The 55,691-nt window shown below is 72.3% G+C and carries 48 protein-coding genes and 4 pseudogenes (1 of these 52 running past the window's edge); 19 read left to right on the plus strand and 33 right to left on the minus strand.

The annotated features are described in order from the left end of the window. From ACZ6ZQ_RS18700 to ACZ6ZQ_RS18755, 12 genes and pseudogenes are all read right to left on the minus strand, one after another. Positions 1-104: pseudogene (locus ACZ6ZQ_RS18700) on the minus strand (ABC transporter ATP-binding protein); the annotation flags it as partial. Between the two features lie 34 nt (positions 105-138). Next, entirely contained in the window at positions 139-1,251 is a 1,113-nt protein-coding gene (locus ACZ6ZQ_RS18705; protein WP_469769599.1) for an ABC transporter substrate-binding protein, read from the minus strand. Positions 1,252-1,473: 222 nt separating this feature from the next. Beyond that, entirely contained in the window at positions 1,474-2,829 is a 1,356-nt protein-coding gene (locus tag ACZ6ZQ_RS18710; protein WP_469769600.1) for a sulfate adenylyltransferase subunit 1, read from the minus strand. Between the two features lie 2 nt (positions 2,830-2,831). After that, on the minus strand, positions 2,832-3,770 hold the full coding sequence (cysD, locus tag ACZ6ZQ_RS18715) for a sulfate adenylyltransferase subunit CysD (protein ID WP_469769601.1): 939 nt from the start codon (positions 3,768-3,770) through the stop codon (positions 2,832-2,834). A gap of 145 nt (positions 3,771-3,915) precedes the next feature. Further along, the gene (gene cysC, locus ACZ6ZQ_RS18720; RefSeq protein WP_469769602.1) at positions 3,916-4,512 is read right to left on the minus strand and encodes an adenylyl-sulfate kinase; all 597 of its coding nucleotides are present in this window, start codon (positions 4,510-4,512) and stop codon (positions 3,916-3,918) included. Beyond that, on the minus strand, positions 4,512-5,222 hold the full coding sequence (locus ACZ6ZQ_RS18725; protein ID WP_469769603.1) for a phosphoadenylyl-sulfate reductase: 711 nt from the start codon (positions 5,220-5,222) through the stop codon (positions 4,512-4,514). Before ACZ6ZQ_RS18725 ends, cysC begins: the two co-directional genes overlap by 1 nt. After that, complete coding sequence (locus tag ACZ6ZQ_RS18730; RefSeq protein WP_467981777.1) at positions 5,219-5,398, minus strand: hypothetical protein; 180 nt, start codon at positions 5,396-5,398, stop codon at positions 5,219-5,221. Before ACZ6ZQ_RS18730 ends, ACZ6ZQ_RS18725 begins: the two co-directional genes overlap by 4 nt. Positions 5,399-5,459: 61 nt before the next feature. Beyond that, entirely contained in the window at positions 5,460-7,157 is a 1,698-nt protein-coding gene (locus ACZ6ZQ_RS18735; protein ID WP_469769604.1) for a nitrite/sulfite reductase, read from the minus strand. A 126-nt stretch (positions 7,158-7,283) separates the two neighbouring features. After that, positions 7,284-7,367: a putative leader peptide gene (locus tag ACZ6ZQ_RS18740; protein ID WP_361290638.1), complete on the minus strand. Its 84-nt coding sequence runs from the start codon at positions 7,365-7,367 to the stop codon at positions 7,284-7,286. A 167-nt stretch (positions 7,368-7,534) separates the two neighbouring features. Next, entirely contained in the window at positions 7,535-8,101 is a 567-nt protein-coding gene (locus tag ACZ6ZQ_RS18745) for a GNAT family N-acetyltransferase (protein WP_469769605.1), read from the minus strand. 110 nt (positions 8,102-8,211) lie between these two features. Beyond that, the gene (locus tag ACZ6ZQ_RS18750; protein WP_469769606.1) at positions 8,212-9,492 is read right to left on the minus strand and encodes a GAF domain-containing protein; all 1,281 of its coding nucleotides are present in this window, start codon (positions 9,490-9,492) and stop codon (positions 8,212-8,214) included. 335 nt (positions 9,493-9,827) lie between these two features. Next, positions 9,828-11,507: an acyl-CoA dehydrogenase family protein gene (locus ACZ6ZQ_RS18755; RefSeq protein ID WP_469769607.1), complete on the minus strand. Its 1,680-nt coding sequence runs from the start codon at positions 11,505-11,507 to the stop codon at positions 9,828-9,830. Positions 11,508-11,524: 17 nt separating this feature from the next. Between ACZ6ZQ_RS18755 and ACZ6ZQ_RS18760 the strand changes: the two genes are divergently transcribed. Continuing rightward, positions 11,525-12,670: a YihY/virulence factor BrkB family protein gene (locus tag ACZ6ZQ_RS18760; protein ID WP_469769608.1), complete on the plus strand. Its 1,146-nt coding sequence runs from the start codon at positions 11,525-11,527 to the stop codon at positions 12,668-12,670. A gap of 318 nt (positions 12,671-12,988) precedes the next feature. After that, on the plus strand, positions 12,989-13,735 hold the full coding sequence (locus ACZ6ZQ_RS18765) for a helix-turn-helix domain-containing protein (protein WP_469769609.1): 747 nt from the start codon (positions 12,989-12,991) through the stop codon (positions 13,733-13,735). On the opposite strand, the gene ACZ6ZQ_RS18770 is transcribed toward ACZ6ZQ_RS18765, so the two are convergent. After that, complete coding sequence (locus ACZ6ZQ_RS18770) at positions 13,657-14,067, minus strand: VOC family protein (protein ID WP_469769610.1); 411 nt, start codon at positions 14,065-14,067, stop codon at positions 13,657-13,659. The two genes, ACZ6ZQ_RS18765 and ACZ6ZQ_RS18770, sit on opposite strands and share 79 nt — an antisense overlap. Before the next feature lie 265 nt (positions 14,068-14,332). Between ACZ6ZQ_RS18770 and ACZ6ZQ_RS18775 the strand changes: the two genes are divergently transcribed. The 4 genes and pseudogenes from ACZ6ZQ_RS18775 to ACZ6ZQ_RS18790 all read left to right on the plus strand — a co-directional run bounded on the left by ACZ6ZQ_RS18775 (position 14,333) and on the right by ACZ6ZQ_RS18790 (position 16,654). Next, positions 14,333-15,064, plus strand: a complete 732-nt coding sequence (locus ACZ6ZQ_RS18775; RefSeq protein ID WP_469769611.1) for a response regulator transcription factor — start codon at positions 14,333-14,335, stop codon at positions 15,062-15,064. A 5-nt stretch (positions 15,065-15,069) separates the two neighbouring features. Continuing rightward, positions 15,070-16,179 (plus strand): sensor histidine kinase, encoded by a 1,110-nt coding sequence (locus ACZ6ZQ_RS18780; RefSeq protein ID WP_469769612.1) that lies wholly within the window; start codon positions 15,070-15,072, stop codon positions 16,177-16,179. Between the two features lie 4 nt (positions 16,180-16,183). Then, a pseudogene (locus tag ACZ6ZQ_RS18785) lies at positions 16,184-16,362 on the plus strand (VOC family protein); the annotation flags it as partial. Positions 16,363-16,489: 127 nt separating this feature from the next. Continuing rightward, positions 16,490-16,654 (plus strand): hypothetical protein, encoded by a 165-nt coding sequence (locus tag ACZ6ZQ_RS18790; RefSeq protein WP_469769613.1) that lies wholly within the window; start codon positions 16,490-16,492, stop codon positions 16,652-16,654. A gap of 93 nt (positions 16,655-16,747) precedes the next feature. On the opposite strand, the gene ACZ6ZQ_RS18795 is transcribed toward ACZ6ZQ_RS18790, so the two are convergent. After that, positions 16,748-17,935 carry a serine hydrolase domain-containing protein gene (locus ACZ6ZQ_RS18795; RefSeq protein ID WP_469769614.1) on the minus strand — a complete coding sequence of 396 codons (1,188 nt, stop codon included), beginning with the start codon at positions 17,933-17,935 and terminating at the stop codon, positions 16,748-16,750. A gap of 278 nt (positions 17,936-18,213) precedes the next feature. Here ACZ6ZQ_RS18795 and ACZ6ZQ_RS18800 point away from each other — a divergent pair, with 278 nt between their 5' ends. From ACZ6ZQ_RS18800 to ACZ6ZQ_RS18810, 3 genes are read left to right on the plus strand one after another with little or no spacing between them, the layout of a single operon-like run. After that, positions 18,214-18,849, plus strand: coding sequence for a metal ABC transporter ATP-binding protein (locus ACZ6ZQ_RS18800; RefSeq protein WP_469769615.1), 636 nt, complete (start codon positions 18,214-18,216; stop codon positions 18,847-18,849). Then, on the plus strand, positions 18,846-19,724 hold the full coding sequence (locus ACZ6ZQ_RS18805) for a metal ABC transporter permease (RefSeq protein ID WP_469769616.1): 879 nt from the start codon (positions 18,846-18,848) through the stop codon (positions 19,722-19,724). Before ACZ6ZQ_RS18800 ends, ACZ6ZQ_RS18805 begins: the two co-directional genes overlap by 4 nt. Further along, positions 19,679-20,488, plus strand: a complete 810-nt coding sequence (locus ACZ6ZQ_RS18810; protein WP_469769617.1) for a metal ABC transporter substrate-binding protein — start codon at positions 19,679-19,681, stop codon at positions 20,486-20,488. Before ACZ6ZQ_RS18805 ends, ACZ6ZQ_RS18810 begins: the two co-directional genes overlap by 46 nt. 43 nt (positions 20,489-20,531) lie before the next feature. Here the strand turns inward: ACZ6ZQ_RS18810 and ACZ6ZQ_RS18815 are convergent, their stop codons facing one another. Both ACZ6ZQ_RS18815 and ACZ6ZQ_RS18820 read right to left on the minus strand, forming a co-directional pair. Continuing rightward, positions 20,532-22,175: an AMP-binding protein gene (locus tag ACZ6ZQ_RS18815; protein WP_469769618.1), complete on the minus strand. Its 1,644-nt coding sequence runs from the start codon at positions 22,173-22,175 to the stop codon at positions 20,532-20,534. After that, positions 22,172-24,235 (minus strand): CoA transferase, encoded by a 2,064-nt coding sequence (locus tag ACZ6ZQ_RS18820; RefSeq protein ID WP_469769619.1) that lies wholly within the window; start codon positions 24,233-24,235, stop codon positions 22,172-22,174. The genes ACZ6ZQ_RS18815 and ACZ6ZQ_RS18820 overlap by 4 nt, the downstream gene beginning before the upstream one ends. Positions 24,236-24,344: 109 nt before the next feature. Here ACZ6ZQ_RS18820 and ACZ6ZQ_RS18825 point away from each other — a divergent pair, with 109 nt between their 5' ends. Continuing rightward, a complete protein-coding gene (locus tag ACZ6ZQ_RS18825) occupies positions 24,345-25,532 on the plus strand; it encodes an acyl-CoA dehydrogenase family protein (RefSeq protein ID WP_469769620.1) in 1,188 nt (395 codons plus the stop codon). Between the two features lie 25 nt (positions 25,533-25,557). Here ACZ6ZQ_RS18825 and ACZ6ZQ_RS18830 read toward each other — a convergent pair whose 3' ends face one another. Both ACZ6ZQ_RS18830 and ACZ6ZQ_RS18835 read right to left on the minus strand, forming a co-directional pair. Beyond that, entirely contained in the window at positions 25,558-26,934 is a 1,377-nt protein-coding gene (locus ACZ6ZQ_RS18830) for a sugar ABC transporter permease (RefSeq protein ID WP_469769621.1), read from the minus strand. Between the two features lie 26 nt (positions 26,935-26,960). Further along, a complete protein-coding gene (locus ACZ6ZQ_RS18835) occupies positions 26,961-28,100 on the minus strand; it encodes an MFS transporter (protein WP_469769758.1) in 1,140 nt (379 codons plus the stop codon). A 352-nt stretch (positions 28,101-28,452) separates the two neighbouring features. Here ACZ6ZQ_RS18835 and ACZ6ZQ_RS18840 point away from each other — a divergent pair, with 352 nt between their 5' ends. After that, entirely contained in the window at positions 28,453-29,385 is a 933-nt protein-coding gene (locus tag ACZ6ZQ_RS18840) for a hypothetical protein (RefSeq protein WP_469769622.1), read from the plus strand. 108 nt (positions 29,386-29,493) lie between these two features. Further along, complete coding sequence (locus tag ACZ6ZQ_RS18845; protein ID WP_469769623.1) at positions 29,494-30,165, plus strand: sigma-70 family RNA polymerase sigma factor; 672 nt, start codon at positions 29,494-29,496, stop codon at positions 30,163-30,165. Between the two features lie 71 nt (positions 30,166-30,236). Here ACZ6ZQ_RS18845 and ACZ6ZQ_RS18850 read toward each other — a convergent pair whose 3' ends face one another. Beyond that, positions 30,237-30,974 carry a DJ-1/PfpI family protein gene (locus tag ACZ6ZQ_RS18850; protein ID WP_469769624.1) on the minus strand — a complete coding sequence of 246 codons (738 nt, stop codon included), beginning with the start codon at positions 30,972-30,974 and terminating at the stop codon, positions 30,237-30,239. A gap of 150 nt (positions 30,975-31,124) precedes the next feature. Between ACZ6ZQ_RS18850 and ACZ6ZQ_RS18855 the strand changes: the two genes are divergently transcribed. After that, complete coding sequence (locus ACZ6ZQ_RS18855) at positions 31,125-31,379, plus strand: hypothetical protein (RefSeq protein ID WP_469769625.1); 255 nt, start codon at positions 31,125-31,127, stop codon at positions 31,377-31,379. On the opposite strand, the gene ACZ6ZQ_RS18860 is transcribed toward ACZ6ZQ_RS18855, so the two are convergent. The 3 genes from ACZ6ZQ_RS18860 to ACZ6ZQ_RS18870 are packed head-to-tail and all read right to left on the minus strand — an operon-like array spanning position 31,354 to position 34,292. Continuing rightward, a complete protein-coding gene (locus ACZ6ZQ_RS18860; protein WP_469769759.1) occupies positions 31,354-31,914 on the minus strand; it encodes a cupin domain-containing protein in 561 nt (186 codons plus the stop codon). The two genes, ACZ6ZQ_RS18855 and ACZ6ZQ_RS18860, sit on opposite strands and share 26 nt — an antisense overlap. Continuing rightward, positions 31,911-33,182, minus strand: coding sequence for a cytochrome P450 (locus ACZ6ZQ_RS18865; protein ID WP_469769626.1), 1,272 nt, complete (start codon positions 33,180-33,182; stop codon positions 31,911-31,913). The genes ACZ6ZQ_RS18860 and ACZ6ZQ_RS18865 overlap by 4 nt, the downstream gene beginning before the upstream one ends. A 21-nt stretch (positions 33,183-33,203) precedes the next feature. Continuing rightward, positions 33,204-34,292: a type III polyketide synthase gene (locus tag ACZ6ZQ_RS18870; protein ID WP_469769627.1), complete on the minus strand. Its 1,089-nt coding sequence runs from the start codon at positions 34,290-34,292 to the stop codon at positions 33,204-33,206. 352 nt (positions 34,293-34,644) lie between these two features. Between ACZ6ZQ_RS18870 and ACZ6ZQ_RS18875 the strand changes: the two genes are divergently transcribed. Beyond that, positions 34,645-35,862: a cytochrome P450 gene (locus ACZ6ZQ_RS18875; protein WP_469769628.1), complete on the plus strand. Its 1,218-nt coding sequence runs from the start codon at positions 34,645-34,647 to the stop codon at positions 35,860-35,862. Positions 35,863-35,869: 7 nt separating this feature from the next. After that, on the plus strand, positions 35,870-36,097 hold the full coding sequence (locus ACZ6ZQ_RS18880) for an acyl-CoA carboxylase subunit epsilon (protein ID WP_469769629.1): 228 nt from the start codon (positions 35,870-35,872) through the stop codon (positions 36,095-36,097). Positions 36,098-36,356: 259 nt separating this feature from the next. Here ACZ6ZQ_RS18880 and ACZ6ZQ_RS18885 read toward each other — a convergent pair whose 3' ends face one another. Both ACZ6ZQ_RS18885 and ACZ6ZQ_RS18890 read right to left on the minus strand, forming a co-directional pair. Next, a complete protein-coding gene (locus ACZ6ZQ_RS18885) occupies positions 36,357-37,304 on the minus strand; it encodes a ferredoxin reductase domain-containing protein (protein ID WP_469769630.1) in 948 nt (315 codons plus the stop codon). Further along, positions 37,301-38,290, minus strand: a complete 990-nt coding sequence (locus ACZ6ZQ_RS18890) for an SPFH domain-containing protein (protein WP_469769631.1) — start codon at positions 38,288-38,290, stop codon at positions 37,301-37,303. The genes ACZ6ZQ_RS18885 and ACZ6ZQ_RS18890 overlap by 4 nt, the downstream gene beginning before the upstream one ends. A 118-nt stretch (positions 38,291-38,408) precedes the next feature. On the opposite strand from ACZ6ZQ_RS18890, the gene ACZ6ZQ_RS18895 reads away from it, so the two are divergent. Then, positions 38,409-38,786, plus strand: coding sequence for a DUF488 domain-containing protein (locus ACZ6ZQ_RS18895; RefSeq protein ID WP_469769632.1), 378 nt, complete (start codon positions 38,409-38,411; stop codon positions 38,784-38,786). Here ACZ6ZQ_RS18895 and ACZ6ZQ_RS18900 read toward each other — a convergent pair. The 9 genes and pseudogenes from ACZ6ZQ_RS18900 to ACZ6ZQ_RS18940 all read right to left on the minus strand — a co-directional run. Continuing rightward, positions 38,765-39,139, minus strand: a pseudogene (locus ACZ6ZQ_RS18900) (amidohydrolase family protein); the annotation flags it as partial. The gene ACZ6ZQ_RS18895 and the pseudogene ACZ6ZQ_RS18900 overlap by 22 nt on opposite strands. Then, a pseudogene (locus ACZ6ZQ_RS18905) lies at positions 39,132-39,371 on the minus strand (aldo/keto reductase); the annotation flags it as partial. The pseudogenes ACZ6ZQ_RS18900 and ACZ6ZQ_RS18905, both read right to left, overlap by 8 nt. 130 nt (positions 39,372-39,501) lie before the next feature. Then, positions 39,502-40,473: an SDR family NAD(P)-dependent oxidoreductase gene (locus ACZ6ZQ_RS18910; protein WP_469769633.1), complete on the minus strand. Its 972-nt coding sequence runs from the start codon at positions 40,471-40,473 to the stop codon at positions 39,502-39,504. Positions 40,474-40,522: 49 nt separating this feature from the next. After that, the gene (locus tag ACZ6ZQ_RS18915) at positions 40,523-41,509 is read right to left on the minus strand and encodes an aldo/keto reductase (protein ID WP_469769634.1); all 987 of its coding nucleotides are present in this window, start codon (positions 41,507-41,509) and stop codon (positions 40,523-40,525) included. Positions 41,510-41,731: 222 nt separating this feature from the next. Beyond that, positions 41,732-44,449 carry an FG-GAP-like repeat-containing protein gene (locus tag ACZ6ZQ_RS18920; protein WP_469769635.1) on the minus strand — a complete coding sequence of 906 codons (2,718 nt, stop codon included), beginning with the start codon at positions 44,447-44,449 and terminating at the stop codon, positions 41,732-41,734. A gap of 338 nt (positions 44,450-44,787) precedes the next feature. Next, positions 44,788-45,561, minus strand: coding sequence for a VOC family protein (locus ACZ6ZQ_RS18925; RefSeq protein WP_469769636.1), 774 nt, complete (start codon positions 45,559-45,561; stop codon positions 44,788-44,790). Between the two features lie 162 nt (positions 45,562-45,723). Then, entirely contained in the window at positions 45,724-46,722 is a 999-nt protein-coding gene (locus tag ACZ6ZQ_RS18930) for an ABC transporter ATP-binding protein (RefSeq protein ID WP_469769760.1), read from the minus strand. Between the two features lie 29 nt (positions 46,723-46,751). Next, positions 46,752-49,472, minus strand: coding sequence for an FtsX-like permease family protein (locus ACZ6ZQ_RS18935; protein WP_469769637.1), 2,721 nt, complete (start codon positions 49,470-49,472; stop codon positions 46,752-46,754). Positions 49,473-49,536: 64 nt separating this feature from the next. Continuing rightward, positions 49,537-52,860, minus strand: a complete 3,324-nt coding sequence (locus ACZ6ZQ_RS18940; RefSeq protein ID WP_469769638.1) for an FtsX-like permease family protein — start codon at positions 52,858-52,860, stop codon at positions 49,537-49,539. 690 nt (positions 52,861-53,550) lie between these two features. On the opposite strand from ACZ6ZQ_RS18940, the gene ACZ6ZQ_RS18945 reads away from it, so the two are divergent. From ACZ6ZQ_RS18945 to ACZ6ZQ_RS18955, 3 genes are all read left to right on the plus strand, one after another. Then, positions 53,551-53,850 (plus strand): hypothetical protein, encoded by a 300-nt coding sequence (locus ACZ6ZQ_RS18945; protein ID WP_469769639.1) that lies wholly within the window; start codon positions 53,551-53,553, stop codon positions 53,848-53,850. A 285-nt stretch (positions 53,851-54,135) separates the two neighbouring features. Further along, complete coding sequence (gene rsgA, locus ACZ6ZQ_RS18950; RefSeq protein WP_469769640.1) at positions 54,136-55,275, plus strand: ribosome small subunit-dependent GTPase A; 1,140 nt, start codon at positions 54,136-54,138, stop codon at positions 55,273-55,275. A 271-nt stretch (positions 55,276-55,546) separates the two neighbouring features. Next, a protein-coding gene (locus ACZ6ZQ_RS18955; protein WP_469769761.1) for a bifunctional transcriptional activator/DNA repair enzyme AdaA crosses the window boundary here: on the plus strand, positions 55,547-55,691 show its 5' end (the start). Its footprint extends 1,190 nt past the window's final position; the window shows 145 of its 1,335 coding nt (coding positions 1-145); it begins with the start codon at positions 55,547-55,549; the stop codon falls past the right edge of the window.

Here is a 55,691-nt window from a genome sequence, read left to right on the forward strand (position 1 = left end):
TGCGATCCGGCCGGGCCGGAGAAGGACTTCGAGACGTGCTCGATCCGAGCGGCGTGCGACACCGTCGTGGTGTCCTCGGCAGCCTTGGCAAGCGCGGTGGCCATGGTCGTCACCTCCTGGGTGTACAAGGAATACGGGCTACTTGACGCCGAGACCGGCGTCGGAGACCTCGGGCTTGCCGGCGGCCTTCAGCACCTTGTTCAGGAGCGTCAGGTCGTAGATGCCGTTCAGGTCGGGCTCCTTGATCAGCCCGGCCTCGACCGCCCACTCGGACTGCGTCTTCAGCGTGGCGGCCAGCGGGTCGTCGGTGATCTGGATGCTCGGCCACGCCGGGTCGATGACCTTGGCGGCGAGCTCCTTGCCGGTCTCCGCCTTCAGGTGGGCGTTGGCCGACGCCTTGGCCTTGTCCGGGTTGGCGTTGATCCACGCGTTCGTCCTGACCGTGCCGCGCAGTACGGCCTCGACGACGTCCGGGTGGTCCTTGAGGAAGGTCTGCGACACGATGATGTTCGTGATCACGAACTTCTTGCCGGGCCACAGGGCGGCCTCGTCGAGGAGGACCTTCGCACCCTCGGAGACCAGCTTGGACGCGGTCGGCTCCGGCACCCAGGCGCCGTCGATCGAGCCGGACTTGTAGGCGTCCGGGGTCACCTTGTTGTCCGTACGGACGACGGAGACGTCACCCTTGCCGCTCTCGGCGTCGACCTTCCAGCCCTGCTCCGCGATCCAGTTGAGGAACGCGACGTCCTGCGTGTTCCCCTTCTGCGGAGTGGCGATCCTCCTGCCCTTGACGTCGTCCAGAGTCTTGATCTTGTCCGGGTCGACGACGAGCTTCACACCGCCGGAGGCCGATCCGGAGATGATCCGCAGGTTCTTGCCCTTGGACTTCACATAGGCGTTGATCGACGGCGAGGGGCCGATGAAGGAGATGTCGAGCGATCCGCCGCCCAGGGCCTCGATCGCGGACGGGCCCGCGTTGAAGGCCTGCGGCTTGATCGTGGTACCGCCGAGCTCCTTCTGGATCAGGCCCTCCTGAAGGCCGACCAGCGCGGTGGCATGCGTGAGGTTCGGGAAGTAGCCGATCCGGACGGTGTCCGCGGAGAGCTTCTCGCCCTTGGCCGCCACCCCGGTCTTGTCGTCCTTGGCCTCGGAGCCGTAGCCGCAGGCGGTGAGCAGGAGGGGAAGCGCCGCTATGACGGCGATGGCGCGCAGGGTGCTTCGGGTCGTACGGCTGGAAGGGGATGCAGGCACGGGAGGGTTTCCTTCGGAGGCCCGGCGGTCACGGCCTTTCAGGCCGTGGCCGGGAAGTCGGCAGGTTTTCGTCGCTTCCGGGACGTCGGGTGGGGGGACGGGGCGCGCAGGCGGTGCGCGTACGTCATCGCGCACATCGCGCCACTCCGCCCTGTCCGCTGCCGACGGCGCCGCTGCCGACGCGGCCGCCCTCCTTGGCGAAGGTCGCGTAGACGTCGGTCATCAGAAGTCCCACCCGTCGTCCTCGGCCTCGTCCTTGACCGGCTCCGGTGAGGCGAACGACTCGCCGACCATGCCCGCGGCGAGCGTGGTGCCGTCGGCCGGGTCGATCAGGATGAACGAGCCGGTGCGCCGGGAGTCGGCGTAGGAGTCGACCGGCAGCGGCTCGGCGGTGCGGATCTTCACGCGGCCGATGTCATTGGCGACGAGCTCTCCCGGGTGCGGGTGCAGGGACAGGTCGTCGAGCGTGAGACGGGACGGAATGTCCTTGACGATCGCCTTGACCGTGCGGGTGCCGTGCTTGAGCAGTACGCGGTGACCGACGGTCAGCGCCTGGTCGGCGACGTGGCAGACGGTTGCCTCGATGTCCTGTGTGATCGCCGGCGCGTCCTTGCTGGGCACGATCAGGTCGCCGCGCGAGATGTCGATGTCGTCCTCCAGCAGGAGGGTCACCGACTGGGTGGTCCAGGCGACGTCGACCGGTCGGCCGAGCAGGTCGATGCCGGAGATCCGCGACGTGCGGCCCGACGGCAGCACGGTGACCTGCTCGCCGACGCGGAACGAACCGGCCGCGATCTGCCCCGCGTACCCCCGGTAGTCCGGGTGCTCGGCGGTCTGCGGCCGGATCACGTACTGCACGGGGAGCCGGGCGTGGCAGTGGCTCAGGTCGTGGCTGACCGGAACCGTCTCGAGGTGCTCCAGCACCGTCGGACCCCCGTACCAGTCCATGTTCGAGGACGGGTCCACGACGTTGTCACCGGCGAGCGCCGAGATCGGGATCGCGGTGACCTCCGGGACGCCCAGCTCGGTCGCGTACGCCGTGAACTCCTCGGCGATCGCGGCGAAGACGGACTCCTGGTAGTCGACGAGGTCCATCTTGTTGACCGCGAGGACCACATGCGGGACGCGCAGCAGCGCGGCGATCGCGGCGTGGCGGCGGGTCTGCTCGACGACGCCGTTGCGGGCGTCCACGAGGACGACCGTCAGCTCGGCGGTGGAGGCACCCGTCACCATGTTGCGCGTGTACTGCACATGCCCGGGGGTGTCGGCGAGGATGAACCGGCGCCGGGGCGTGGCGAAGTAGCGGTACGCGACGTCGATGGTGATGCCCTGCTCACGCTCGGCGCGCAGGCCGTCGGTGAGGAGGGCCAGGTCGGGGGCGTCCTGGCCGCGGCTGCGGGAGGCGTGCTCCACGGCCTCGAGCTGGTCGACGAGGACCGACTTGGAGTCGTGCAGCAGCCGCCCGACGAGGGTGGACTTGCCGTCGTCGACCGACCCGGCGGTGGCGAACCGCAGCAGGGTCGTCGCCGACAGCTGCTCGACGGACAGTGTCTCGGTGGGTTCGGTGGTGCTGGTCATGGCTAGAAGTACCCCTCGCGCTTGCGGTCTTCCATCGCGGCCTCGGAGAGCTTGTCGTCGGCCCGCGTGGCGCCGCGCTCGGTGAGCCGGGAGGCGGCGATCTCGGCGATGACCTGCTCCAGGGTCACCGCGCCGGAGTCGACGGCGCCGGTGCAGGACATGTCGCCGACGGTGCGGTAGCGCACCAGCCGCTTCTGAGGCGTCTCGGTGTCCTTCGGGCCGCCCCACTCGCCCGCGGTCAGCCACATGCCGTTACGGGCGAAGACCTCACGCTCGTGCGCGAAGTAGATCTCGGGCAGCTCGATGCCCTCCCGGGCGATGTACTGCCACACGTCCAGCTCGGTCCAGTTGGACAGCGGGAACACGCGCACGTGCTCGCCGGGCGCGTGCCGTCCGTTGTACAGGTTCCACAGCTCGGGCCGCTGGCGGCGCGGGTCCCACTGGGAGAACTCGTCGCGCAGCGAGAAGACGCGCTCCTTGGCCCGGGCCTTCTCCTCGTCCCGCCGGCCGCCGCCGAACACGGCGTCGAACCGCTCCGACTGGATCTTCTCCGTCAGCGGCAGGGTCTGCAGCGGGTTGCGGGTGCCGTCCGCACGCTCCTTGAGGACACCGCGGTCGATGTAGTCCTGCACCGAGGCGACGTGCAGCCGCAGGTTGTGCTTCTCCACCGTGCGGTCCCGGTACTCGATGACCTCGGGGAAGTTGTGCCCGGTGTCCACGTGCAGCAGCGAGAACGGGATCGCGGCCGGGGCGAACGCCTTCAGCGCGAGATGCAGCATGACGATGGAGTCCTTGCCGCCGGAGAACAGGATCACCGGCCGCTCGAACTCGCCCGCCACCTCACGGAAGATGTGCACCGCCTCGGACTCCAGCGCGTCCAGGTGGCTCAGGGCGTACGGGCTGTCGGTGCTCTCGCTCACGACGTTGATGCTCGTCGTCATGCTGCGCCCCTTTCGTTCTCCCCGTGTGCCTTCGGCCCGGGGGTACCCCCATCTCCGCCCGCGCGGCGCAGAGGTGCGGCATTCGTTGTCGTCTGCAGCCCGGCGGCCGCCCCGCCGCGGTAGCGGCTGATGTCACGGCCGTCGCTCACAGGAGGCCCCTCTCGGTAAGAAGCGCGTACAGCGATGCCGCGGACTCCTGCACGGTCTGGGTGTGCGACTCGATCCGCAGATCCGGGGACTCCGGCTCCTCGTACGGGTCGTCGACCCCGGTCAGCCCGCTGATCTCGCCGGCCGCCTGCTTGGCGTACAGACCCTTCACATCGCGTACGGAGCACACCTCGACCGGAGTCGCGACATGCACCTCGACGTACGGCGTGCCCTCGGCGCCGTGGCGCCCCCGGACGGCCTCGCGGCTGTCGGCGTACGGAGCGATGACCGGGACCAGGACCTTCACCCCGTTCGAGGCCAGCAGCTCGGCGACGAAGCCGATCCGCTGCACGTTGGTGTGCCGGGCCTCGCGGCTGAAGCCGAGGCCCGCGGAGAGGAACTCGCGGATCTCGTCGCCGTCGAGCACCTCGACACGGTGGCCCTCGTCGCGCAGCCGGCCCGCGAGCTCGTACGCGATCGTGGTCTTGCCCGCGCTCGGCAGCCCGGTGAGCCAGATGGTGGCCCCAGTCACGTGCTTCTCCCGGTGGTTCTGGTCGTTCTTCGCCGTCGTGGTGTTCGTGGTGGTCGTCGTCATCAGCCGTGCAGCCCGCACTCGGTCTTGCCGCGGCCCGCCCAGCGGCCGGCCCGGGCGTCCTCACCCTCCAGCACCCTGCGGGTGCACGGCGCGCAGCCGACGGAGGCGTAACCGTCCATCAGCAGGGGGTTGGTGAGGACGCCGTGCTCGGCGACGTACGCGTCCACGTCGTCCTGCGTCCAGCGGGCGATCGGTGAGATCTTGACCTTCTGCCGCTTCTCGTCCCAGCCGACGACCGGGGTGTTCGCCCGGGTCGGGGAGTCGTCGCGGCGCAGTCCCGTCGCCCAGGCGTCGTACCCGGTCAGGCCCTCCTCCAGCGGCTTGACCTTGCGCAGCGCGCAGCACAGGTCCGGGTCGCGGTCGTGCAGCTTCGGGCCGTACTCGGCGTCCTGCTCGGCCACGGTCTGCCGCGGGGTGAGCGTGATGACGTTGACGTCCATCACGGCCGCCACCGCGTCCCGGGTCCCGATGGTCTCCGGGAAGTGGTAGCCGGTGTCCAGGAAGACGACGTCCACGCCCGGGAGGGCCCGCGAGGCGAGGTGGGCGACGACCGCGTCCTCCATGGAGGAGGTGACGCAGAAGCGCGGGCCGAAGGTCTCGGCCGCCCACTTCAGGATGTCCTGGGCGGAGGCCTCTTCGAGGTCCCGGCCCGCCTGCTCGGCGAGCGACTTCAGCTCGTCCTTGGTCCGTTCCGTCCGAACCGCTGTCATATCTCGTCCCCTCCACCGTCATTGCGCTGAACCCCACGGGCGAGCAGCCCGAGGAACTTCAGCTGGAAGGCCCGATTGCATGCCGCGCATTCCCAGGCACCGTGGCCCTGCTCGCTCGGACGCAGGTCCTCGTCGCCGCAGTACGGGCAGTAGAAGGGGGCAGCCCGTTCACTCATGCCGCATCCCTCGTTTCGCTCTCCCCCACAGCCCTCCGGGCGTGGGAGGTGGCCCCGGCGTTCACGAAAGTGCCTCCTCGGACGCACGTGCCGCCCACGTGGCGAAGCGCTCGCCGTCCTCGCGCTCCGCCTGGAAGCGCTTGAGGACGCGCTCGACGTAGTCGGGCAGCTCGGCGGAGGTGACCTTCAGGCCGCGGACCTTGCGGCCGAAGCCGGCCTCCAGACCGAGCGCGCCGCCCAGGTGCACCTGGAAGCCCTCGACCTGATTGCCGTCGTCGTCGAGGACCAGCTGACCTTTGAGACCGATGTCCGCCACCTGGATACGGGCGCAGGCGTTCGGGCAGCCGTTGATGTTGATCGTGATCGGCTGGTCGAACTCGGGGATGCGGCGCTCGAGTTCGTCGATCAGCGAGGCACCACGGGCCTTGGTGTCGACAATGGCCAGCTTGCAGAACTCGATACCGGTGCAGGCCATGGTGCCGCGCCGGAACGGGGACGGGCTGACCCGCAGGTCCAGCGCCTCCAGAGCGGCGACCAGCGACTCGACCTGCGGCTCCTCGACGTCGAGGACGAGCATCTTCTGCTCGGCGGTGGTACGCAGCCGGCCGGAGCCGTGCGCCTCCGCCACCTCGGCGATCTTGGTGAGCGTGGCACCGTCGACACGGCCCACGCGCGGCGCGAAGCCGACGTAGAACCGGCCGTCCTTCTGCCTGTGCACACCGACGTGGTCGCGCCACTGCTGCACGGGCTGCTCGGGCGCCGGGCCGTCGACGAGCTTCCGCTTCAGGTACTCGTCCTCCAGCACCCGGCGGAACTTCTCGGCGCCCCAGTCCGCGACGAGGAACTTCAGCCGGGCACGGGTGCGCAGCCGGCGGTAGCCGTAGTCACGGAAGATCGAGATGACGCCCTCGTAGATGTCCGGGACCTCGTCCAGCGGCACCCAGGCACCCAGCCGGACACCGATCTTGGGGTTGGTGGAGAGGCCGCCGCCGACCCAGAGGTCGAAGCCGGGGCCGTGCTCGGGGTGGTTCACCCCGACGAAGGCGACGTCGTTGATCTCGTGCGCCACGTCCAGCAGCGGGGAGCCGGAGATCGCCGACTTGAACTTGCGGGGGAGGTTGGAGAAGTCCTTGTTGCCCACGATGCGGCGGTGGATCTCGTCGATGGCGGGGGTGCCGTCGACGATCTCGTCCTCGGCGATGCCCGCGACGGGCGAGCCGAGGATGACACGTGGCGTGTCACCGCAGGCCTCGGTCGTCGACAGGCCGACGGCCTCCAGCCGGTTCCAGATCTCGGGAACGTCCTCGATACGGATCCAGTGGTACTGGACGTTCTGCCGGTCGGTGATGTCGGCCGTGCCGCGCGCGAACTCCTGGGAGATCTCGCCGATGACCCGCAGCTGCTCGGTGGTCAGCCGCCCGCCGTCGATCCGGACGCGCAGCATGAAGTACTTGTCGTCCAGCTCCTCCGGCTCCAGGATGGCGGTCTTGCCGCCGTCGATCCCGGGCTTGCGCTGGGTGTACAGACCCCACCAGCGCATCCGGCCGCGCAGGTCCGCGCCGTCGATCGAGTCGAAGCCGCGATGGGCGTAGATCGTCTCAATGCGTGTCCGCACATTGAGACCGTCGTCGTCCCTCTTGGTCTGCTCGTTGGCGTTCAGCGGTGTCATGTGGCCAACGGCCCACTGGCCCTCGCCGCGGTGGCGTCCGGCCTTGCGGCGGGGCGTGGCGGAGGCAGGCGTTTCGGGGGTAGCGGCCATGGCGGTATGTCCTTCGGAACTGCAGGAGGGCGGCTCTGACCTGCACACGCGCGCTCCTGTCAGGGGAGTGGCGCGGCGCTGCGCAGAAGACGGGGATATCTCGGGGATCGCGGTGGTGGTGTGCTCTCAGCGCACCGGACACATGGCGCTGGACATGCGGCCGAGGTCGACGTGCCGCCGACTCACCAAGGCAATTCCAGCTCGAGACATGACGGAAGCGTGTCACGGGACTTTGGACCCAGTCCACCGCTATCCAAAATGTGGACAACACTGTCCCGCAGTGCGAGACAGTGTGTCGTTGATCACGCAGACCGCGCAGGAGGGCCGGGAATCGCGTGAAAGAGAGCCGGGAAGATCACGTGGAAGAGGGCCGGGAATCAGACCCCGGCGCCGGGCCAGGGGCCCGGGTTCCCGGCCTCCGGCTCCTCCTCGACCTTGGTGTCGAACAGCGTGAAGCCGCGTCGCAGATAGTTGTCCATCGCGTGCGGCGCGTCCTTGGAGCAGGTGTGCAGCCAGACCCGCTTCGTCGGGGCCCGGCCCGGCCAGCGGTCCGCCAGATCCCAGGCGCGCGCGGTGCCGTACGACAGCAGATGGCCACCGATCCGCCGCCCCCGGAACGCCGGGATCAGTCCGAAGTAGACGATCTCGACGACGCCCTCGTCCTGCGCCTCCAGCTCGACGTACCCGGCGGGCGTTCCCTTCTCGTACGCCACCCAGGTCTCCACGCCCGGCCTGCTCAGGGCCTCCTGCCACTGCGCGTACGTCAGACCGAGCCGGTCGGTCCAGCTGATGTCGCCGCCGACCGCCGTATAGAGGAAACGGCTGAACTCGGCCGACGGCACCTCGGCCCGTACGATCCGCACGTCTCCCGCGGGCTCGGCGGCCGGTCGCAGATCGGCGGACGAGGTCTGCTCCAGGGACCACGTGGTCACAGTGATGCTCATGGCCGCCAGGGAACCATGCCCGCGCCCCGGCTCCAAAAAGCCGGGGGCCGATCTTGTCGGCCCGCGACGCCGGCCACCGTCCCGGACAGGACCTGGTGCCGGTCGCGGCACTAGAAGCCGGGCCGCTCGTCCGTGATCGCCGGAGCCGACGAGTGGGGCAGGAGGTCCGCCGGGTGGTCGGGACGGACGACCTCCACCTCGACCTCCTCGCTGAAGCGGTACGGACGGTGCGCCAGCACACCCGAGAGATAACGTCGTACACGCGACATCTCGGCACGTACCGTCACCGTACGGGTCGGGTCGCCGAACACGTCCGCCGCCAGCTCCGCCGCCGTGCGCCCCTCGGGGTGCTTCGACAGCACGTACAGAAGCTCGGCGTGGCGCGGGCTGAGCTCCTGGGCCCAGCTGCCCGCGGGTCCCGAGACGGCGACCGTCCAGCGGCGGGCGCGGCTCAGGTCGAGGACGACGCGGCCCGCCGACTCCGCCGCCCTGGACTCGTCGGGGCGTACCAGCCAGCCGCCCGGCAGCGGCTCCACCGTGCACATGCCCAGCGACGGCAGCCAGACCCGACCCGCCCGGAAGGACTTGGGCAGCGGCAGCCGGTCCACCGGCGTCATGCCCGTCACCGCCGCCGTCCAGCCGTGCACGTCCACCGCCAGCGCCCGGCCGTCCAGCCGGCACAGGATCGGCGCCGCCACCGAGCGCAGCCGCTCGACCATCCGCAGATGCCGCTCGCGCAGATCCGCCTCGGCGAGCCGCGCCACCGAGTTGACGAGGGCGAGCGTCGCCGGGTGGAAGCTCGACGCGGGGCCGCTGACATCGACGATGCCGAGCAGCTGCCCGTCGCGGGGGTCGTGCACCGGCGCCGCCGCACACGTCCAGTTGTGCAGGGTGTGCACGAAATGCTCGGCCGAGTGGACCTGCACCGGGCGGCGCGCCGCGAGAGCGGTGCCGATGGCGTTGGTGCCGGTGGTGTCCTCGCTCCAGGCCGCGCCCTCCTCCAGACAGATGGTGTTGGCCTTCCGGATCACCCCCGCGTTGCCCTCCCGCCACAGCACCCGGCCCTGAGCGTCCGTCACCACCATGATCTGCAGCGACGCGTCGGCGATCCCGGTCAGCCCGCCACTGAGGGTGCGCATCACCTCGCCGAGCACGGTCGCACGCCGCCGGTGCTCCAGCTCGTCACGCTCCAGGAGCACACTGCTCGTGGAGCGGTCGGGGTCGACGCCCAGCCGCAGCATCCGCCGCCAGGACGCGTCGATGACCGGGCGGGGTGCGATCGGCGGGCGCCGGCCCGCCAGAGTCGCGGCGTGGACCTGATGAAGCAGGCGTGTCGCACGCGTGCCGTCCATGGTCGCGAGCCGTGCCATGTCGAGTCCGTCGTTCTTCATCTGGTACCCCCCGCCGTCGGCGGCGCTGAATGCGGTAAGCCGTGCCGTATCGGTTCTGCTCGGTGAGCGGCACACCGCGAACCGTCCGATTCCATCGTGCCGCGCACACATCCGCCCGGAAGCCGTGTTCGCACATCTCCTGCAACGGTCTGCAACTCTGGCCAACGACGGTCCCTTGCATGAAGGTGACATGAGTGGAGGGTGGTGCCGTGTCGGCGCAGCACCACCCTCCGCTGTTGTCGCAGGTCGCCGCCCCAGCGCGGCATGGGGCGCACGGTTGCGACAGGCGGCTCATGAGCCGCCCGCCCGCCCCCTGACCGGTCAACTCGCGCCGCTCACACCTCGACGCGCGCCCTCTCCACGACCGCCGCCAGATCGAGCCCGTACGGCAGCGTCCCGAACGCCGCGCCCCAGTCCCCGCCCAGCCGCGAGGCGCAGAACGCGTCCGCCACTTCCGGCGGCGCCCAGCGCACCAGCAGCGAGCCCTGGAGCACCAGCGCCATCCGCTCGACCAGCCGCCGTGCCCGTACCTCCACGGACTCCAGGTCGGCCAGCTCGGTCAGCAGCCCCTTGACCGCCCCGTCCAGCCGGTGGTCGGCGCCACGGGTCCGCCCGATCTCCTGCAGGAAGGCGTCCAGGGCGTGCGGCTCCCTCCCCCTACGCCCTGCGGCGTGGGGGGACCCCCGGAGCGCCCGCAGCACATCCAGCGCCTGCACATTGCCCGACCCCTCCCAGATCGAGTTCAACGGCGACTCCCGCAGCAGCCGGGGCATCCCGGACTCCTCGACATAGCCGTTGCCGCCCAGACACTCCAGCGCCTCGGCCGCCACCGGCGTGCACCGCTTGGTCACCCAGTACTTGGCGGCCGGCACCGCGAGCCGCAGCAGTGCCCGGTCCGCCTCGGAGTCGGAGTCGTACGCCGCGGCCAGCCGCAGCCCCAGCGTCGTCGCCGCCTCCGACTCCAGCGCCAGATCGGCCAGGACGTTCCGCATCAGCGGCTTGTCGATGAGCAGGCCGCCGAACGCGCTGCGGTGCGCGGCATGGTGCACCGCCTGCGCCACCGCCTGCCGCATCAGCGCCGCCGAGCCGATCACACAGTCGAGCCGGGTCGCCGCCACCATCTCGATGATGGTGCGCACCCCGCGCCCCTCCTCACCGATCCGGCGCGCCCACGTCCCGTCGAACTCGACCTCGCTCGACGCGTTCGACCTGTTGCCCAGCTTGTCCTTCAGCCGCTGGATAGCGAAGACGTTGCGCGTGCCGTCCGGCAGCACACGGGGCACGAGGAAGCACGTCAGACCGCCCTGTCCCGTGGTGCCGGAGGCCTGCCCGAGCACCAGGAAGCCGTCGCTCATCGGCGCCGAGCAGAACCACTTGTGCCCCGTCAGCAGGTACTCGCCGTCCGCGGCCAGCGGCTCGGCGCGGGTCGTGTTCGCCCGTACGTCACTGCCGCCCTGCTTCTCCGTCATGCCCATCCCGAACAGCGAACCGGCCTTGTCCGCCGCGGGCCGCAGGCCCTGCTCGTACACCTGGGACGTGAGCCGCGGCTCCCACTCGGCCGCGAGCTGCGGGTCCGTACGCAGCGCGGGCACCGCCGCGTGCGTCATCGACACCGGACAGCCGTGCCCGGCCTCGGCCTGGGTCCACACCAGGAATCCCGCGGCGCGCCGCACATGCCCGCCGGGCCGGCCCCAGGCGTTCGTCAGCCCCGCGGAGACCGCCTTGCCCAGCAGCCGGTGCCACGCCGGATGGAACTGCACCTCGTCGATCCGGTTGCCGTAACGGTCGTGCGTGCGGAGAACGGGTGGGTTCTCATTGGCCTGCACCGCCCACTCCAGGACCTGGGCCGAGCCCGCGCTCCGGCCGAGCTCGGTGAGCTCCTCGCGTGCCGTCTCCAGGAGCCCGGGCTCGACGTGCCGCTCCACCGCTTCGGACAGCGCGCGGTCCGAGCCGAAAACGTCGTAGCCCACCAGGGGCGGAGCCTGGTTGGTCACTGTGTGGGTGCTGGTTGCCATGCCGATACGGTAAGGAGGTGCAGGCAGCAAATGAAACACCCGAGCGGCCCCCCTCCGGCCGGCTCCACCGGGCCCGAGTCCTCTACCGCAACGTCTCGAAGCGGAAGCTGGCCTGGCTGCTGCTCAAGGACACCGTCAATTCGTGCATCGAGTACCGCATCCTCGGACTCGCCGCCGAGGCCGCGTTCTTCACCCTTCTGTCCCTGCCGCCGTTGATGCTGGGCGTGCTCGGGCTGCTCGGATACGTCGACACCTGGACCAGCACCACCACCGTCGCCTCCATCCAGGAGAACATCCTCGGAGCGGCCAGGACCGTGCTGTCCGACCGCGGCGTCAACGAGATCGCCAAGCCCCTGCTGGAGGACGTCACCCGCGGCGGCCGGCCCGACGTCGTCTCGCTCGGCTTCGCGATCGCCCTGTGGTCCGGATCGCGGGCCGTGAACGTCTTCATCGACACCATCACCGTGATGTACGGGCTCGACGGGCAGCGGGGCATCGTCGCCACCCGGCTGCTCGCGTTCCTGCTCTACCTCGTCGCACTGCTGATCGGCGCGGTCGTCCTGCCGCTCGCGGTGGTCGGCCCGGACCGGGTCGTCGAACTCGTCCCCTTCGGCACGGAAGTCGTCAGCGTCCTGTACTGGCCGGTGGTGATCCTGCTGTCCATCGCCTTCCTCACCACGCTGTACCACGTGTCCGTACCGGTCCGTTCGCCGTGGGCCGAGGACATCCCGGGCGCGCTCGTCGCCCTCGGCATGTGGGTGCTCGGCAGCTTCCTGCTCCGGATCTACCTGACCAGCACCGTCGAGGGCCCCACCATCTACGGTTCCCTCGCCGCGCCCATCGCCGTCCTCCTCTGGATCGGCATCTCCGCCTTCGCGGTCCTCGTCGGCGCCGCGGTCAACGCCGCCATCGACCGTGTCTGGCCATCGGTCGCCACCGCCGCCGCCCGCGCCGCGAACCAGCGCGTCCGGGCCGCCCACGCCGCCGAGCTGGTGGCTCGCGCCCGGGCGGCGGAGGGGGAGAGCGAGGACGCGGAGGAGGGCGGCGGGGACATGCCGTCGGAGTTCCCCGAGCGCTGGTCGAAGTTCCTGCCGCCGGACGATGTGAAGTCCCGCTTCCAGGGCTCGCGGGACCATCGCGACAACGGTCAGCCGAAGGCCTGAAGCGTCTTCCCCAGATCCCGCGTGCATTGCCCTTTCCTGCCGATCGGGCTACGGCCTGGCCCGATCGGCAGGACACCCCTAGGTCCTGTCCGGGCGATCTTCGAGGAACAGGCCACGGCGTCGGATGCATGGGGTCTCCCCAGGCCCGGAGGGCCGAGGGGACACATCGCAAGGCGGAGGGGGCACCTCCCAGCGGCAGCTGGGGGAGATCGCCCTCGTACTGGACGTACTTGGGGCGACTCCGACAACGCAGCGAGGTACCGTAGCCGGCGTCGCGGGCCCGACAAGATCGCCCGGACAGGGCCTAGCCTCGGCACCATGTACGAGGAACGGGCCTCGTTGCTCGACGGGGCAGTCGTCTGGCGCAGTGAGCCCGGCACCGGCCCGGTCCTTCCCGTGCTGCCCGACGGATGCATGGACCTGCTGTGGACCGGGGGACGGCTGCTCGTCGCCGGTCCCGACACGCACGCACAGCCGCCCGGCGGCGCGGGCGCCCGCTACGCGGGAGTACGGTTCGCGCCCGGCGCTGCACCCGCCTTCTTCGGTGTGCCCGCGCACGAACTGCTGGACCGCCGCGTGGAGCTCACGGACCTCTGGCCCGCGGAGCGGGTGCGCAGGCTCGCGGAGCGTATCGGGGACGCACCGGACCCGGTGACGGGGCTGGAGGCCGTGGCGCTGCGGCACGCGGCGGACAGACCGCCGCCCGACCCGCTGCTGCGGGCCGTCGCCGAGGGCCTGGGCGCCGGGCTGGGCGTCGCCGCTACCGCCGGTGCCGTCGGGCTCGGGGCGCGCCAGCTGCACCGCAGATCCCTTGACGCGTTCGGGTACGGCCCGAAGACCCTCGCCCGCGTACTGCGGCTGCAGCGGGCCCTGACACTGGTACGGGCCGGGGTGCCGTACGCCGAGACGGCGCTCGCGGTGGGCTGCGCCGACCAGGCGCACCTCGCGCGGGAGATGCGGGACCTCGCCGGGCTCACCCTCCGCCGCTACGCCGAGCTGGCCGCCGGCTCCGCGTCCGCGAACAGTGAGACCCCGCAGCCGTCCGGGTCGAGCACGATCGCATAGCGCTGCCCCCAGAACGCGTCCCAGGGCTTGAGGTGGCCGTGGTGTCCTGCGGCGACGAGGTCTTCGTACAGCCTGTCCACCTCGGCGGCGCTGTCGCAGAGGAAGGCGAGAGCGACGCGGTCACCGCCCTCGGGCCGGGTCCAGCCGGGATCGAAGGACCTGATGGTCTCCTCGGTGTCCCAGAGCACGCGCAGCCCGCCGGGCAGCTTCGCCTCGACATGCGGCTCGGAGTCCGCCCCTTCCGGGATGTCCAGGCCGAGGCGGCGGTAGAAGGCGAGAGAAGCGGCCATGTCGGCGACGACCAGGCCGATGGCATCGAGTCGTGGAGTCATGGGCCCAACGTAGGAACGGGGCGCGGCCGGCGTCTTGTACGAATCGGACGTGTACGAAGCAGGCGTGCGGGAAGCGTGCGCGTACGAAGTGGCGTGGACGAAGCGGGCGTGTACGCGTCGGGCGTGTGTGAATCCGGCCTGTACGCATCGGGCGTCCCGGAGCCGTCGCATCGGACGTCCCGTGGCCGACAGGATTCATGAGCCGTCACGGATCCGTAAGGGCCCCCAGGCGCACTCACGGCCCCTGACGGACGACACTGGGCCCATGCAGAACATCCTCGTCGTCGACGACGATCCGACCGTCGCCGAAGTGGTCACCGGCTATCTGGAGCGGGCGGGCTTCGCGGTGCAGCGCGCCGCCGACGGCCCGCAGGCCCTGCGGGCCGCCGGGGACCGGTGGCCCGACCTGGTGGTCCTGGACCTGATGCTGCCCGGCATGGACGGCCTGGAAGTGTGCCGCAGGCTCCGCGGCCACGGCCCGGTGCCGGTGATCATGCTGACCGCGCGCGGGGACGAGGACGACCGGATCCTGGGCCTCGAAGTCGGCGCGGACGACTACGTCACCAAGCCGTTCAGCCCGCGCGAACTGGTGCTGCGCGTCGAGTCGGTGCTGCGCCGCAGCCGAGCCGCGGCCGCCGGCCGGCCCGGCGGCGGCCCGGTGCTCAGCTGCGCCGGGATCACCGTCGACCCGACGGCACGCCGCGCCACCAAGGACGGCGGCGAACTGTCGCTCACCCTCAGGGAATTCGACCTCCTCGCCCATCTGATGCGCCACCGGGGGGAGGCGATCGGGCGCGAACAGCTGATGCAGGAGGTGTGGGGCTGGGAGTTCGGTGATCTGTCGACCGTCACGGTGCACGTGCGCCGGCTGCGCGGCAAGATCGAGGACGATCCGGCCCGGCCACGGCTGATCCAGACGGTCTGGGGTGTCGGCTACCGCTTCGATGTGCCGCTGCCCGTCGAACAGTCCTCCGGACAGCCCGCCGAGAGGGGATGACCGGCATGCGAGACTTCCTCCTCATCGCCCTGTTCGCGTTTCTGGGCGCGGCTGTGGCCGGGCTGCTCGGAGCGCTCGTCCTGCGGATGCTGCGGCACCGCTCGGTCGCCGTGTCGCTGACCGTCGTCGCCGCGGTCACGGTCGTCGCGATGCTCGCCGGAACCCTCGCGGTCGCCCAGGCGATGTTCCTGTCCTCGCACGACCTGACGGTCGTTACCACGGTCGCCGCCATGGCCGCCGTCGTGTCGCTCGCCACCGCGCTGCTGCTCGGCCGCTGGGTCGTCGCCCGCAGCCGGGAACTCGCCCTCGCGGCCCGTACCTTCGGCGACGACGGCAGCTTCGCCGCGCCCGGACTCGCCGCCACGGCCGAGCTCGCGGAGCTGAGCAGGGAGCTCGAAGCCACCAGTGCCAAACTGGCCGTGTCCCGGGAGCGGGAACGCGCGCTGGAGACCTCCCGCCGGGAGCTCGGCGCCTGGATCTCGCACGATCTGCGCACCCCCCTTGCCGGGCTGCGCGCGATGTCCGAAGCGCTGGAGGACGGCGTCGTCCAGGACCCCGAGCGGTACTTCAAGCAGATCCGCACCGAGGTCGAGCGGCTCAACAGCATGGTCGGTGACCTCTTCGAGCTCTCCCGTATCCACGCCGGCGCGCTCGCCCTCAGCCCCACCCGGATGTCCGTGTACGACCTGGTCGGCGAGGCCCTCGCGGGCGCCGACCCGCTCGCCCGCGAGCACGGGGTGCGGCTCGTGGGGGACCGGGTGGAGCCCGTGCCGGTCGAGGTGGACGGCAAGGAGATGACCCGCGTACTGGCCAATCTGCTGGTCAACGCGATCAGGCGGACACCGGCCGACGGCACGGTCGCGGTCGCGGCGGAGCGCCGCGACGACTCCGTCGTGCTCTCGGTCACCGACGGCTGCGGCGGCATCCCCGAGGAGGACCTGCCGCGGGTCTTCGACACCGGCTGGCGCGGCAGCCAGGCCCGGACGCCTCCGGCGGGCGCGGGCCTCGGGCTCGCGATCGTACGCGGCATCGTCGAGGCGCACGACGGCAGCGCCGACGTACGCAATGTGACGGGCGGCTGCCGCTTCGAGGTCACCCTGCCCGCCGCCCCGTGAGCCGTCCCCGGCCCGCCCGGCGGCCCGGATCAGCCTGATGACCAGCGACAAGACCGCACCCGTCACGCCCGACCTGAGCGTCGAGGTGGACGACGTCGACGCGGCCTGCGCGGTCGTGCGGGAAAGCGGCGCGGCGCCCGCGATCCCGACGGGCGTGTGGTCAACGTACTGAGCCACCGCTGACCGACCGGAGCGGACAGCCGCGCGCCGGGCGCGGGCGGTGCCGCGGCGCGCGGCGCGTGCCCGGCCGCCCTGCTGTGATGCGTGATCGTGATCATTGGTGCATGAGAGCGCCCATACGATGCCGTTCGTGATCTCCCTGCCCATAGACACCACATCGGAGAGCAATGCCGCCGGGCAGGCCTGGAGCGACGCCGCCTCCTCCGGCTCACTGGCGCTGGTGGACGCCGAAGGCCTCGAGGAGGCAGCCAGGACCACGGTCGCGTTCCGCGCAGCCGCGGAGCGCCGGTCCTGAACTCCCTGCCGGTGAGAGGCTGTCCGACTCGGCGAACAGACCGCCCGGCCGCGTGACGCGCCGGGCGGCCCCGGACAACCCAGGAGCCTGTCCCTAACGCAGCGCGCTGTACACGGACTCGACCAGCGCCATCTTGCGCGGGTCGTCCGCGATGTGCGGCCCCATGCGGTTCATCACGTATCCCATCGACAGGCCCGGCACGCCCGGCACGGCCGCCTCCGGGTCCGCGAGGCCGCAGGAGCCGCCGAAGCCGTCGTGGCCGAAGGCCCGCGGGTTGGGGCCGTACGAGCCGTTCGGGCCGCTCAGCCAGAGGCCGAGGGCCACCTCCGTCTCGTGCCGGAAGCCCGCGCCGAGTACGAGGTCCCGGCATGGCCCCTGGCCCTCGCGGACCCGCTCCGCGGACTCGGGGGAGAGCACGCGGTGTTCGCCGAGCAGCCCGCCCGAGGCGAAGATCCCGTACAGCGCGGCGACCGCACGGGCGGTGCCGTGCCCGTTGGCAGCCGGGATCTCGGCGGCGCGCCACCGAGGGGTGTTCGCCTCGGCGGCGCCCACACCGGGGTTGATCAGCGCGGCCAGGGCCGCGGGCTCCAACTGGGCGAAGACCGCCGCTTGTTCGCTGGTGACGGCGGCCGGAGGATGCACCAGCTCGGCGGTGCGGTCCGCCTCCTTCTCCGGGAGGCCGATCGTGAAGTCGATGCCGTACGGCCCGGTCACCTCCTGGTGCAGGAACGCGCCGGGCAGCAGGCCCGTGATGCGCCGTACCACCTCGCCGACGAGGAAGCCGTACGTCATGGCGTGGTAGCCGGACCGCGTGCCGGGCTCCCACCAGGGTTCCGTCGCGGCCAGCCGGGCGGTGGTCAGGTCCCAGTCGTACAGGTCGGCGAGTGAATGCGGCTCGCGCAGCCCGGAGAGGCCCGCGCGGTGCGAGAGGAGCTGGCGGACCGGGATGGTGCCCTTGCCGGCCGCGGCGAACTCCGGCCAGTACGAGGCGACCGGGGCATCCAGATCCAGCAGCCCGCGGTCGGCGAGGATGTGTGCGCAGAGCGCGGTCGGTCCCTTCGTCGTCGACCACACGTTGACCACCGTGTCCCGCTCCCACGGCCGGCTCCGCGCGGCGTCGGCCCAGCCGCCCCACAGGTCGACGACGGTCTCGCCGCCGGCCTGTACGGCGACGGCGGCGCCCAGTTCGCCGCGTTCGCGGAAGTTCTCCTCGAACGCGGTGCGCACCGCGGAGAACCGTTCGTCGCAGTAGCCCTCGATCCGCGCCCCGGTCTCGGTCATGGCCCCTCCGTACTCCGTCGTGCGCCACCTGAACTGCCTCGACTGACTGAACCGCCTGAACGCCTGAACCGTGTTGAACATACCGACTGGTCGGACCGGCGGGAAGGTGTCGTACGAGGGCAAGGTGCCGTACGAGGGCACCCGCCGCACGACGACCAGTCACTCGCACGCGGGAACCGGACCGCCTCCACGTCCGACTACTGCCGAGCCGGGGCTGCGCGGGCCCCGGTCCGCCCGGCACATCGGTCGCGGTGGGAAGCGGAGGCCTGGAGGACGTGTTGGGCGGACTGGATGTCCGGATGCGGGCAGTGTGCTGCAGGCACGGCAGGGTGGACGCGGTGCGCGATGTCGACCTCGACGTCGCCGCAGGCGAGCGCGTGGCGCTGACCGGCACCAACGGATCGGGCAAGACCACACTCGTACGAGCCGTGCTCGGCCTGCACCACCCGCTGGCCGGCGAGATCCTGGTGGGCGGCAGGGACGCCACGTCGGCCGCCGGCCGTGCCTGGCGGCGCAGAGCCTGCGCCTGGATTCCGCAGAAGCCGGCGGCGGGACGGTTCCCGCTGCTCGCGGGCGAGCTGCTGGACAGCGGCGGGGACGGTCCGGAAGCGGTGCGTGCCGCGGAGCGGCTCGGCGTCGGCCCGTTGACCGGACGCCCGCTGCACACCCTGTCCGGCGGCCAGTTGCAGCGCATGTACCTGGCCCGGGCGGTCGGCTGTGTCGCAGCCGGGGCGGGTGTGCTCCTCGCCGACGAGCCCACCGCGGCACTCGACTTCACCGGCCAGGAACAGGCCGCCGATCTGCTCGCCGAGCTGCCGGTCACCCTGCTGGTCGTCACCCATGACCGGGCGATGGCCGAACGCTGCGACCGCGTACTGGAGATGGCCGCGGGACGGCTCAGGGAGGCCACATGAATCCCCTGGGCCTCGCCACCGCCGACGTGGGCGCACTGCTGCAGCTCGTCCCGGTGCAGCGCGCGGGCCTCGCGCTGCTGCTCGCCGCCGTCGGGCTGCCCGTCGTCGGCGTCGTGATCGTCGGACTGGACATCATGCCGGTCAGGTTCGCGATGATGCATGTGGCCCTGCTCGGTATCGCCGTCGGCATGCTCACCGGCCTCGATCCGATGCTGTGCGCCCTGCTGGCCTGCGCACTGGCCGGGGCGGGAGTGGCGCCACTGGCCCGCACCCCCGGCGGTCTCTCCGGAGCGATGGGCCTGCTCATGAGCCTGGCCATCGCCGCGGCGCTGCTGGTGCTCGCGGTCTCCGGCGTCAACGCCGCCGGCGCGTTCGCGCTGCTGTGGGGATCGATCCTGTCCGTGGGCACGGCCGACCTCGTGGTGCTCGGCGCGCTCGCCGGCGTCGTACCCGCCCTGCTGTGGTGGCGCCGGCGCGAACTCGCCCTGCTGCTCTACGACCGCGAGCTCGCCGCATGCTCGGGCGTCGCCGTGCGCGGCCTCACGCTCGTGCTGCTCGTCCTTGTCGCCGTGGCCGTCGCCGGGGCGATCAAGCTCACCGGCGCGCTGCTCGTCGACGCCCTGACCCTGCTGCCCGCGCTCGCCGCCCGGCGCCTGGGCAACTCCCTGAAGTCCATCACCGCATGGGCGGTCGGCATCGGGGTCGTCGTCAATCTCGCCGGCTTCCTGACCGCCCTCCGGCTGGACCTGCCCCCCGGCCCGGTCCTCGTCCTGACGGCGGGGGCCGTGGTCCTCGCCGTCCATCTCGTCCCCGAACGGAGAATCAGCTCATGGCGCGCACCCGCGTCCGCTTCCCTACCCTCCTCGTCGCACTGACCGCACTGACGGCCTCTTTCGCCCTGGTCACGGGCTGCGGCGGCGACACAGACTCCTCCTCGTCCGCGAAGAAGGAGAAGGACAAGCCCGTGGTGGTCGCCACGACCACCTGGGAAGGGGCCTTCGCCAAGGCCGCCGGTGCCGAGGACGTCAAGGTGATCGTCCCGAAGTCCGTGCACCACGCCCCCGACTACGACCCGAAGCCGTCCGACCTGGCCGCCGTCGCCGCGGCCGACTTCGTGCTGTACGCGCCGTTCCAGCCGTACGCCGAGAAGATCAAGGAGGCGGCCGGGTCCGACGCCGAACTCGTCGAGGTCGCCCTCGACAACGACGCCGACAAGGCGAAGGCCGAAGTGACCCGGCTGGGGAAACTGTTCGGCACCGAGGCAGCCGCGGCGAAGTGGACCACGGCCTTCGCGACGGAGTACGGCAAGCTCGCCGCAGAGGTGAAGAGTGCCTGGCCGGGGAGCAAGCAGCCCACTGTCGTCACCCAGGTGTTCACGGCCTGGTCGGCCCGGCTGGCCGGGGCGAACGTGGTGGGGACGTACGGACCCGAGGCGGTCACCCCCAAACAGCTGGCCGAACTGTCCGCGAAGAAGCCCGCGTACGTCCTGGAGAACGCCCACATGTCGACGGGCACGGTGCTGCCGGACTCGGGCGCCCGGCAGATCACGATCGTCAACTACCCCGGTGAGGACCTCGATCTGCTGGCGGTGTACCGCGGAGCCGCGGCGGAGCTGAAGCAGGCGCTGGGCGCGAGCTGACCTCCGGGGCGGCGGCCATGAAGGCCGCCGCCCCGCAGTGCTCTCAGCGTGCGCGGCCTGCGGCGACGACCCGCTCCCGCAGCGCCGTACGGTCCGGCTTGCCCGCGGGCGTCAACGGCAGCTCCGCCACCACCAGCAGATGCTCCGGGTGCTTGCGGCGCTCGAGCCCGCGCGCGGTCAGATGCGCACACAGCTCGTCAAGCGTGGGGATCCGACGCCCACGGGGTACGACGCAGGCGGCGAGCCGCTCGCCCATCAGAGCGTCGGCCGCGCCGACGCACACCACGTCCCGGACCGCCGGATGCGTCGCGAGCTCCCGCTCCACCTCGGCCGGGCTGATGTTGGCGCCACCGCGGATGACCACGTCCTTGAGGCGCCCCACGACATGGAGCATGCCCTCCTCGTCCAGCAGGCCGAGGTCGCCGGTGCGCACCCAGCCGTCGGGGGTGCGGTAGCGGGTGTTCAGTTCGGGCGCGCCGACATAGCAGAGCGGGGTCATCGGGCCCCTCGCGATGATCTCGCCGGTACGGCCGGGAGGCATGTCCGCCATATCCGGCCCCACGATGCGGATGCCGGCGACGAGGGGGTCGGGCCGCCCGGCCGCCACGCCCTGCCCCGATGCGCGTACGGGCTCTCCGCCGAGGCCCGTATGGCAGTTCACGCCGTCCGCCGACCCGTACAGATTCACGACCGGGCAGCCGAAGGCGCGCCGGGCGTCCGCCGCGGTCACCGCGTCCAGCGGGGCGCCGCCGAGGACCAGCGCCGTCGGCGCCGGGAGCTTCTCGCCGGTGCCGTCGAGATGGTCGAGCATCATGCGGATCATCGTGGGCACGCCCAGGACGTGCGTCGGCCGGTGCTCCCTGATCGCCTCGACCGCCGCCTCCGGTGTGAAACGGTCGAGCAGGATCAGGGTGCCCCCGTGCCGGGCGAGGGCCACCGCGGTGCCGTTGGAGCCGAAAGCGGTGGCCAGTGGCACGAGGAACAGACACCGCGGCGGGGTTCTCTCCGGCAGGAGCGAGGCGAGGAAGTTGCCCCGGCCGCCGGCCAGCGCGTTGTGCGAGTAAGCGACCATCTTCGGCTCCGCCTCCGAGCCGGAGGAGACCAGGATGCGGGCCGCGCCGTCGGGGTCGGGCCGCGCGGCACCGAACCCGCTCGCGTCCGTACGCAGCAGCGCGGAGAACGACAGGGCGCCGTCGGGGATGTCGCCGGGCCCGGCCGCGATCACGGTGCGCAGGGCAGGCAGCCGGTGCGCGAGCGCGGTCAGTTCGGCGGCGTGCCCGCAGCCACGGTGCTCGACGGCGGCGATGACGGCCACCGCCTCCGAGCGCCGCAGCAGACTCTCGGCCTCCCGGCCGACGCGGCCGACGGGGAACGGCAGGGCGACGGCGCCGAGCGCGGCGAGCGCGAGATCGGCGATGACGGCGTTCCGCCCGCTGGACAGCTGTACGCCGACGACCTCACCCGCGCGTATGCCGGCCTCGGCGAGACCGGCGGCCAGACATCGCACCTTACGGTCGAGCGCGGTGTAACAGAGCGTCCCTTTGGCGTCGATCACGGCGGTGCGGTGGATCTCGGTGAACCGGTGGGCGCGGAAGAGGCTGTAGAGGTCGAGGTCGGGATAGCTGCCGTCGGCGGCCCATGAACGGCGCAGCTCGGCGGGGAGCAGATCACGCAGTGCGGTGGTCATACGAAGCTCCAGGGGGAAGGGACGACGGGGGCGCCGTGCGTGTCGCGGGTGATGTCTGAGGCGAACCGGGGGTCGGAGAGCAGGCCGGGCCCGCAGGGCGAGGTGCTGGTGCCCGTGCCGGTGGTGGTGCCGGTGGTGTCAGCGGCGGCGTCCGCCTGGGCCGCTGCGGATGGTGAGGTCGGTGCGGATGGTGCGGTCGCTTTGGGTGGTGCGATCGGTGCGGTCGCTTCGGGTGGCGCGGTCGGTGCCGACGGTGCGGTCGGCTCGGCCGGTGGGCCGGGCGGGTCGGCCGGGAGCGGCGGCGTGTCCGGGTACGCCGGAGCCGTCACGTCCGCGACCGCCGTCGCCGCGAGGCCGTGCGCGCGCAGCAGCTCGACTCCCTGGGCGGTCGTCAGCGCGCCCACGTCGTACGCCGATGCCGCGGCGGCGCACGCGTCGGACGGTGCGATCCATCCGTCGGCGGCGCGCAGGGGGCGGCGGAAACCGGCCGGGTGGCGTGCCGCGCGCCCGGCGTTGAGCCGGGCCAGGGCGGGCGCCGTGAGGAGTTCGGCCGCGCCCAGCAGGGAGGAGTCCGCGCGCACGCCGTGCCCGGTGCGCTCACGCAGCAGGAGCGCGGCGAGCACCGCTTCCGCGCCGAGCAGACCGCCCAGGACGTCGAGCAGGGTCATCAGTGAGGGGACCGGCGGCTCGTCGGCGGGGCGTACGGCCTCGCCGACGCCCGTGCGTGCCTGCACCATGAAGTCGGTGGCCATGGGTGCGTCCGGCAGCCGTCCCGCCCAGCCGCCCGTGTACGCGTAGACCAGCGCCGGGTTCACCGCCGCCAGGTCCTCGTGGTCGAGCCCGAGCTGAGCCGCCTTGCCCGGCGCCCAGTTGTGCAGGAACACATCGGCCTCCGCGGCCAGCGCCCGCAGAACGGCCCGGCCCGTCGCCGACTTGATGTCGGCCTCGACGGCCCGCTTCCCGCGATTGAGCGCGAGCCAGCGGGCGGACACTCCGGAACAGGCCGGCGGCATACCGCGCAACGGGTCGCCGCCGGGCGGCTCGACGCGCACCACGTCCGCCCCGAGCAGTCCGAGCAGATGCGCGGCGAGCGGCGCCTGGATACGGCGCCCGGCCTCCAGCACGGTGAGCCCGGCGAGAGGCAGCTCCTGCGTGGCGGGCGGGAGCGGGAGGGCGGACGGGACAGGGCCGGAGCCGTACGGCGTCAGCGTCCACGGCGGCCCGCCCGGGATGTCGTAAGAGGACAGCGGCCGCAGCGCGCAGACCTCGGCGCCGGAGCCGGCCGCCGCCTGCCGTATCCGCTGCCACGGATGCGTACGAGCCGTGCTGTGGAGGGCGTCCGGGAAGGGCGCGCAGGCGGTCGCATAGCGGAACTGGAAGGGACGCCAGCCCGCCCGTATCGCGTCCTCCGGGGCGTCCAGCGACCGCCAGAACGTCGCCCAGGCACCGGGGTCCAGCGTCTCCAGCTCGAAGACCGTGCCGTCGCAGGACGTGAACGGCGGCCCGCCGGGCGAGAGTGCGGCCGCCTCGGGCTCCTCGGCTCCGGCGGCGGCCAGATACTGGGACACCGTCAGCAGCCCCGCCCGGTCCACGGATGTCGCCACCTCGGTGACGTTCCGGCCGCGCGCCTGGCCCACCAGCGCGGCGAGCACACCCTGCACGGTGAGTACGGCGGTGGCGGTGGACGCGTAGTCGGCCGCGAGTCCGCGAGGGGCGCCGTCCCTGCGGCCGTGCACCGCCATGATCCCGGTCGCGGCCTGGGCGGTGGCCTCGTCGGTGATGTCGGCGCAGCGGACCGGATCGGCCCAGGCCATGCGAGCCGTGACGGGCGCGAAGCGAGAGCCTTCGACGGTGAGCGCGGAGCCGGAGGCCGCCACTTCGCCGTCGGCCCCCGCCTTCTGCTGCGTCTTCTGCTGAGGCTGCGGCTCCGCGCCGAGCAGCCGCAGATGCCCGGCGACGAGCTCCGCGCAGGCATGCGGCCCCGCCGGGTCTTCCGGTCCCTGCCGCGTACGAAGGCCTTCGAGCGGCTGAGCCCGCCGAGTGGTCGCTGGTGACGCCATGCGTCGCTTCTCCTCTCCTCGCGGGAACCCGGGAGCACACGCACCCGACCAGTTCCACGGGACAGGCAGTCGGACAGCTGTTCCCCTTGGTTCCCGGACGGTTGGAGTGATGTACGTGCGCAGGGAGACGGACGCGGAGCGCGGACTGCCGGAGTGCCCGCACGATGTGCGGGACGTACGGGACCGGGTCGCCGGGTACGTGGGCGAACGGGTCATGCCGCACGAGCCGGAACTGGACGCGGGCGGCCCGGCGGCAGGAGCGACCCTGCGCGAACTCCAGGACGGCGCCCGCCGGGCCGGGCTCTGGGCGCTGCCGCTGCCCGTCGAACTCGGCGGTCAGGGGCTTCCGTTGGCCTCGTACGCGCATGTCGCGGAGGCAGAAGGGGCGAGCGACCACGGGCCGTCCGTGCTGGGCTCCGCCCCCCTCGTGGACGTGCTCATGCTCACCCGGCACGGCACCTCCCAGGTGCGCGAGCGGTACCCGAAGCGGCTGACCGCCGGGGAGCTGCGCACCTGCTATGCGATGACCGAGCCCGAAACCCCGGGCACGGACCCGTTCCTGACCGCCACCACGGCCGTACGCCGGCCCGGCGGCTGGACCGTGAGCGGGCGGAAATGGTTCGTCACGGGAGCGGGCAGCGCCGACCTGGTGACCGTACTGGCCCGGACGGACGGCTCGCCCGGTGACCGCGCAGGCCTCTCCCTCCTCCTCGTCCCCACCAGCTCGCCCGGCTTCCGCGTCGTCCGCGAACTGCCCGTGCTCGGGGCGGGCGGCCAGTTCGAGATCGAGCTCGACGGGGTGGCCGTCCCCGACGACCATGTGCTGGGCACGCCGGGCCAGGCCCTCGACATCGCCGCCGAGCGTCTCCAGCTCGGTCGAACCCTGCGCTGTCTGCGCTGGCTCGGCCAGGCGCGGCGCGCGTACGCGCTCATGCGCGACCGGGCCGTCGCGCGCACCCGGTCGAAGGGACAACTCGCCCAGCTCCAGCTGGTCCAGCAGCATGTCTTCGACGCCCTGCTCGCGCTGCGCACGACACGCCCCCTCGTGTACGAGGCGGTCGCGCGGATCGCCGCCGGACGTGACGCGCATGTGGAGGTGGGCCTCGCAAAGGTCGCCGCCGCACGCATGCTGCACCAGGTCGCGGACGCGGCCGTCCAAGTGCACGGCGCGGCGGGCCTCGGGCCGGACACGGCGCTGCCCGCTCTGCTGCGCACGGGCCGGACGGCACGGATCCTCGACGGTCCCGACGAACTCCACATCGCGTCCGTGGCGCGCAGGGTCCTGCGAGAGCCCTGACGGGACGGCGGACGCCGTCACGCGGTCAGGCGACGTGGACGTCCACGAGGCCGGTCAGCGCGGCGAGTCCGTATGCGAAGAAGAAGGATCCCCAGACGAGCTCGTGGCGGACGGCGGTGCCGTCCGCGGCGCCGCTGCCGACGTCGTAGCAGCCGTCCAGCAGTCGGCCGTCCGTGGTCATGTGCACCATGGCGAGCCGCCGGAGGATGTCCGCCGCGCGGGACTTCAGGAGCTGCCTGGAGGCCGGCTCGTAGGACTTGTCGGCGGATCCGGCGGATCCGGCGGATCCGGCGGATCCGGCGGAATCGTCGGGCTCGTGGAGGTCGTGGAGGTCGTGGAGGTCGTGGAGCTCGTAGGGCTTGCAGGGCTCGTCGACAAGCTTGAGCAGGGCGACCGCGGTGATGGCTGCGGCGGAGGTGTCCAGCGGTCCGTCGGGCCGTGCCGAGTCCGCGGGCGGGACCGGCGCAGCGGACGGGTCCACCGCGGCTGCGACCAGCCTCGCGAGGGCGGGATGACAGGCTGTTCCGCCGAGGTGCCGCAGACCGTCGGCCGCCGCGAGCAACAGCCATGCCCGGCCCCGGCTCCACCCCGGGGCGGGCTCGGGCAACGGGGACCAGGTGGCCTCCTGCGGGCTGAACTCCCAGGCGGAGTACGGCGATTGCGCGCTGAGGTCCAGATGTCGCCGCAGATGCGATGCGGCGGCGGCCCGCCCTTCCGGTCCGGCGCAGGCCAGCAGCTGTACGACTCCGGGGACGGCGTCCGCCCGCGCCCGCAGCCGCGGCCCGCCGAACGCCTCGCCCCAGGGCACGAGGCCCATTTCCTGATCGAAGTCCTGCAGGAGAGCCGCGGCCCCACGTTGCCGCAGATCACGAGCGTGGCGGCCGGGTGTTCCGCCCGGCCGGCGCAGGTCGGCGCCGGGCGGGGGCTCCGCAGCGGAGTCCGAACCCGCGCCGTGCGCCCGACCGTTCGACCGACGGTGCGTCCGGGCGGCCGGAAGTGGGCTGTTCGGTAGCGGGCCGTTCGGAGACGGGCCGTTCGGAGACGAGCCGTTCGCGTCGGCCAGGGCTTCGGAACCGGCGGTTGCGGGCGGCAGGGCAAGTGCCGTGCCGTACCAGAGGATCAGGCCGCGGGTCGCGGTGTCCGACGTCAGCCACGGTTCCAGGCGGAGCGTGCACTCCTGGGCCGCGGCGGCGTCCGCCGGTGCGCCGGTGCGCAGGGCTCGCAGCCACAGCAGCCCGGCCCAGAAACCTCCCGTCCAGGATCCGCGGGCCGTGGTGGTCCAGCGGGCGCTCGTCGGATCGGCGTGGAGGGGGAAGCGCTCGCCGGTCTCGGCGCGGGTGCGGGCGACCCTCGCCAGGACGGCGTCCAGGGCCGGGCCCGCCCAGTCATGACCGCTGTTCATTCCGGGCCGTCTCATTCCTGGTCGTCTCAATCCTGGCTCTCTCGTGCCTGGCCGCCGCATGTGCCGTCCCGTACCGCCCACACCACCGCCACGACGGCCGCACCAGCGAACTCCGCGGCGACCAGCAGCCAGCCCGTGGTCCAGCGGCCGTCCGCGGCCAGCAGGCCGAACAGCGGTGGCGCCAGGGCGAACCCGGCGAAGAAACCGGCCGAGACGAGCGCGGAGTCCTGACCCGCCCGGCCGGGCGCGGAGCGCTGCATGACCAGCACCATGGAGACGGCGTTGGCGGACACCGCGAACACGCCGACGGCCACCGCCGCCGCCCAGACAAGGACCGGCAACCGCGAGGAACCGGCCAGGACGAGTGCCGCCGCGACGGCGCCGAGCGCCAGCAGGCCGGGCAGCCGGCGGGCGCGTCCCGGCGCGCCGGCGACCTTCGACCAGCCGATGCGGCCCGCGATGCCCGCGCAGCCGAGCACGGCCACGAGCGCGGCGGCCGGTGTGGCGGAGAGCCGGAGGTGCTCCGTGCCGTAGAGCGCGAGATAGGTGTTCACGGAGGCGATGCCGCCGCCGAGCAGCAGCGAGAAGTAGAGCAGCCAGGCCACGGTGCCACGGGGGACCAGGGAGGACCGCGGCCCGGGGGCCGGCGGAGCCGGATCGGGCGGCAGGGCCTGCGCCGACCACGCGGCCGCGGCCACCGCGGCGGCGGCCGCCGTCCAGACCGCCGCCCGCCATCCGGCCACCGCGGCGAGCCCCGCCAGCGGCAGCCCCACGACGAACGCGCCCAGCTGCACACCCGACTGCTTCATCCCGGTGACCGGCCCGCGTCGCTCGGGCGGCACGACGGCCAGAATCGCCTTGTTCGTCGCCGGGTTGGCGAGCGCCTGCGGCAGCCCGCCGAGCGCCACCGCCCCGAGCAGCAGTCCGGCACCGGACGCCGAACCGATCAGTGCCAGTGCGATCGCCGTCACCAGCAGCAGGGCGACCAGGCTGCGCCTCGGGCCCGCGCGGTCCACCAGCCGCCCGCCCAGCGGGGAGAGGAGAGCCGCGGCGCCGAAGCCGACCGTCGTCGTCAGACCCAGCACGGTGGGGGAGATGCCGAGGGCGTCCACCAGCCGGGGGCCCAGCGCACCGAGCAGGAACAGCTGCATCATCGAGAAGGCCATGGCGCAGGTCAGCAGCGCCGTCAGTGGCGCCCCGGCCTCACCGCCACCCGCGCCGGGCCGACCGGCGCCCTGTATGGTCCCCGGTTCGGTCCCCACATGCCCTCCGCTGCCGTGTCCCGTTGCCATGTCTCGCTGCCGTGTTCCGCTGTCGTGTGCCGCTGTCGCGTGCCGCGCGGCGTGACGGGGCAGGACGGAGCCTCATGAGGCCCCGTCAGGAGTCGTGTGGACTGGCAGGTGAGTTCCCCGGGAGTGTTGTGTGCTGTGTCACAGTCGGTCAACTGAGCGGCACGCGCCGCCTTTTCCGTAACCGGCGGGTGGAAATCCGCGGAGCGGATGCAAGGATGAGGCCGCCATGACGACAGGGCGATGGACGCGAGCGATTCGGGCCGTGATGTTCGCGGCCGTCTGCGCGCTGCTCACGGCTCTGGGGCATGCCGTCATGTCCGACACCGCGGTCCCGCTGCCGGCCGTGGCGGGAGGGCTCGTCCTGACGGCCGCCTGGGCCTGGGGACTCGCCCGGCGTGAACGCGGCCCGCTCCTGGTCACATCGGCCGCGGTGGCGGCGCAGGCACTGCTGCACGCCGGCTTCTCACTCGCCCAGGCAGCGGCCCGTCCGGCGCTGCCCGGCGGTCCGTCGCTGGCCGGGTGGTGGGCGCAATATGTCACATGTGGCACGGTGCAGGCACCCGCCCGCACCGCCGTGGACGGCCTCGCCATGAACGGCCACGGCATGGACGGCCTCGCCGTGAACGCCCACGGCATGGGCGGTCACGGCATGGACGGCATCGCCATGGGCGGCCACGTGACAGTCCATCACCAGATGGCCGGTCCCGCCGATGTCACGGTCGCCCACGACATGACCGGCATGGCCCACGACATGGCCGGCATGACCGCCGATATGGCCGGCATGACCCATGACATGGCCGGCATGGCCCACGACATCACGGCCACCGGCCAGCACATGGCAGGCATGTCGCCCCTCGGCATGCTCGCCGCGCACGCGCTGGCCGCTCTCCTGTCCGGGCTGTGGCTCGCCCAGGGAGAGCTGGCCGCGACCCGTGTCCGTGCCGCCACCCGCCTGCGCGGTGCCTTCCGCGTGCTGGGCGGCCTCGCCGGCCGGCTCGCCGCATCCCTGCGGCTCCTGTTGCTCCGTCTGCCCGCGCTCCCGCACCGCCCCCGCCGTCCGCGCCGCCGCCGGGGCGATGACGCACGCGCTCCGCGCCTGCAGCTGCTCGTCTTCGCCATCACCTCACGAGGGCCTCCTGTCGTACCCGCTGTCCTCTGACAGCCGGCTTCCCCGGCCCCGCCCGAAGGCGCGGCCGTACGACACGAGTACCGGCCGTGCGTTCCACCGCGCGCCGGAATCCCTGAACACCGAGAGGGACCTGAGGCGATGACGTCTGCCCTGCCCTGCCCGCCCCGCGGCACCGAGCACCACCCCCGAATACACGGCATACACGGCGAAGATGCCGTCACCAACTGGGCCCTGGACGCCCGCGGCGGCGACCCCGAAGCGGTGGAACGCTTCGTCCGGGCGCTGCACCGCGACGTATGGCGGTACGTGGCGTACCTGAGCGCCGATCCCCAGGCCGCCGACGACCTGACCCAGGACACGTTCCTGCGCGCGCTGCGCAGCCTGCACCGTTTCGAGGGGCGTTCGTCGGCACGCACCTGGCTGCTGACCATCGCGCGCAGGACCGTCGTCGACAGCCTGCGTCACGCGGCCGCACGGCCCCGGCCGGCGGACACCACCGACTGGCAGACGGCTGTCGAACACGCACAGCCGCGCGGCCTGCCCGGCTTCGAGGAAGGCGTGGCGCTGGCCGAACTGCTGGCGGCGCTCCCGGAGGAGCGGCGTGAAGCGTTCGTGCTGACGCAGCTGGTCGGGCTACCGTACGCGGAGGCGGCGGCACTCTGCCGCTGTCCCGTCGGTACGGTGCGCTCCCGGGTCGCCCGGGCACGCGCGGCGCTGGCCGACCTGCTGTACGAAGCCGACCGGCCCTGCGGTGCGGAGGAGACCGGGCCGCCTCCGCGTGGTGAGGGCGCGCTGACCGTGGCGGCGTGAACCCTGCCCGGGGGTGGCCCGCCGCGCGCGGGCCACCCCCGGGTCTCAGGCGCGCGGACCACCCGCGGGGCTCAGGCGCGGGTACGCAGCACCGTGCCGCGGCGCTCGAACTCCAGGACCGCCTCGGTGCGGCCGGCCGCCTCCGCACCGAACTCGCGCTCAAGAAGCCACAGCGCACCGTCGATACCGGAGCTGATGCCGCCCGCGCACACCAGATCGCCGTCGTCCACCACGCGCGCGTCGCGCACATCGGCGCCGAGGTCCTTCAGATACTGCTTGGCACCGTGATGGGTCGTGCAGGGCCGGTCGCCGACGAGCCCGGCGGCGTGCAGGACGACCACTCCGGTGCAGATGCCGACGAGGGTGAGTCCGGACCGTACCGCGCGCTTCAGCTCGCGGGTCAGCACGCCCTTCCTGATCTCGGGCCAGATGCCCGGCCCGTCCTTGCGCGTGAAACCGCCGCCCGGCACCACGATCACATCGGCCGCCGCGGGGTCCCAGGCGCCCGGCGCGGCGATGTCCGTACCGAACGTGCCCCTGATCCGGCCGGGTTCTCCGCTGGTCACCAGGGTGGTGGTGAGGGGCAGGCCCATTCTCTGTGCGAGGCACAGGACCTCCAGCGGGCCGATGAAGTCCAGTTCCTCCGCCCCGTCGAACACGACGATGTGCACGCGCAGCGGCCGGTTGCGGCGGCGGCCCGGCGCGGCCGCGTACGCCCCCGAGGTCCCCGCGCCCAGCACGGCCGCGACACCGACACCGACACCGGCCCCGGCCGCCGCCGACCTGAGCATCCCTCTGCGATTCATCATCCGCCTCCATGACTGTCGGGTGCCTTCGGAACGACGTGCTGACCAAGACGTCGGACCGGAGGGGGCGGAGGTTCCCGAGGACCGTTGTCAGTGGCGTGGGGCAGGGTGGACGGTGTGCCGCTGTATCCATCCGAGAGGAGAGGCCGACCGATGAGTGTCGCCACGATGATGACGTCGCGCGAACGAGCCGCAGCGCAGGCGTACGTGCGTCTGCTGGGCGCGGTCCGCGCCGCACTCGCCGAACCCCCCGGTGCGGCCCCGCCACCCCTCGTGCTCACCGCCCCCATGGCGGAAGCGGACCGGGCCCTCGCGGACGCGGGCTTCGCGGGCAACGAGGCGGAGTTGTTCGGTCTGGTGAGGGACCTTCACACCGCAGGTGTCACGCGTCGTGCCGCAGGGGCGTGAGTTGTTCGATGTCGTAGCGGGCCCGGAGCTCGGTGATCGCCGCATGATCCAGCGGACCGCCCGAGTTGAGGATCTCCTGGAGTTCCTCGAAGTACCGCTCGTGGTCCGGCGGCGGGGCTGCCTGGAAGAACATCTTCGCCGGCTCGTCCGTGCGGTTGGCGAACGCGTGCGGACAGCCCGGCGGTACGACGATGACCGTGCCCGGGCCGGCAGCGACGGCGCGCCGGCCCGTGAGGGACTCCCAGTGGCGCCAGTCGTCACGCGTGCGCACCCGGGGCTCGAAGGCGAGTACCTCCAGCTCGCCTTCGAGCACGTAGAAGAGCTCTTCGCTGCGCGTGTGCACATGGGCACCGACGTCGAACCCGGGTGGTACCACCACCTCGAAGCTGGACGCCGCGCGTGAATGCTCGCCGGTGACCTTGAACGTCACCTCATGGGCCGCCGAGTGCAGCTTCCGTCCCTCGCCGTTCGGCACGAGCAGCCCCTCGGGCGGCCGGGTGAGGGCGACGGGCGGCGCGCTGATGTGGGCGGTCACCACGTCACCGGCAATCCCTCGGGCCCCCGTATGAGCGCGCCCGGGCGCCACCGGAGCTCATCGAGCGGGACGGCTGGACGAAGGTCGGGGAATCGGTCCAGCAGGGCGGAGACGAGCAGTTCGGTCTCCAGCCGGGCGAGCAAGCCGCCCACGCAGTAGTGCGGTCCGTATCCGAACGCCACATGCGGGTTCGGGCTGCGGTCGAGCACGATCTCCTCCGGGTCGGGGAAGACGTCCGGGTCGCGGTTGGCGGCCAGGTACGAGATGTAGACGGCCTCACCCGCCTTGATGTCGTGCCCGGCGATGGTCACGTCCTCCGTCGCGATCCGGGTCAGCCCGACGCCGTTGCGGTGCGGGATGTAGCGGAGCAGCTCGTCGATGGCCGATGGCCGCAGCGCGGGCTCGGCACGCAGCCGGGCCTGATACTCCGGACGGGTGAGGAGGATGTAGGCCATGTTGCCGGTGTTGTTCGTGACCGCCTCGCCGCCGAGCTGGATGAGCAGTGCGAGGCCGACCGCCTCCGACTCGGTGATCTCGCCCTCCGTCACGGCCGTCCCGAGCACCCCGATCACATCGTCGCCGCCCGTGCCACGGCGCCTGCGCAGCAGTTCGGCGAAGTACGCACACATCCCCCTCTTCGCCCGCTCGCTGCGCTCCACGCCCTGGGACGAGGAGAGAATGAGCACGGTCCACTCGTGCATCTTCGGGCGGTCGGCTGCGGGCACGCCCATCAGCTCGCAGACGACGGCCAGCGGGAACGGGGCAAGGATCCGCTCCGTGAGGTCGGCGGGCGGGCCGTCGCGCAGGACACCGTCGACGAGTTCGTCGAGCAGCTTCTGCGCCTGCCCGCGCAGCCGTTCCACGCCCCGCGTCGTGAACGCGGCCGCGACGGCCCGGCGCAGCCGGGTGTGATCGGGCGGGTCCTCGAAGCCGACCGCTCCGTCGACCGGGATGAAGTGCGGGGCGAGCCGGGTGACATCGTTGCCGACGACCGCCTTGCGGCTGAAGCGCGGATCGTTCGCCACCATCCGCACCTCGTCGTATCCGGACACCAGCCAGGCCCAGCCCGTGCCGTTGGGGAGCTTGATACGGGTCACCGGACCGTCCTGCATCAGCTCGGCGAGCACGGGATCGAACTCCACACCGGACAGGTCCTGGACCGGCCAGAATCGGACCGGTGGGCGCGGGTCGGCCGGGGCTACGACCGCGGCCGCGGTGGTGGTCGTGCCGGTCGTGCCGGTCGTGGTGATGGTCGAGGTGGTGGTCATGGTCAAGCTCCGCATGGTGGTTCAGCTCCTCCCCGCGCGCGCGGGCGCGGTGAGGAGCCCGTCGGGGACGGTCCAGCTGCCCAGCGACATCTCCGCGGTGATGCCGGGCCCGAAGCCGGCGAGGATGCCGCGCGCCGCGTGCTCCGTCGAGCCCTCCTCGAAGAGCCGGTGCAGTGCGTCCAGGACGACGGCGCTCGCGATGTTGCCGTACTCGGTGAGCGTGGCCCGGCTGAACCGGAAGGCCTCGGGCTCCACTCCGAGGAACATGCTCAGGTCGTCCAGGATCCGCGGCCCGCCCGCGTGGATGATGTAGAAGTCCAGCGAGGTGGCGTCCCAGCCGTGGTCCGCAGCCAGCTCCTTGAGGGCCGGCGCGAGTGGTTCCATCGTGCCGGGCACCCGCTTGTCCAGCTTGAAGTGGAAGCCCGTGGCGCGGATGTCGTACGCGATCCAGTCCTCGGTGTGCGGGACCAGATACGAGCCGTTGCGCTCCAGTTCGACGCCGTGGCCACCCCTGCCGCGTACCACCGCCGCTGCCAGTCCGTCGCCGAACAGGCCGTTGGAGAGCAGGTTGCCCACGTTCACATCGGCCGGCTGGTAGCACAGCGAGCAGAACTCGCAAGCCACGATGAGGGCGTTCGCCTCCGGGTAGGCGGTGCAGAAGTCGTGCGCCCGGTTGATCGCGGCACCGCCGGCCGCGCATCCGAGCTGGGCGATCGGCACCTGCCGGACGTCGGTGCGGAATTCCATCGTATTGATCAGCCATGCGGTCAGTGACGGCATCATGAAGCCCGTGCAGGACACGAAAATGATCGCGTCGATGTCTGTCGTGGCGAGTTCTGCGTCTGCCAGTGCCTGTCTGATGACGGCAGGCACACGCGCCTTGGCTTCCGCCTCGTAGACGGCGTTGCGCTCCTCGAACCCGGGGTGCTGCAGCGTTTCCTCGATCGGTCGCAGCAGATGCCGCTTCTCCACCCCCGTGTTCCGGATCAGGCGCAGCGCCAGCTCCAGTTGCGGGTGGTCCGCGTGAACGGACCGCGCCAGATCAAGGGTCTGCTCCATGGTGATCACGTGCTCGGGCACAGACACCGCGGGTTTGCACAGAGTGGCCATGACATGCCGCCCTTCCTCTCGCGTTCCTCCAAAATGATCTGGGACGACACGCCGTCGCGCGCGCCGGGCAACCCCTTCCCGGTTGCACCGAACGGGTGATGCGCGGGCGTGTTCGAGCCGATGTCCGTGCAATCGGGAAGGGATGTGTTCCTGGCGGGGGCCGTACCAGCGCAGTGCACGTGATCCGCACACCAGCGCGATCACAAACCGGGAGATGAAGTCAATGAGGCCAGAACTCGAGACGGAGGCGGCGCCCGGAAGCGGACCCGGGACGGGCTCCCTGACCGGTGCAGACACCCGTGCAGACACCGGCGCCGGTACCGGCCCGGGTACCGGCGCCCGGGACTGCCCCGTGACCGGTGCCGGCCCGGGGGAGGAGCGGGCGGTCCACCACTGGACCCTGGAGGACTTCCCGGCCCTGGACTTCGACCCGTTCCTGACCACGCTCCTGCGCGACGAGCCGGTGGCGCGTATCCGGCTCCCGTTCGGCGAGGGCAGCGCCTGGCTGGTGACACGGTACGAGGACGTCAGAATCGCCTCTTCGGACCCCCGGCTCAGCCGGAAGGCCCTGGCGGAACGGTCGGTGACGAGCGGGTCCCCGCACGCCATCGCGGCGAAGCACGCGGCCCTCAACTACGCGGACCCGCCGCACCTCAACACGATGCGCCGCGTGGTGGCCCGGGCTTTCACCGGCGCGAGCATGCAGCGTTTGCGGCCCAGGGCCCAGCGGACCGCGGACGCCCTGCTGGACACCATGGAACGGCGGGGGTCCCCCGCGGATCTGATGGAGCATCTGCACGGGCCGTTCCCGCTCTCCGTCGTCTGCGACCTGCTGGGGGTGCCGCAGGACGAGCGGTCGGACCTGACCTCCTGGGCGAATGTGATCATGACGCCGGCCCCGGCGCCCAGCCGGAGCAAGGCGGCGAGGAACACGGTCCGTGACGTCGTCGTCGGGCTCCTCGGCAAACGGCGCGCCGAGCCGCGCGACGACTTGGCCGGCGTGCTCGTGGCCGCCGTCGAGGCCGGTGAGATCAACGACGACGAGGCGGTCTCGCTGGCCACGGCGATCCTGGTGAGCGGTGCGCACGCGGTGCGCAACAACAGCGCAAACATGGTCTACGCGCTTCTCACCCGTCCGGAGCACATGGCGCGGCTGCGCACCGAGCGCGGACTGCTGCCGCAGGCCGTCGACGAGCTGCTGCGGTACATCCCGCACCGCAACGGTGTGGGGCTGCCGCGGATCGCGACCGAGGACCTGGAGATCGGCGGCGTCCGCATCAGGGTGGGCGAGCCCGTCTACTTCTCGTACCTCGCCGCGAACCGCGACCCGGCGGTCTTCCGCGACCCGCACACGCTCGACTTCGACCGTGAGCCCGTCGCCCATCTCTCGTTCGGGTTCGGACCGCACCACTGCGTCGGCTCGATGCTGGCCCGGATGGAGTCCGAGATCATGCTCGCGACGCTGCTGGACCGGTACCCGCGGCTCGAGCTCGCGGTGCCGCCCGAGCGGCTGGAATGGCAGGAGGGTGCGTTGATCCGAGGCCCCAAGACCCTCCCGGTCCGTTGGTGAGGCTCTGATGGACATACGGATCATGCACGGTTCGCCCGACCACGTGGAGCTGGCGGCGCTGATGGCGGTGCTGACGGCCGTCGCCTGCCGCAGTGAGACCGCCGCCGCCGCGCGCGAGGCCCGACGACGCAGAGCGCACTGGGACCGGGCGTGGGGAGGCGGGTTCCAGCCGAGCGGCTCGTGGCGGGCGCGGGACAGAACGGCCATGGCGTTCGACCCCGGGTCCCGCTACTAGTGCCCCTCCCGGCGAGCTTTGCCTGTCGCGCCGCCCGGCACGCACCCTCGCTGCGTTGGCCAAAAGCCCTGGTAGCTCCGCTACGAGGACTTCCGGCCGCCTTGCGATGCTTCCCCTCGGCCCTGCGGGCCTGGGGAGACCCCATGCACCGGACGACGCTCCTTGACGGGCAAAAATTGCCGGTCGCGGCACTGGGGTCTGTCCTGGGCCCTGATCGGCCGGACAGGGCCGGAGTGTTCTCCCGCTCCCGCCACGGACGTCAGACGAGCAGACGCAGCGACGTGCCGGACACGCCAACCCGGACCGTCTGGCCCCAGGTCAGATCCAGTGCGTCGGACTCCATTCCGTCGCCGAACGCGACCAGCCGGTCGGACTCGACGGTGAGCCGGAGCCGCTGCGTACCGGAGAGGACCCCCTCCACCAGCGCGGTGCCGGTGGAGGGGGAGGGCCAGGCCTCCCGTACGAACCAGATCAGCCGGGGATCGGCCGGGCCGGGCAGTGGCTGCCGCCCGCCGCGCTCCTGCCACAGCGAGCGCAGCCAGCCGGTCGCCCCGGTCCCGGTGCCGACCAGGACGCCCGACGACGCCTGGGCTTCGGCGCCGTCCGGGTCGTCGTCGGGACCGGGGCCATGACCGGTCGACGGTGCCGGGCCGATCGGCCCGTCGATGCCCAGCCGGTAGCGGGACGTCTGGTGGCCGGGCCGGCCGAGGTAGATCTCGTTGAGCGCGAGCAGCCGCTGGGTGTCGTCGGCGACGGCCTCCACCATGGTGAGTTCGTCGGCCGCGGCACCGCGGCCGACCGCGGCCCGCAGCAGCCGGGCCGCGTCCGCCGCCCGGTGCCGTACGAGGACACCGAGGCCCCGGCCGGGGTCGGTGTCGATCCCCACCACCGGCTGGCCCGAGAGGTACTTCGCGGTGTTGGCGACGAGCCCGTCCTGACCCACCACGACCACCACGTCCTCGGGTGCGAAGAGAAACCGGTCGAGGTCGCCGCGCTCCGCCCGGGCCTGCCGCCACTGCACCGGCACGGCCGCCGCGACGTCCGCGAGCACCCGCCGGGCGCGGTGGTGCCGCTCCGCCACCTCCCGGATGCTCCGGCCGCGCGAGGACAGGAAGAACTCGGCCTGGCCGTGGGTGCCGTGCCGGGCGAGCAGCTCCTCGTACTCGGTGGTGCGGTGCACGAGCACGGCACGCGGGGCGAGACTCATCCCAGCCTCGCGAGGAGCCCGGTGAGGACATCGGGCGAGAGGGTGACGCTGTCCACGCGCGGCAGGTTCTCGGCGAGCCGGGTCACGGCCAGTGCGTGCAGGGTCGCCGGGTCCACCTCGGCATGCACACGCAGCCAGGCCGCCTGTGCCTCGGCCCGCGCCTTGCCGACCTCGCGTGCCGCCGTCGCCTCGGCCTCGGCCAGCCGTACCTGGCGGGCGGCTTCCGCCTGCGCGCGTACGGCGTCGGCCGCGGCGCTCTCCTCGGCCTCGCGCCGGGCGTTGGTGCCCTTCTGCTCGACCAACTGCTCTTCCCTGCGCGCCAGTTCGATCCTGCTGGCGAGCTCGTTCTCGGCGATGGCACGTTCGCGTTCGACGGCGACGGCCCGCCGTTCGTAGGTCGCGCGGTCGGCCTCCTGCTGGATCTGCTCGCGCGCGGGGGTGCGCAGGGCCCGCTCGACCTCGGGCTCGGGCCGCAGGGCGATCACGCGTACGGCCACCACCTCGATCCCGGTGGCGGCCAGTCGCGGCTCCTCGCCCAGTCCGCCGGAGATCCGCTCCCGTACCGCGGCGACGCCGTCGACCAGTGCCGCCGACAGCGGCGTACGTGCCAGGACGTCGAGCGCGTGCTGCTGGGCGGTCTCGGTGAGCAGGGTGGAGATCTGCTCCAGTGGGGCGCCGCGCCAGACGCCGGTGTCGGGATCCACGGAGAAGTCCAGCCGGGCGGCGGCGGTGGCCGGTTCGCTGATCCGGTACGTCACGGTCGCCTGCACCGAGACGTCCTGGAAGTCGGACGTCCGGGCGTGGAACGTCATGGCCAGCTCCCGGTCGTCGACCGGCACTTCGGAGAGCGCGGCGGACAGGGCGCGGAACCAGAAGCTGAGCCCGGGTCCGTCATGGGTGAGCCGGCCGCGCCGGTGGTGGCGGACATGGGCGGTGGGAGCGGAGCGGAGATGGCGCCATCCGAAGCGCCTGGTGATGTCGGCCATGAGGCAACCCCCTGTTTTCGTCACTGCGACGATATTGGAAGGAGCTCTTATCGTCAATGCGACGAAATGAGGAGGTGCCGCGCTTGCGCCGCACGGCGGTCCGCATCAGGCTGACGGCATGGTCACCATCACCGTGCGCAGGGTCTACGACGAGCCGGAACCGGAGGACGGCACGCGCGTCCTCGTCGACAGGCTCTGGCCCAGAGGAGTCTCCAAGGAGCGGGCGGCCGTCGACGAGTGGCTCAAGGAGGTCGCTCCGTCCAACGAGTTGCGGAACTGGTACCACAAGGACTCCTCGCGCTACGAGGAGTTCGACGCCCGCTACCGGCAGGAGCTGGAACAGGGGCCGGCGGCGGAGGCCCTGGACCGCCTGCTCAGCCTCGCCCACGGCGGGCCGGTCACCCTCGTCACCTCGGTGAAGAGCATCGAGGGCAGCCATGTACCGACCCTCGTCGGCCTCCTGGAACAGGCCGGTCAGCCGCCGGCGAGTCCGTAGACCCGGTCGGCGGTCCCCGCGAAAACCAGGGCCCGCTCCTCCTCGCTCAGCTCCTGCGTCAGCGTGCGCGCCGTGGCCAGCACCCCGGCGTACGAGGAGGCCAGCCGGCACACCGGCCAGTCGGAGCCGTACATCAGCCGGCCGGGGCCGAAGGCGTCCAGGACCGTCCGCGCGTACGGCCGCAGATCGTCCACCGTCCAGTCCCGGTGGTCCGCCTCCGTCACCATCCCGGACAGCTTGCACACCGTGTTGGGCAGCGCCGCCAGCTCCCGGACCGAGGAGGCCCACGGCTCCAGCTCGCCACGCGCGACCGGCGGCTTGCCCAGATGGTCGAGGACGAACGTCAGCGAGCGTGAACGCGTCCCGGGGGCGGCCGCGCAGCGCCGCCCCGAGTCGCCGCTCGGACAGGCCGAGCCCGTAGTGCGGAGCGGTGTCGAAATAGCGGACGCCCGCGTCCCAGGCGGCGCCGACGGCGGCCGCCGCCGTCTCTTCCGGAACGGCGGAGTACAGATTGCCGATGCCGACATCCCCGAAGGACAGTTCGGTCACCGGACACCCGCTGCGCCCCAGTGCGGTGCTGAGCATCGTGTCATCGCCCCCTGATCTCCGCGCCGCCGCATATTTGTCAGATGTATGGGCGTCAGTGACACCCTTCTGTCCGGGTTCTCGGAGACGAGGGCGGCGATTGATCGGATGACAGAGGCACCATGATGAGTCAGCCCGCAGTCGCGAACGCATCGACTCCGGTGAGCCCCGCCGAGAGCCTCCACAGGCGCGCTGCATGCTCCGGATCCGTCGCGTAGGCACGTACGCCGATGGTCAGCTCGCCCGTACCCCCGGTGGTCGTCTCCGCGATGTCGCAGTCCTCGCAGTAGACACCGCCCATGCCGGCCAGCTGCGGGGAGGTGGCCGCCCAGACCTGTGTCGCCGCACCCTGCTCGGGTGTCTTGAACGAGGGGCTCAGCGGCTTGCCGTCCTCGTCGATCCAGCCGGCGGCGACCATCTCCTCCGTGGCGAGATGACGCACCAGCTCGGTCATGATTTCGCCCGGGTGGACGGCGAACGCCCGCACTCCGGCGTCCTTGCCGAGCGCATCGAGGTGTACGGCGAACAGCACATTGGCCGTCTTCGCCTGGCCGTACGCCTGCCACTTGTCGTAGCCGTGCTCGAACTGCGGGTCGTCCCAGCGGATGTCGGAGAGCTGATGGCCCCGTGAGGACACCGAGACGACACGCCCGCCGCCGCGCGCGATCGCCGGCCAGAGCCGGTTGACGAGCGCGTAGTGACCGAGGTGGTTGGTCGCGAACTGCCCTTCCCAACCTGGTCCGACGCGGGTCTCGGGACTGGCCATGACACCGGCATTGTTGATCATCATGTCGACGCCGCGGCCGGAGGCGAGGAAGCGCTCGGCGAAATCGCGGACGCTGTGCGGATCGGTGAGGTCCAGTTCGTCGATCTCCACACCGTCGAGGCCCGCGACCGCCTTCTCGGCGGCCGGGCGCCGTCGTGCGGGTACGACGACGCGGGCGCCGGCACCGGCCAGCGCCCGTGTCGTCTCCAGCCCGAGACCCGAATAGCCACCCGTGACGATCGCGAGCTGTCCGGTGAGGTCGATCCCGTGCAGAACGTCCTGTGTGGTGCTCCGGGCACCGAAGCCCGAGCCGATCCTGTGCTGTGCAGTGGTCATGCCTCGAAGCTACGCATTGGAGGGCACTCCAGGGCAAACAACGCGTTCGTCAGCGCGCCTCGTCGAGCCGGGCGCGCTGGTCCGCCGTCAGGTCCAGGTCCACCGCGGCCAGGCTTTCGTCCAGCTGGGCCACCGACGACGCGCCGACCAGCGGGATCACCGGAATCTCGCCGCCGATCAGCCAGGACAGGACGACCTGGTTCGGCGTCGCGCCGGTCTCCTTGGACACGGCCCGCAGGGCTTCGAGGCGGGCGGGAGTGCCCGCGTGGTCGAGACCCGGGTCCAGGGGCTTGTCGTCGCGGACGTAGGCGCCGCCGAGCAGCGGGGAGTAGGCCACCAGCGCGAGCGAGGGCTCGGCGCGGACATAGCTCAGCAGGTCTCCCGCGACGACGCCCAGCTCCCCGTCCGGCGAGCGCAGCGTCGGCAGGTCGGTACGGCGGCGCAGATAGCTGTGGTGGTACTGGAGGACTTCGTAGCCGGGCAGCCCCGCCGACGCGGCCAGGGACCGCGCCCGCTCCACCCGCCACGCCCAGTGGTTGCTCACGCCCAGTAGCCCCACCGTGCCCTCGGCGACCAGCTCCGCGAACGCCTCCACGGTCTCGCGCACCGGTACGTCCCGGTCCTCCACGTGCGCGTACAGCAGGTCCAGCCGGTCCACGCCGAGCCGCTCGCGGCTGCGCTCGGCGGACTCACGGACGGCCGCGGCCGACAACCCCTCGATGTCGCGGGTGAAGGTGCTGGTGGGCGAGTTGGGCCGGGCCCCGAGCTTGGTGGCGATCGTGATCCCGTCAGCGCTCCCGCGGCTGCGGATCCACCGGCCGAGGAGTTCCTCGCTCTCACCGCCCTGAGTGCCGTTGACCCAGAACGCATAGTTGTTCGACGTGTCGATGAACGTGCCGCCGGCCTCGGCGTACCGGTCGAGAATCGCGAACGACGTGGCCTCGTCGGTCACCGTGCCGAACCGCATGGCGCCGAGGCTCAGCACGCTCACCTCCCGCCGGGTCTTCGGGTCCTGGCCGATCGTGCGGTAGCGCATGCGGATTCCCCTCGTGAGCGCTTGTCAGCGCTTGTCAGCGCGTGTCATCGACGACACGAAGCATGGATCTTCGAGTGCGCTCCAAGTCAAGTCCCGCAGGTGTGTGTGCACGCGCCAAGTCGGGCCGCCCGGGAGGATGTTCACGAAGAACGGCCGGGGCCCCCTCCTCCTGGGGCCCCGGCCGCTGCCGGCCCGCGAAGCGGTGCGCTCCGCGGGTCGGGTCTACGGGGTGATCAGCCGGCCGATCCCGATACCCGCGGGCGCGCCCAGGAGCGTCGTGTCGTAGTAGACGCCCGACGACGGCACGACACCGGACGTGCCGCTGTTGTCGAGCTGGAGGATCACGCCGTTGTTCGCGTCCTCGCCGTCCGCGCCGAGCGCCAGATCCGCCCGGGAGTAGCCGGACAGATCGGTCAGCGACACCGCCGAACCGAGCCGGTCGTTGGGCTCGGCCGTACCGGGAATGCCGGTGGTGTCCTGGTGGTAGGCGACCGCTCCGGTGGCCGTCATGCCGGTGGCGGAGCCGCGGATCAGGAGCACCTGGCCCGTGTTGGACTGGTTGACGCCGCCCAGGGTGAGGTCCTCTCCGGGCAGGCCGGTGAGGATGTCGCCGTACCCGTCGAGGTTGACGTCACCGATGGAGACCGAGGCACCCATGGAGTCACCGGACTCGTCCGTGTCGGGGATGCCGGTGGTGTTCTGCTGGAAGGTCTGCCGCCCGGTCGTGGTCAGTCCGGTGGCGGAGCCGAGCACCGTGGCGACCGCGCCGCCGGCGGCGGTGTGACCGGACTCGGCGGCGTTCGGCTGGCCGATGACCAGGTCGTCGTATCCGTCGCCGTTGATGTCGCCGGCGGCGAGTGAGCGGCCCCCGCGCGGGTAGAGGACGCCGACCCGCTGCAGACCGGTGGCCGAGCCCTTGAGCGCGACCAGCCGGCCGACGCCCGCGGAGTCACGGTAGGTGATCGCCGCGTCGGCGTATCCGTCGCTGTTGAAATCGCCGCTCGTGGCGGAGGCGAAGGACACCACCGAGGTGTTCGCGGTGTCGCTCAGCCAGCCGGCCTTGGTGGCGTAGGTGGGGTTCTTGGACTCGAACATCCACCAACGACCCGGCTTGCCGGGGGCGACGGACAGGACGTCGGCCGTGCCGTCGGCGTTGAAGTCGCCGGTGGTGACGGCGGTGCCGAGCTTGTCACCGGTCACCCGGTAGGCGGGCGAGGTCATGTAGCTGACGCCGGAGTTCAGCCCCGGGCCGTTCAGAACGGTCACCGAGCCGGTGTCGGTGTGGCCGGACTCGTCGTCCTCGCCCGGCGTGCCGACGACCAGGTCGGCATGGCCGTCACCGTTGAAGTCGCCCCAGGCGGAGGTGGTGCCGAACTGGTCGCCGCCCTCCGATTCACCGGGCACGCCCGTGCTGTTCTGGTCGATGGACTGCCGCACCGTCGTGCTCGGCCCGTCGGTGGTGCCCGGCAGGACCGTCACCCGGCCCGCGCTGTTCGCCGTCTTCGGCAGACCGGCGACCAGGTCGGTGATGCCGTCCCGGTTGTAGTCGGCCGTCGGGATCGCGGAGCTGCGGCCGGCACCGGCGGCGAAGTTCCGGATCGAGGAGAGCTTGGCGTACAGGTTCTTGCCGGGGCAGGCAGTGGCGAACGCGTCGCGGTGTCCGGAGATGACGCTCATCGTGGCCTGCTGGCCCGTCGTGTACTTGCCCGTGTCGCCCTGCGCGGTCAGGGTGACGGTGCCCTTCGGGTTGCCGCCGTACTGGCCGAGCTTCCACGCCGCGACGCGGGCCGCCGACTGCAGGGCGGCCTTCGAGGGCTGCCCGGCGGGCTTGCCGGTCGCCGGGTCGCCCTCGAAGTCGCCGAGGAAGGCGATGGCGGTGGAGTAGCTGTTGAAGCCGTAGGTGTGCGCGCCCTTGACGGGCAGGTCGATACCGCCGCCGCGGCCCTCGAAGATCCGGCCGCACTTGTCGACCAGGAAGTTGTAGCCGAGGTCGTTCCAGCCCTCGCTCTGGATGTGGTACGTCATGATGCCGCGGACCAGGGCCGCCGACTCGGCGCAGCTGTAGTTGTTGCTGCCGACGGTGTGGTGGATGAAGACCGCCTGGATCTTCTCGATGTACTCGGCCGGGTCGTCGACGAGCGACTCGTCGGCGCCCCACGCGGCGCGGCTGATGATCGGGGGCTGCCTGACCGTCGACGGCAGCGGGGCCGGCTTGGTCGGGGTGGGGGTCGGCGTGCCGGTGCCGGACGGGGTCCCGGTGGGCGTGGCCGTCTCCGTGCCGGTCGGCGTGACGGTGTCCGTCGGGGCGGCGGTCTCACTCGGCGTGTCGCTCGGGGCGGCGCTGTCCGTGGGGACCACGGTGTCCGTCGCCGCAGGGGAGGGGGTCTCCTCCACGGCGAACGCCGCGTTGTCCATGGCGGGCGTGGGTGAGCTCAGGCCCGCGGCCGGCGCGGCGGGGTTCTTGGCCTCGGCCTTGCTGACACCGGGGTCCACCATGTGCAGCTTCAGGCCCTTGGGCAGTGCCTTCTCGCCGTCCACGCGCACCTGTACGGCGGTCGAAGGGCCGACCCACAGGGGCTCGGAGGCACCCCGTCCGTTGCCTTCCGCGCCGTCCGGCCGGTGCGTGTCGAATTCCACGGCCTGCCAGCCGGACCACTTGCCCGTCGCAGCACTGCGCGTACGGACCCGCGCCGTGCCCGTGACCTCGGCCGTGGCCCCGTCCCAGCCGATACCGACCAGCGAGAACGGCTCGGCTTCGGTGGCGGGCAACTCCCGCTCGGTGGCTCCGCCGTCGGCGAGCGCGAGAGTACGGAGCTTCGCCGCCCGCTCGTGGAGCGCGGGCCTGCTCGGCGGATCGGACGGATTGGCCGTCGCCACCGTGACCACGCCCGCCCCACCGAGGACCACGGCCCCGATGGTCAGCCATGCCCGTCGTTTCATGCTCAACGGTCGGTACGCGTGCGACGTACGCGGGCTCAAATGCCCCACCCCTCAGAAGAGTCCACTGGAGACGCACCCGTCACGGGAGCGCTTGCACTATGCAGCGACCCCGGACGGCGAAACATCACGGCCCGGCGGTGATATGTGACACGGTTCACATGGGTTCACATGGGGAGGGGTGAAGAGTCGTACGGGCGCCCGTGGCCCCGGCTCACCGACGGGCATCGGTCCGTGAGGTGCTCGACGTCATGGACGACCGGGGCCGCGCCGTGGGCGGTCGGCGCACGGCACGCGAGCCCGGCAAGTCCGAACGAGACGCCCTGGGCGGCAGCCGGGACTCAGGCGCCTTCGTCGGACTCCGGCGCCTGGCTCTCCACGGACGAGAGATGGAACAGGCCGCCCTCCGGGTCACGCACGGTCGCCACCCGCCCGAGCGGAGTGTCCCGCGGAGGCGTGATGATCGTGCCGTTCGCCGCGGCGGCCCGGGCCACCGCGGCGTCCACGTCATCGCGGCAGAAGTGGACATGCCATTTCGGCCTGATCTCCGGATCCGGTGACGCCGCCACGCCGCCGTACAGCCCGGCCACGGCCTGCCCGCCGGCCCACAGCATCACCCGGTCGTGCTCGTAACGCACGTCGATACGGTCGGGTCCCTGGGAGTCCCATTCGAACACCCCGCCGTAGAACAGCGCCGAGTCGAACGGGTCCCTCGTATGGAGCTCGAGCCACGCCACGGCGCCGGCACCGCGGCCCGCGTGCCAGCCGGGGTCGACCGGACCCTCCCAGATGCAGAACAGGGCGTCCACGGGGTCGGCGGCCCACGCCACCCGTCCCCGTCCGAAGGCGAGCGGGCCCACGGCGACCGTGCCGCCCCGCTCCCGCACGCGGGAGGCCACCGCGTCCGCACTGTCCGCCACGAAATAGGCCGTCCAGGCGACCGGCAGCCGCACCCCCATGGTCTGCGCGGACTCGACGAGACCCGCGACCGGCGCCCCCTCCGCCAGCGCGACGACGTACGAGCCCTGTGCCTGCGCGTCCGGCTCGAATTCCCAGCCGAACACCGCACCGTAGAAGTCCTGGGCGGCCTTCATGTCCTGTGTCGTCAGGCTCACCCAGCAGGGCGTGCCCTGAACCCCACGCGCTGTGGCCGCCAAGGCCGCTCACCTCATTCCTGTCATCCCTGCGCAGGAATCGACTCCCTCACACCCTTCAACAGAATCAGGACCGTCGCCACCGCAGGCGGCCCGGACAGGGGCCGGGGCGCGCGTTCAGGCCTAGTCCGTGTCGTCCTTGTCCGTGTCGTCCGGCCAGATTCCGATGTGGTCGTGCTCCAGCTCCAGCATGACCCGGTCGCGCATGCCGAGGGACTCCGTGTACTCCGCGGGAAGCTGAAGGCGGCCGGCGCGGTCCAGCATCGCGTACTCCCTTGCCACCACCGACTCCTGGCCCGTCGCCGCGTCGATCTCCGTACGCCGCAGGATCTCCGTGGAGGTGCGGCCGTCGCGGATGGCCACCGTACGACGGACCTCATCGGCCACCGCCTGGTCGTGGGTGACGATGACGATCGTCGTGCCGAGCTGTTCGTTCGCCGCGCGGAACGCCGCGAAGATCTGTTCGGCCGTCTGGGAGTCGAGCTCGCCCGTCGGCTCGTCGGCGAGCAGCACCGACGGCTCGTTGGCCAGCGCCACCGCGATCGCCACACGCTGCTGCTGGCCACCGGACATCTGCCGCGGGTGGCGGTCACGGCAGTCGGCGACGTCCAGCAGGGACAGCAGGGACATCACGTACTCGCTGCGCTCCGTCTTCTTCTTCGCCTTCCGCGTGCCACGGCCGCGCAGCTGCATCGGCAGCGCCACGTTCTGCGCGGCGGTCAGATACGGCAGCAGATTGCGTGCCGTCTGCTGCCAGACGAAGCCGACGGTCTCGCGCCGGTAGCGCAGCCGCTCCTTCGCGCCCATCGTCAGCAGATCGCAGCCGGCCACCTTCGCCGCGCCCGCCGTCGGCTCGTCCAGGCCCGCGAGGATGTTCATGAGCGTCGACTTGCCACTGCCGGACGCGCCGACCAGAGCCATCAACTCGCCCTCCCGGACCAGGAGATCGAGCCCCTGCAGCGCCTGCACCTCCACGCCGTCGGCGGTGAAGATGCGCACCAGACGGTCGCAGGTGATCAGCGCGTCGTGGCCGTACTCCGGGCTGTCGCGACGGGCCGCCGCCCGGCGCTCGAGCTCCCCGAGAGTGGTCCCCGCGGAGGCGGTCGAGGCCGCCCCGGCCATGGAGGCCGGTGCGGCCGCGGAGGAGTCGGTCATCGCGTGTCTCCTGCCCTGAGTTCGGTCGTTGTCGTGCGCCGGGTGGTCACCCAGGCCTGCGCCGCCGCCACCGCCGCGGCGATCACCACCACGGCGAGCGCGGGCAGCAGCAGACTCCACGGGTCGGCCCGCAGCTGTACGGGGCCGGGCGAGGTGACGTTCGCGGCCAGGGCCAGCCGGCCCAGATCGATACCGGGTGCCAGCAGCCGGATCGCCGCCCAGCCGACCAGCGCACCGCCCACGGCGGCCAGCAGCGCCTGCGGCAGGGACTCCAGGACCAGCAGCCGACGCCCCTGACGGCGGGTCAGGCCCATGGTGCGCAGCCGGCCCAGCAGCGCGGCCCGCTCCGGGGCGGCCTGCAGCAGCGACAGCAGCACCGCCAGCACGGCGTACCCGGCGCCCGCGACGGCGGCCACCGCGTAGACCCGTTCGGCGCCGCTCTGCACCGGCGACTCGGTGAAGCCGTCCCGTTCGGCGGAGCGCAGCGTGACCGCCGCGCCGCCGCCCGTCGTACGGGCCGCGGCCTTCAGTGCGCTACCGGACACGGAAGGGCCCGAGACCAGCAGTGTGGTGGTGGCGGCGCCGGGCAGGCCCGCCGCGTCGACCACGAGGAAGTCGCCGTCGGCCGAGGCCGGGGTGGCGTCGCGCACCAGGTCCACCCGTACGGTGAACGGGCTGCCCGCGGGACCGACCTCGGTCACCCCGCCGCCCAGCCGTTCGGCGACCCCGGGGGAGGCGAGCGCCGGCAGAGCCCCGGACGACCTGCGCAGTTCATCGGCGCGGAAGGCCCCGAGGCCGGTGCGCCCGGCCAGCCGGGCGTAGGAGTCCGGGTCGACGGCGACCAGCGTCACGCTCTCGCCGCCGCCGTCCCTCAGGTCCAGGTCGTACTCGCGGTGGACGGGCGCGACGTCCCGCACCCCGGGCACTTTCCGTACGGCGTCGGCCACCGTGTCCGGCACCTCGTCGGCCGCCTCGACCCGGGCATCGGCGCCCACCGCGACCAGCGAAGCCCGGTCACGGGCGTCGTCGACCCCGGCGAGCACCGAGCCGCCGAACGCCGCCGTGGTCAGGGCCACGAGCAGTGCGAGCAGCGGAAGCGCGGCGGTGGCGGGGGACCGGCCCGCACGGGCCAGTGACAGAAAGCCGACCGCACCACGCCGGCGCGCCACCGGCAGCGCCGCGAGCCGCAGCGGCAGCGGATACAGCCGCACCAGCAGCAATGCGGCGATCACGCCCACCAGCACCGGGGCGGCGCTGACCAGTTGGTCCGCGTCGCCGTCCGACGTGCCCCGGCGGCGCAGCGCGGCCACCGCCGCCACGGTCAGCACCAGCAGCGTCAGCTCGGCCACGGTCCGCCGGCGCGAGGGCCTGGCCCGTACGAGATCGTTCCGTCCGTCGTGCAGCCGCGTCCGCCGGTGCACGAACGCGGCCCGCAGCGGCAGCGCGGCACACCCGACCAGCGCGACCGCGGCCGACGCCAGGAGGGGCGGCAGCAGCCGGCCCCCGGGTACGAGGACGAGAGCGAGGACACCGCCGAGAGCCGCCGCGGGCAGCACCGGAACGGCGGCCTCCGCGAGCAGCCGCCCCGCGACACCGCGGACCGAACCGCCGCGTGAGCGCAGCAGGGACAGTTCGGCGTGCCGCCGTGCGGCGGCCAGCCCGCCGGTCATCAGCAGCACGACGCAGGCGACGCTGCCGACACCGAAACCGGCGACCGCGACCACCGGATCGATGGCGGAGACGACCCCCTCGAACTCGAGGAGGATGTCGTCCAGACCGGAACTGATCTCCAGCTCCGGCGAGACGGCGGTGCGAAGGCGCGCCTGCAGCGGGCCGTGTTCGAGGGAGGCGACCGCTTCCTTGATCCGGGGCGGATCGCCGACGCCGAGCCCGGCCGGGTCGGTGGCCACGCGCCAGTAGAACTCGGTCTCCGCCGACACCGACAGCAGCGCCGGTGCCGCTTCCGGGGCCAGCAGCAGCGCGCCGTGCCAGTACGGCTGCGGGACGGGCGGCGGCGTGTAGAGGAACGTCGGTGTACGCAGGACCGGTTCGACGGACCAGTAGCTCAGCTCGGGGCGCACCGGTTCGACGATGCCCGTGACCCTGACGGCGAGCGGTGCGCCTCCGCCGGGGCGCGGTACGTGGACGGTCGAACCGGGCTTGATGGTGAGGGCCTTGGCGGTGGCCGTGGTGACCGCGGCCTCCACGACGTCGGTGGCCGGGGTGACGGAGTCCTTCGCAGCCCTTGGTGCCCGTCCTGAGCGAAGGGTGGAGTGCTTGTCGAGCCCTGTCGGGGCGCTGAGGGTGAACACCGGTGCCCCGCCGTCCAGTTCGGGCAGCCAGTCGTCAATGGCCGCCACCGGCTTGGCGGTGCGCACTCCGTACCCGGACTGCCCGGCGTCGGCGCGCAGCGGTTCCGGCAGCGTGGCCAGGATCGTGCGGTACTGCTCGGCCAGCCGCCGGGGGCGCACCGCGGTGGTGCCGGCCCCCTCGTCGCCGTCCTCGTTCAGTGGCGGTACAGCGGTCAGCTGGATACCACTGCGGTCGGGCGCGGAGGTGGTCAGCAGATCGCGCAGCCCCTCGCCCTCGTAGGCGTCCACCGCGCGGGGGAAGGCCGCGGCGAGGAACGACGTGACCAGGACGAGCAGGGCCAGCGCGACAGCGGGGCCGGGCGCGGTCCGCAGCCGGGTACGGACCCAGGGGGCGACGACCTTCACCGCACGCCTCTCCTTAGTCCTCCGTGCGCCGCTCGCTTCCCGCACCTCACTCACCTCCCGCACCTCACTCGCCTCCCTGGACGCGCAGCGATGTCGCCGTATCACCGCGGCGCATGGCCAGCGCCGCGACGACGAGCACGGGCGCGGCGGCAACTCCCGCGACCAGTAGGGCCACCCGTACGACGGGCAGCTCCACCAGCACGCCCGGAACCGGCTGAGTGGCCTGCCCGGTCAGCACGACCAGCGGAACGACGGCACGGGTGAGCACCGTGCCGAGGGCCACGCCGATCACCAGCGCCAGCCCGATGAGCAGCGACTGCTCCACCGCCAGCAGCCGGGCCTGCTGGCGCTGCGGGGCACCGAGCGCCCGCAGCACCGCGAACTCCGCGGACCGCTCCCGCAGCGCTCCGACCGTGCTCACCGCGAAGCCGACCGCGGCCAGCGCGGCGGCGACGACGGCGACCGCGAGCAGTGCCGACTGCGGGCCCGCCCCCAGCGGATCGTCGTGCAGCGCCTGGGCGATCTCGTCACGCACCTCGATCTGCGCGGGGTCGATCTCGGCCCGGTCGCGCAGCGCGGACGCGACCTGGGCCGCCTTGCCGGGCTCGGTGAACAGCCACCACTCGGCGGGCGCGAACGCCGAGTCGGGGCGGGTGGCGAGCACCCGGTTGACGGCACGCAGATCGAGCAGCAGCGCGCCGCCGTCGGTCGCGGTTCCGGCCGCCCGGCCGGGGCCGTGCGCACCGGGCCCGGTCGTCGGGATGTCCCGCAGGACCCCGGCGATCCTCACCCTGACGGGGCCGCCGGGCATCGGAACCTCGATCTCGGAGCCGGTCCTCGCGCCGCTCGACCCGAGGAAGCGGTCGGTCGCCAGCGCGGCCGGCACGCCGGGCGCGGCCCGCTCGGCGGTGATGCGGACGGTGACCGAGCGCTCCTCGATCCAACCGCCTTCGAGGACCGCCACGCCCGTGTGGTACGAGACATCGAGCGGCGTCCCGGTCGACGAGCGCACGGCGGTGACCGCGGGCGGCGTCTCGTCGGCCCCGACGCTCGCGGTGGCCCTCGCCTGCCAGGTGAGGCCCTCGGGCACGGTGACCGGCTGCGCGTCGCCGTCGGCCGTGACCGCACGCATCGTGTCGATCGTGAGCCGCTTGGGCGCGATCCGGTCGGGGTTGCCCTTCTCGTCGAACTCGACCGCGGTCAGCGCCAGTGGACCCGCGTACCTTCCGGCCGGGGCGTCGGCGGCCCTGGCGAGATCCACGGTCATCGTGTGGGGCTTGCCGTCCGACGGGACCGTGTCCGACTGCATCCGGTACGGCACTCCGTAGCGGTCCTCCACCGTGATCGTCGGGTTCACGCCCGACTCGCCGTACGGGCCGTCCTCGGCTGCGTGGAGGGTGATGCCGAGAACGAGGCGCGCCGTGCCGGCGGGCAGCGGCAGCCCGGCGCGGGCGGCCGGCTCCGGGCGCAGGGCCGCGAGCAGACCTCCGGGGTGACCGTCCGCCAGATCGTCCCGCAGCCGGAGTTCCTCGCCGGCCAGTCCGGTGTCGAGCGCCAGCACGGTGGCCTGGCGCCCGCCCGAGAGGCCAAGACCCGTACGGGCGGCCGGGACCGCGGCCTTCACTCCCGGCATCCCGTCGTACACCCCGCCCTGCCCGAACTGGACCGTGCCGCTGCCCAGTACACGGACCGGGGCACCCGAGCGAAAGTCCGCCTGGTCGTCCTGCGAGCGGTCCCAGGACGCGCCCTGGCCGATGGCCAGCACTCCCATTGCGACGGCGAGCACCAGCAGCAGCACCGGGCCCGCGCCGCGCAGCGGTCTGCGACTGAGCTGCCAGCCGGCCAGCGGCGCGGTCAGCCCGCGGCCCCGGGCCGCGCGCCGCTCGGCGAGCCTCGCCGTCGGTGGCAGCAGCCGAAGGGTGAGGACGGTGCCGGCGAGCAGTGCCAGTGCCGGAGCCACGACGAGCAGCGGGTCGATGCCCAGTTCCCCCTGGCGGTCGCCGCTGAGGGCGCCGCCGGTGAGAGTGCGCCGGTCCAGCTGCCAGTACGCGACCGCGGCGACGACGAGGAGCCCCACATCGGCGCCCGCCCGCAGCGGGGCGGGCAGCGCGCGGGCACGGCCGCGTGCCGCCCGGGACGCGGTGAGCGCCGGGGCCGCCATCGCCGCCGCGCAGGCCAGTGCCACCACCGCGCCGACCAGCCAGACCGGCGCGGTCGGACCGGTGGCGGATGCATCGAGGGACAGCCCGATCCTGGCGAGCAGGCCCTGTCCGGCCAGCAGCCGGGTGAGCGGACCGGCGAGCAACGGCGCGCACACGGCGGCGGGCAGCGCGAGCAGCAGCGCCTCCAGGGCGCTGAGCGCGGCGAGCCGGCCGCGCGACGCACCGCGGGCCAGCAGCACCCGGGTCTCGCCCGCGCGTTCCGTGCTCAGCAGCCGTGCCACCAGCAGCAGCGCGTACGCGGCGAGCAGCACCAGCTGACACGAGACGATCAGCAGCGTCGCCCGGGACACCAGCAGCGCCCGCTCCAACTGGTCGAGCACGCCGGGCAGCGAGGTGCTCGCCGTGACACCGCCCTTCAGCGCCGGCTGCGCGGAGAGGAACTTCTGGCTGTTCTTCGCGGCCGTGCGCAGCGCGTCGATCCGGTCGGCGCCGAGTGCGCCGAAGTCACCGGTGGCCAGCCACGACGCACTGCGCCGGGTGATGCGGCCCGAGCCGTGCGCCCCGGCGTCGGTGAGCAGCGGCCCGTACGTGGTGAACGAGTCCTTGCGCACGCCGCGTCCGCCCAGCTCGTCCAGCTGCCAGTACGGGTCGCTCCGGTCGGCCGGGCGGTAGACACCGGTGACGCGTATCCGCACCGCGGGTCCGCCCAGCCGGTCGGCGAGGGTCAGTACCCGCGGCCCCGGCGCGAGCTTCAGCTGCTTCGCGGCCGCCTCGGGCACGGCCACCTCGGTCACCCCGCCCGGGTCCGCGGTGGGCCAGGCGCCCGCCAGGAGCCGGACCCGGGAACGGTCGACGGCGGCGAACTCGGTGAGATCCGGTTCCCCCCGGCGGGCGGCCGGCGTCTGCAGGTCGCGCGGCAGCGCGTACGGCCCCGACCGGTCGAACTGCCGCAGGGTCACCGGCAGTCCGTCGAACGACTGCTGTGCCCCGCGCCGCGCGGCCCGCGCCGCCGCTTCGCGGTCCCCGCCCGGATTGTCCGAGGTGATGACCAGTGCGGCGGCTGCGGCGTCCCTGCTCCGCAGCGCGTGCCGCAGCCCGGCGTCCCCGACGGAGCCGGCGAAGGCGGCGAGCGTGGTCAGTACGGCCGTGGTCAGCAGGACGGCGAGCAGTGCGGCCGCGAGCAGCAAGCGGTGTCCGCGTGCACGGAGAAACAGAAACCCCGTCATCGCCGTCCCCCCGTTGTGCCGATGAGCGTCCCCCGAAAGCCCTTTCGGGACGGCATGTTTTCAGACGCGACAGGGGGAAGTGACCGCTCATGCATGCGACTTGATCGGATCGTGACCGGATTCCGGGGTGGGAGCACCGGAATCCGAGCTCCCGTTTCCGGCGTGCGGCAGCCCGTCACCCATGTGTCAGGACGGCGTCGGCGCGGCCGCGTGCGGTGCGGGAGAGGCGCAAGGGCGGCTGCGCCCCACAGCCCGGGTGCGGTGACCGGCCTCCCGGGGCACGCTGGTGCTAGGGCCTGTCGTCGGGATCAGGCCGGCAGCGACATCTGCGGCTACCGCCGCGGGGCGAGCGGGGTCTGGTGCGTGCAGATGCAAGGCGGAGGAGGGAGCCACTGGCGGTGGGGGCACCTCCCGTGCCCGAAGGGCTACGGGGGACATTGGCGACTGACGACAACGCAGCTGGGGGTCCCCCCAGGCGAAGCTCTGGGGGAGTGCGTGCCAGGGCACGCGAGCCGGGCAAGATCCGAACGACAGGCCCTAGGGCGTCTCGCTTGGAAACGCAGCGAGGTGCAGTGCCAGGGCACGCGAGCCCGGCAAGATCCGTACGAGATGCCCTAGGGCCTACCGGGTCTGCAGGGCCTGAGGCTGCCAGCCGCCCGGCCGACGGCCGCGGAGGAAGGGGTGCCATCGATGTTCGCGAGACTGAGCACCTACCAGGGATCGCCCGTGCCCGGGCACGGTGACCTGACGGCGAGTTCGGAAGCGATTGTCAGGCAGGTCCGGGGTATGCCCGGCTTCCTGGGCGTGTACTACTTCGTCGACCGGGCAACCGGGAAAGCCGTTTCGCTGACCCTGTGGGCGGACGAACAGACCATGCATGCCAGCGAGGAGCTGGCCGATCAGATCCGGGTGGAAACCGCTCGGAGAGAAGGCCAGCGTGTCCTCTCCGTCGAACGGTTCGAGGTGGGCTTCAGCCACCTCGTACCGTGACGTGCGCAGCGCATCGCGGACATCGCGGATATCGCTGACATCGCCGCACGCACGTCGCAGGAGCGCACCGGAGAAACGGCCGGAAAATCATTGGCGCCGCCGGACAGGCCGGCGGTAGGTTGCGATCGTTTCCGCGGAGGACGCGGATCCGGAGAAAGAAGCGGAGGTGAGGACATTGATGACGGTCATTGCGCTGGGCGCTGCCCCGACTCGGAAGTTCATCATTCCCACCCCCGTGGTCTCCGGCTGAGCTCCTTCTTTCCTGCTCTTCTTCCGCGCACGTCCATGTGCGCATGCCGGGGCCACCCTTGTGAAGGGTTTCCCTTGTCTCTCTCTTCTGTTCCGTCCTCGTCGCACCCGCTCACCCCGTACGGCTGGGACGAAGGAATCGCCGCCGAGTTCGCTCCGTACACCGCCCAGGGCCTGGTGCCCGGCCGGGTCGTGCGGGTCGACCGGGGGCAGTGCGACGTCGTCACCGCGGCCGGGACCGTCCGCGCCGACACGGCGTTCGTCACGCCGCACGACCCGCTGAGGGTCATCTGCACCGGGGACTGGGCGGTCGTGGACGCCGACGGCAGCCCGTGCTACGTCCGGACGTATCTGCCCCGGCGCACCGCGTTCGTGCGGTCGACGTCGTCCCAGCGGTCCGAGGGGCAGATCCTCGCCGCAAACGTCGACCACGCGATCATCGCGGTCTCGCTCGCCGTCGAGCCGGACCTCGGGCGGATCGAGCGCTTCCTGGCGCTGGCCTGGGAGAGCGGCGCACAGCCGCTCGTCGTCCTCACCAAAGCCGACCTGGTGCCGGACGTCACCGGCAGGTCGTACCTCGTGCAGGACGTGGAGACCGTGGCGCCCGGAGTGCAGGTACTGCCGGTGAGCTCACTGACCGGCGAGGGCATGGACGTGCTCGCGGCGGTCGTCTCCGGCGGTACCAGCGTGCTGCTCGGGGTGTCCGGCGCCGGAAAGTCCACACTGGCGAACACGCTGCTCGGCGACGACGTCATGGAGGTCCAGGCGGCCCGTGACGTCGACGGCAAGGGCCGCCACACCACCACCACCCGCAATCTGCTCGCCCTCCCGGGCGGCGGGGTCCTGATCGACACACCGGGGCTGCGCGGGGTCGGTCTCTGGGACGCGGGCACCGGAGTCGGGCAGGTCTTCTCGGAGATCGAGGAACTGGCCGAGGGCTGCCGCTTCCACGACTGCGCGCACGAGTCGGAGCCGGGGTGCGCGGTGCTCGCCGCGATCGAGGACGGCTCCCTGCCGGAGCGCAGGCTCGACAGCTACCGCAAGCTGCTCCGCGAGAACCAGCGGATCGTCGCCAAGACCGATGCCCGGGTGCGGGCGGAGATCCGCCGCGACTGGAAGCTGAAGCACGCGGAGGGCCGCGCGGCCATGGAAGCCAAGCGGGGGCGCGTCCGCTGAGCGGGGGGCTCTGCCCCCACCCCCGCCCCTCGATCGCCGGCGAGGCCGGATCTTCCGGCCCGTCCGGCGATCGAGGACACGGCCGAAGGCCGTACAGGGGGCCGGGGGCGAAGCCCCCGGTTTCGGGACGGGCGGTTTCGGGACGGGCGGTTTCGGGACGGGGCGGGGAGAGAGCCCGCCGCAGGCGCCCCGGTCCGGCAGCTCGCGGCGCTACCGTGGTGTCCGAAAACCGCCAGAAGCCGCACGGCGCACCGCGGACACTGGACACGTGATGGACGAAGACACCAGGTACGAGGCCGTGAGCAGCCGTGACGCGCGGTTCGACGGCGAGTTCTTCTTCGGCGTCCGCACGACCGGCATCTACTGCCGCCCGAGCTGCCCCGCCGTCACGCCCAAACGGAAGAACGTCCGGTTCT

This window comes from Streptomyces sp. NPDC053673 (genome assembly GCF_055585225.1).

Excerpts from the sequence above, each read along its gene's own strand:
- ACZ6ZQ_RS18770 (WP_469769610.1), bottom strand. The coding sequence starts at position 14,067 with ATGACTCCACGACTCGATGCCATCGGCCTGGTCGTCGCCGACATGGCC.
- ACZ6ZQ_RS18750 (WP_469769606.1), bottom strand. The coding sequence starts at position 9,492 with ATGAAGAACGACGGACTCGACATGGCACGGCTCGCGACCATGGACGGC.
- cysD (WP_469769601.1), bottom strand. The coding sequence starts at position 3,770 with ATGACGACGAGCATCAACGTCGTGAGCGAGAGCACCGACAGCCCGTAC.
- ACZ6ZQ_RS18825 (WP_469769620.1), top strand. The coding sequence starts at position 24,345 with ATGTACGTGCGCAGGGAGACGGACGCGGAGCGCGGACTGCCGGAGTGC.
- rsgA (WP_469769640.1), top strand. The coding sequence starts at position 54,136 with ATGTGCGCATGCCGGGGCCACCCTTGTGAAGGGTTTCCCTTGTCTCTC.
- ACZ6ZQ_RS18795 (WP_469769614.1), bottom strand. The coding sequence starts at position 17,935 with ATGACCGAGACCGGGGCGCGGATCGAGGGCTACTGCGACGAACGGTTC.
- ACZ6ZQ_RS18765 (WP_469769609.1), top strand. The coding sequence starts at position 12,989 with ATGTACGAGGAACGGGCCTCGTTGCTCGACGGGGCAGTCGTCTGGCGC.
- ACZ6ZQ_RS18710 (WP_469769600.1), bottom strand. The coding sequence starts at position 2,829 with ATGACCAGCACCACCGAACCCACCGAGACACTGTCCGTCGAGCAGCTG.
- ACZ6ZQ_RS18870 (WP_469769627.1), bottom strand. The coding sequence starts at position 34,292 with ATGGCCACTCTGTGCAAACCCGCGGTGTCTGTGCCCGAGCACGTGATC.
- ACZ6ZQ_RS18830 (WP_469769621.1), bottom strand. The coding sequence starts at position 26,934 with ATGAACAGCGGTCATGACTGGGCGGGCCCGGCCCTGGACGCCGTCCTG.
- ACZ6ZQ_RS18890 (WP_469769631.1), bottom strand. The coding sequence starts at position 38,290 with ATGGCCGACATCACCAGGCGCTTCGGATGGCGCCATCTCCGCTCCGCT.
- ACZ6ZQ_RS18880 (WP_469769629.1), top strand. The coding sequence starts at position 35,870 with ATGGACATACGGATCATGCACGGTTCGCCCGACCACGTGGAGCTGGCG.
- ACZ6ZQ_RS18780 (WP_469769612.1), top strand. The coding sequence starts at position 15,070 with ATGCGAGACTTCCTCCTCATCGCCCTGTTCGCGTTTCTGGGCGCGGCT.
- ACZ6ZQ_RS18945 (WP_469769639.1), top strand. The coding sequence starts at position 53,551 with ATGTTCGCGAGACTGAGCACCTACCAGGGATCGCCCGTGCCCGGGCAC.
- ACZ6ZQ_RS18885 (WP_469769630.1), bottom strand. The coding sequence starts at position 37,304 with ATGAGTCTCGCCCCGCGTGCCGTGCTCGTGCACCGCACCACCGAGTAC.
- ACZ6ZQ_RS18815 (WP_469769618.1), bottom strand. The coding sequence starts at position 22,175 with ATGACCACCGCACTGCGTGATCTGCTCCCCGCCGAGCTGCGCCGTTCA.
- ACZ6ZQ_RS18805 (WP_469769616.1), top strand. The coding sequence starts at position 18,846 with ATGAATCCCCTGGGCCTCGCCACCGCCGACGTGGGCGCACTGCTGCAG.
- ACZ6ZQ_RS18910 (WP_469769633.1), bottom strand. The coding sequence starts at position 40,473 with ATGACCACTGCACAGCACAGGATCGGCTCGGGCTTCGGTGCCCGGAGC.
- ACZ6ZQ_RS18855 (WP_469769625.1), top strand. The coding sequence starts at position 31,125 with ATGAGTGTCGCCACGATGATGACGTCGCGCGAACGAGCCGCAGCGCAG.
- ACZ6ZQ_RS18850 (WP_469769624.1), bottom strand. The coding sequence starts at position 30,974 with ATGATGAATCGCAGAGGGATGCTCAGGTCGGCGGCGGCCGGGGCCGGT.
- ACZ6ZQ_RS18735 (WP_469769604.1), bottom strand. The coding sequence starts at position 7,157 with ATGGCCGCTACCCCCGAAACGCCTGCCTCCGCCACGCCCCGCCGCAAG.
- ACZ6ZQ_RS18930 (WP_469769760.1), bottom strand. The coding sequence starts at position 46,722 with ATGGCCGGGGCGGCCTCGACCGCCTCCGCGGGGACCACTCTCGGGGAG.
- ACZ6ZQ_RS18895 (WP_469769632.1), top strand. The coding sequence starts at position 38,409 with ATGGTCACCATCACCGTGCGCAGGGTCTACGACGAGCCGGAACCGGAG.
- ACZ6ZQ_RS18745 (WP_469769605.1), bottom strand. The coding sequence starts at position 8,101 with ATGAGCATCACTGTGACCACGTGGTCCCTGGAGCAGACCTCGTCCGCC.
- cysC (WP_469769602.1), bottom strand. The coding sequence starts at position 4,512 with ATGACGACGACCACCACGAACACCACGACGGCGAAGAACGACCAGAAC.
- ACZ6ZQ_RS18865 (WP_469769626.1), bottom strand. The coding sequence starts at position 33,182 with ATGACCACCACCTCGACCATCACCACGACCGGCACGACCGGCACGACC.
- ACZ6ZQ_RS18845 (WP_469769623.1), top strand. The coding sequence starts at position 29,494 with ATGACGTCTGCCCTGCCCTGCCCGCCCCGCGGCACCGAGCACCACCCC.
- ACZ6ZQ_RS18755 (WP_469769607.1), bottom strand. The coding sequence starts at position 11,507 with ATGGCAACCAGCACCCACACAGTGACCAACCAGGCTCCGCCCCTGGTG.
- ACZ6ZQ_RS18940 (WP_469769638.1), bottom strand. The coding sequence starts at position 52,860 with ATGACGGGGTTTCTGTTTCTCCGTGCACGCGGACACCGCTTGCTGCTC.
- ACZ6ZQ_RS18740 (WP_361290638.1), bottom strand. The coding sequence starts at position 7,367 with ATGTCTCGAGCTGGAATTGCCTTGGTGAGTCGGCGGCACGTCGACCTC.
- ACZ6ZQ_RS18840 (WP_469769622.1), top strand. The coding sequence starts at position 28,453 with ATGACGACAGGGCGATGGACGCGAGCGATTCGGGCCGTGATGTTCGCG.
- ACZ6ZQ_RS18835 (WP_469769758.1), bottom strand. The coding sequence starts at position 28,100 with ATGGCCTTCTCGATGATGCAGCTGTTCCTGCTCGGTGCGCTGGGCCCC.
- ACZ6ZQ_RS18725 (WP_469769603.1), bottom strand. The coding sequence starts at position 5,222 with ATGACAGCGGTTCGGACGGAACGGACCAAGGACGAGCTGAAGTCGCTC.
- ACZ6ZQ_RS18810 (WP_469769617.1), top strand. The coding sequence starts at position 19,679 with ATGGCGCGCACCCGCGTCCGCTTCCCTACCCTCCTCGTCGCACTGACC.
- ACZ6ZQ_RS18775 (WP_469769611.1), top strand. The coding sequence starts at position 14,333 with ATGCAGAACATCCTCGTCGTCGACGACGATCCGACCGTCGCCGAAGTG.
- ACZ6ZQ_RS18730 (WP_467981777.1), bottom strand. The coding sequence starts at position 5,398 with ATGAGTGAACGGGCTGCCCCCTTCTACTGCCCGTACTGCGGCGACGAG.
- ACZ6ZQ_RS18820 (WP_469769619.1), bottom strand. The coding sequence starts at position 24,235 with ATGGCGTCACCAGCGACCACTCGGCGGGCTCAGCCGCTCGAAGGCCTT.
- ACZ6ZQ_RS18915 (WP_469769634.1), bottom strand. The coding sequence starts at position 41,509 with ATGCGCTACCGCACGATCGGCCAGGACCCGAAGACCCGGCGGGAGGTG.
- ACZ6ZQ_RS18920 (WP_469769635.1), bottom strand. The coding sequence starts at position 44,449 with ATGAAACGACGGGCATGGCTGACCATCGGGGCCGTGGTCCTCGGTGGG.